Below are 57,083 nucleotides of genomic sequence, written 5' to 3' on the forward strand. Positions count from 1 at the left end.
GGGGAGCGGGGAACCGGTGGCTGCGTAGGCCGTGGTGAGCCCGCAGGCGAACCGCGGCATGTGTGGCGGGCACGGAACACTGGAAGTGCCAAGCCCAGCCGTCGCGTTCACAATCCGGGCATGGCCCTGAAGCTGTTCCGCACCACAGGCTACTCCACCCTGCTCATGCCCGGCGAGCAGCGCCAGTCGCTGCATCCCGGCTGGCTGGTGGCGCTCGCCAGCCTGTGGATCGCGCTGGCCTGCAACGCGGGCCTGTGGCGGCTGCCGGCCGCCCCCGAGACCCTGCGGTCCGTGCTGGCGACCGCCCTGCTCCTGGGCGGCGGCAGCGGCGCCATCCTCAGCCTGCTCGGCTGGCGGCGCACCATCCGCCTGGCCATCACCCTCATGGTCGCCGCCGCGGCGCTGATCGCCTGCGGCCTCTGGGTGCAAGGACTCCCCATCGAAACGCTTTGGCAGCAGCGTCCCCGCACCCTGCTGCCGCCCTGGCCCAGCTTCATGGGCTGGCAGGTGCCGACGCTGATGCTGGTGCTGGCCGTCGTGCCCATCGTCTGGGTCTGGAACCTGCCGCTGCGGCGCCTGCGCGGACCGGAGCAGCTGCAGGCGAACGTGTCCGGCGCGATCTTCGGCGCCGCGCTGTTCGGCGCGGGCGCCTTCCTCATCCCCTGATCCTCAGAACAGGTGGCCTTGCCCCGCCACCGACGGCGGCCGGAACAGGTCGGTCGGAAAGCGCGGCCGCTCCCGCTTGGCGTTGAAGCCGATGCGGTTCACCGCCTTCTGGAAGCGCTGCCCGATCAGCGTGGCCCAGGTTCCCGAGCCCTTCATCCGCGTCGCGAAGTCGCTGTCGTAGTCCTTGCCGCCGCGCATTTCCTGGATGCGATGCATCACGCGCGCGGCCCGCTGCGGGTAGTGCAGCTCCAGCCACTGCTTGAACAGCGGCGCCACCTCCCAGGGCAGCCGGATCACGTGGTAGAAGGCCTCGCGCGCGCCCGCGTCCCACGCCGCTTCCAGCACCTGCTCCATGTCGTCGTTGAGGAAGGGGATCTGCGGCGCCAGGCTCACGCCGCAGGGAATGCCGTGCTCGGCCAGCGTCTTCAGCGTGCGCAGGCGGCGGTGCGGCGCGGCTGCGCGCGGCTCGAGCTTGCGCGCCAGGTCGGCATCGAGCGTCGTGATCGTCACGTAGACGGCGGCCAGGCCTTTCGCGGCCATCGGCGCGATCAGGTCGAGGTCGCGCTCCACGCCGCTGGACTTGCTCACCAGCGCGAAAGGATGGTTGGTCTCGTGCATCACCTCGATCAGCCCGCGCGTGAGGCGCAGGTCGCGCTCCACCGGCTGGTAGCAATCGGTGGCGGTGCCGATGGCGATCAGCTGCGGCACGTAGCCCCGGCGGCCCATCTCCTGCCGCAGCAGGTCCACCGCGTTGCGCTTGGCGATGATCTTGGTCTCGAAGTCGAGGCCGGGCGACAGGTTCAGGTAGCTGTGCGTAGGCCGGGCGTAGCAGTAGATGCAGCCGTGCTCGCAGCCGCGGTACGGATTGATCGAGCGGTCGAAGTAGATGTCCGGCGAGTCGTTGCTGGCGATGATGCTTTTCGCCGTCTCCCAGATCACCTGCGTGGGTGGCGGGCCGGCGGGACCTTCCTCCTCGCCGGAAGCCTCCCAGCCGTCAGCGAAGGCTTCGCGCTGGTCCTTCTCGAAGCGGTGCGCGAGCCGCGTGGCGGCGCCGCGGCCCTTGAGGGCCTGCAGCGGGATGCGCACTTCGTCGACCGTGTTCGCGGTCGAGCGGTCGATACTGTTCATGCATACAGTATCGCACCAAGGGCGGTGAAAGAAAAGGCCTAGGCCGTGGCCAGGTTGGGCAGGCCGAGCCGCCCGCGCGCTTCCTGGTACTCGCGCTTCAGGCGCGCGACGAAATCGGCGGTGTGCGCGATCTCGGTGACCGCGCCGATGCCCTGCCCGCAGCCCCAGATGTCCTTCCAGGCCTTCTTGGCGTCGCCGCCGAAGCTCATCTTGCTGGGATCGCTTTCCGGCAGCTTGTCCGGATCCAGCCCCGCCGCAACGATGCTCGGCTTGAGGTAGTTGCCGTGCACGCCGGTGAAGAGGTTCGAGTAGACGATGTCGTCGGAGCTGCACTCCACGATCGCGCGCTTGTAGTCTTCGCTGGCGCGGGCTTCGTGGGTCGCGATGAAGGCCGAGCCGATGTACGCGAAGTCCGCGCCCATGGCCTGCGCGGCCAGCACAGCGCCACCCGTCGCGATGGAGCCCGAGAGCGCCACCGGGCCGTCGAACCACTGGCGGATTTCCTGGATCAGGGCGAAGGGGCTCTTCACGCCGGCATGGCCGCCCGCGCCCGCGGCCACCGCGATCAGGCCGTCGGCGCCCTTCTCGATCGCCTTGCGGGCGAACATGTTGTTGATGATGTCGTGCAGCACGACGCCGCCATAGGAATGGATCGCGTCGTTGACGTCGGTGCGCGCGCCGAGCGAGGTGATGACCACCGGCACCTTGTGGCGCACGACGACTTCCATGTCGTGCTCGAGGCGGTCGTTGCTCTTGTGCACGATCTGGTTGATCGCGTACGGCGCGGCCTTGCGCTCGGGATGCGCCTTGTCGTGCGCCGCCAGCGCCTCGTTGATCTCGTGCAGCCACTCGTCCAGCTGCGACGCGGGCCGCGCATTCAACGCGGGCATCGAGCCGACGACGCCCGCCTTGCACTGTTCGATCACCAGCTTGGGCGTGCTGACGATGAACATCGGCGAGGCGATGACCGGCAGGGGCAGGTTTTGCAGGACGGGCGGCAGGCGGGACATCGGGGCTCCGGTTCGGGGGAGCCGGGGTTGCCACCCCGGCCTACAAGGGATCGGTAGGCCGGGGTGGAAACCCCGGCTGCGGGCTCAGAACGCTTCCAGCGGCAGCGCGGTCACGCTGTCCGCGCCTTCGACGATCGCATCGCGCAGGCCCGGCACGCGGGAAAGGATGTGGTCGCCGTAGAAGCGCGCGGTGGCGATCTTCGCCTGCATGAAGGCGGTGTCCTGTCCCTTTTGCAACAGGTCTTCGGCCACCAGCAGCGCGCGCGCCATCTGCCAGCCCGCCACCAGGTTGCCGGCCAGCATCAGGTAAGGCACGGAGCCGGCGAACACGGCGTTCGGCGAGCCCTTGCTTTCCTTCGCCACGAAGGCCACCACGTCGAGGAAAGCCTTGCGCGCCGCAGTGAGGCGCTTGGCCATGGCCCGCGCCGCCACGCTGTCACGCTTGGCGAGTTCGCCTTCGGTCTTCTCGACCTGCGCGGCGATGCCTTGCGCGACCTGGCCGCCATCGCGCGCCGTCTTGCGGCCCACGAGGTCGTTGGCCTGGATCGCGGTCGTGCCTTCGTAGATGGTGAGGATCTTGGCGTCGCGGTAGTACTGTGCCGCGCCGGTCTCCTCGATGAAGCCCATGCCGCCGTGCACCTGCACGCCCAGGGAAGTGACTTCCAGGCTCATCTCGGTGCTGTAGCCCTTCACCAGCGGCACCAGGAATTCGTAGAAGGCCTGGTTCTGCTGGCGCACGCCTGCATCCGGATGGTGGTGCGCGGCGTCGTAGGCGGCCGCGGCCACGCTGGCCATCGCGCGGCAGCCTTCGGTGAGCGCGCGCATCGTCATGAGCATGCGGCGCACGTCGGGGTGATGGATGATCGTGGCGGAACCGGCCACCGAGCCGTCGACCGGGCGCGACTGCACGCGGTCGTTCGCATAGGCCACCGCCTTCTGGTAGGCGCGCTCGGCGACCGCGATGCCTTGCACGCCGACGGCATAGCGGGCGGCGTTCATCATGATGAACATGTACTCGAGGCCGCGGTTCTCCTGGCCGACAAGATACCCGATGGCGCCGCCATGATCGCCGTATTGCAGCACCGCGGTCGGCGAGGCCTTGATGCCCAGCTTGTGCTCGATGCTGACGCAGTGCACGTCGTTGCGCGCGCCGAGCGAGCCGTCCTTGTTCACCAGGAACTTGGGCACCACGAACAGGCTGATGCCCTTCACGCCTTCCGGCGCGCCGGCCACGCGGGCCAGCACCAGGTGCACGATGTTCTCCGCCATGTCGTGCTCGCCGTAGGTGATGAAGATCTTGGTGCCGAACACCTTGTACGTGCCGTCCGGCTGCGGCTCGGCGCGGCTGCGCACCAGCGCGAGGTCGCTGCCGGCCTGCGGCTCGGTGAGGTTCATGGTGCCGGTCCACTCGCCGCTCACCAGCTTTTCCAGGTAGATCGCCTTGAGGTCGTCGGAGCCCGCCGTCAGCAGCGCCTCGGTGGCGCCATCGGTCAGCAGCGGGCACAGGGCGAAACTCAGGTTCGCCGAATTCAGCATCTCGATGCAGGCCGCCGCGATGGTCTTGGGCAGCGCCTGGCCGCCGAACTCCGCGGGATGCTGCAGCGCCTGCCAGCCGCCTTCGACGTACTGGCGATAGGCTTCCTTGAAGCCCGGCGTGGTGGTGACCTGGCCGTCCTTCCAGCTCGAAGGATTGCGGTCGCCATCGACGTTCAGCGGCGCCACCACGCCTTCGTTCAGCTTGGCGCACTCCTCGAGCACGGCCTGGGCGGTTTCGAGGCCGGCCTCCTCGAAGCCGGGCAGCTGGGCGACCTGTTCGATGCGGGCGAGGTGCTCGATGTCGAACAGCATGTCCTTGAGGGGGGCGCGGTAGGTCATGGAATTCTCCTGGGGGAATGCGGGGGAAGCCGCGATCTTCGCGGGCCTCCCCGGGAAGCACCCTCCTCGCGGCGGGGAGGGTGCGCGCCTGGCAGGCGCCTAGAGCTTCTCGATCAGTTCCGGCACGGCCGTGAACAGGTCGGCCACCAGGCCGTAGTCGGCCACGCTGAAGATCGGCGCTTCCTCGTCCTTGTTGATCGCGACGATCACCTTGGAGTCCTTCATGCCGGCCAGGTGCTGGATGGCGCCGGAGATGCCGCAGGCGATGTACAGCTGCGGGGCGACGATCTTGCCGGTCTGGCCCACCTGGAAGTCGTTGGGCGCGTAGCCGGCGTCGACCGCGGCGCGCGAGGCGCCGATGGCGGCGCCCAGCTTGTCGGCCAGCGGCTCCAGCACTTCGTGGAACTTCTCGCTGGAGCCGAGCGCGCGGCCGCCGGAGACGATCACCTTGGCGGCGGTCAGCTCGGGACGGTCGCTCTTGGCGATTTCCTGGCCGACGAAGCTGCTCTTGCCGCTGTCGGCAACGCTGCTGGCGGTCTCCACGGAGGCGCTGCCACCGGTGGCGGCCGCCGGGTCGAAGCCGGTCGTGCGCACCGTGATCACCTTGGTCGCGTCCGCGCTCTGCACGATCGCGATGGCGTTGCCGGCGTAGATCGGGCGCTCGAAGGTGTCGGGGCTGTCGACCTTGGTGATGTCCGAGATCTGCGCGACGTCCAGCTTGGCGGCCACGCGCGGGGCCACGTTCTTGCCGGCGGCGGTGGCGGGGAAGAGGATGTGCGAGTAGTCCTTGGCGATCGCCAGCACCTGCGCGGCAATGTTCTCGGCCAGGAAGTGCTCGAACTGCGCGCCGTCGGCATGGATCACCTTGGAGACGCCGGCGATCTGCGCGGCGGCCTTGGCGGCCTCGCCGGCATTGGCGCCGGCGACCAGCACGTGGACGTCACCGCCGCACTTCGCGGCCGCGGTCACGGTGTTCAGGGTCGCGCCCTTGATGGACGCGTTGTCGTGTTCTGCAATTACCAGGGAAGCCATCTCAGATCACCTTCGCTTCGTTCTTCAGCTTGGCGACCAGCGTCGCCACGTCCGGCACCTTGACACCGGCGCCGCGCTTGGCGGGCTCGGTCACCTTCAGCGTCTTCAGCCGCGGCTTGACGTCCACGCCCAGGTCCTCGGGCTTGACGGTGTCCAGCTGCTTCTTCTTCGCCTTCATGATGTTGGGCAGCGTCACGTAGCGCGGCTCGTTCAGGCGCAGGTCGGTGGTGATCACCGCCGGCAGCGAGATGGAGATCGTCTCCAGGCCGCCGTCGACTTCACGCGTGACCTTGGCCTTGCCGTCGGCCACTTCGACCTTGGACGCGAAGGTGGCCTGCGGCAGGTCCAGCAGCGCCGCGAGCATCTGGCCGGTCTGGTTGCAGTCGTCGTCGATCGCCTGCTTGCCCAGGATCACCAGGCCGGGCTGCTCCTTGTCGAACAGCGCCTTCAGCAGCTTGGCCACCGCCAGCGGCTGCAGTTCCTCGTCGGTCTGCACCAGGATCGCGCGGTCGGCGCCGATGGCCATCGCAGTGCGCAGGGTTTCCTGGCACTGCTGCACGCCGCAGGACACGGCGATCACCTCGGTGACCACGCCCTTCTCCTTCAGCCGCACGGCCTCCTCGACGGCGATCTCGTCGAAGGGGTTCATGCTCATTTTCACGTTGGCGATGTCCACACCCGTGTTGTCCGACTTGACCCGGACCTTCACGTTGTAGTCCACCACCCGCTTGACCGGGACCAGGACCTTCATGCTCGGCGCTCCAAAGAGAGAGTTGGGAATTGAGGAATTGACGTTTACGTAAACTGGAATTCTATGCGGGGCCCGCACCCCGATTCTCGGCGTCCCCTGCGAAGAAGGGGCGTCACGCCAAAAAAGAACGATCGTGCTTTTTTCGCATTATAGGCCCTCGGGTAAGTCAGGACCAGTGCGCGCGGCCCCCGCGCTTACAGTTGCTCGCACTCACAAAACGGAGTTCGTTGGATGAAAAGATCCCTGCTTTCCCTGGCGGCCGCCGCCGCGTTGTGCACCGCCGGCAGCGCGGGCGCGCAGACCGTGCTCACCCTGTCCAGCTGGGTTCCGCCCACGCACTCCCTGACCATCGCCCAGTCCGAATGGTGCGACCTGGTGGCGAAGAACAGCGGCAACAAGATCAAGTGCAACCTGCTGCCGCGCGCCGTGGCCAACCCGCCCGGCACCTTCGACGCCGTCAAGAACGGCCTGGCCGACGTCTCCTTCACCGTGCACGGCTACACGCCGGGCCGCTTCGTGCTGACCCAGATGGCGGAGTTCCCCTTCCTGGGCGACAGCGCCGAGCCGCTGTCGGTGGCCTTCAACAAGGTCGCCATGAAGTACCCGCAGTTCGGCAAGGAGCACCAGGGCGTGCACGTGCTGGCCTACTTCACGCACGGCCCCGGCATCGTCTTCAACACCAAGCACCCGGTGACCAAGGTGGAAGACCTGACGGGCCTGAAGTGGCGCGTGGGCGGCGGCATGGTCAACGAGATCTCCAAGACCCTGGGCATGAACGTCACGCTCAAGCCCGCACCCGATTCCTACGAGCTGCTCTCCGGCGGCGTGATGGACGGCACGCTGTTCCCGGCGGAGTCGACCGAGTCCTTCAAGATCGACAAGATCATCAAGTACGCCACCACCTTCCCGGGCGGCCTGTACAACACGAGCTTCGTCTTCATGATGAACCCGGCCAAGTACGACAAGCTCTCGCCCGACGAGAAGAAGGCCGTGGACGCCGCCTCCGGCGAAGTCGCCGCCCGCATCATGGGCCGCAACTGGGACAAGGTCGACCGCCGCGCCTTCGCGCTCATGCAGGCCAACAACGTGCAGGTCACCAAGGCCGACGCCAAGTTCGTGGCCGACGTCAAGGCCAAGACTTCGGCGCTGGAAGCCAAGTGGGTCAAGGATGCCGAAGCCAAGGGCCTGCCCAATGCCGACAAGGTGCTGGCCGAGTTCCGCTCCGAGATCGCCAAGGCTTCGAAGTAAGGCGCCATGCGGCGCGCGAGCGGCTTCCCGGCGCCGGGAAGCCGCTTTTCATCGTGGGCGCGGGCTGCCCTGACGGACGACTGAATTGAACAAGATCCTGGACCTCCTGTGCGGGCTGCTCTCGGGCATCGCGCTGTTCGCCATCATGGCGCTCACCTTCTTCGACGTGCTGGGGCGCAAGTTCGCCTCCAACTCCATTCCCGGCTCGCTCGAACTCACGGAGCTGCTGATGGTGGTGGTGATCTTCGGCGCGCTGCCGCTGGTGTCGCGCCGCGGCGAGCACGTGGAATTCGACTCGCTCGATCCCTTCCTGCCGCACTGGGTGCGCCGGGCCCAGGCGGTCCTGGTGCACCTGTTCTGCGGCGCGCTGCTGCTGGGACTCGCCTGGCTGATGTGGCGCACCGGCACGCAGTTCGCCGTCAATGGCGAGACCACCGCGCAGCTGCACCTGGCGAAGGCGCCCTTCATCTACGGCATGGCGGTGCTGTGCGGGGTCACCGGCCTCGTGCACCTGGCGCTGCTGCGCGAGCCGCCGCCGGAACGCCTCGAAGGCGAAGGAGCCGCCCTGTGACCGCGGCCCTCATCGGATTCGCCCTCATCTTCGTGCTCGCGCTGATGCGCGTGCCGCTCGCCTTCGCCATGGGCGTGGTGGGCTTCGCCGGCATCGGCCTCACCCGCGGCTGGGATCCGGCCCTGGCCAGCGCCTCGCAGGTGGTCTACGAAACCGGCTTCGCCTACACGCTGTCGGTGATCCCGCTGTTCATCCTGATGGGCAATTTCGTGGCGCGCGCCGGCCTGGCGCACGAACTGTTCGAGGCCGCCTATGCCTTCATCGGCCACGTGCGCGGCGGCCTCGCGCACGCCACGGTCGCAGCCTGCGCGGGCTTCGGCGCCATCTGCGGCTCCTCCATCGCCACCGCCGCGACCATGAGCAAGGTGGCGTATCCCTCGATGCGCAAGCTGGGCTACAGCGACTCGCTGTCCACCGGCGTCATGGCCGCGGGCGGCACGCTGGGCATCATGATCCCGCCCTCCACCATCATGGTGATCTACGGCATCGTGACCGAGACCCACATCGGCAAGCTGTTCGCCGCCGGCGTGATCCCCGGCCTGCTGACCGCGCTGGCGCTGATGGCGGGCATCGTGGTCGTCACCTCGCGCGATCCCGAACATGCGCCGCCGGGCCGCAAGTTCACCTGGCCGGAGCGCTGGCGCGCGCTGCGCGGCATCTGGGGCGTGCTGGTGCTGGTGCTGGTGGTGCTGGGCGGCATCTACGGCGGCTTCTTCACGGCCACCGAAGGCGCGGGCTTCGGCGCGGCCGGTGCCTTCTTGTTCGCGCTGCTGCGCCGCCGCCTCACCTGGGCCAGCCTGCTCGAGGTGCTGGTCGAATCGGCCCGCACCACGGCCATGCTGTTCACGCTGCTGATCGCGGCGACGCTGTTCGCCAACTTCGTCAACTTCACCACCCTGCCGGGCGACCTGAAGGACTGGATCACGCACCTGGGCCTGTCGCCGGTGATGATCATCGTGGCGATGATGGCGATCTACGTGGTGCTGGGAACGGTGATGGAGGAGCTCACGATGGTGCTGCTCACCATCCCGCTATTCTTCCCCATCGTGACCTCGCTCGGCTTCGACCCGATCTGGTTCGGCGTGCTGATCGTCATGATCGTGCAGATCGGCCTGATCTCGCCGCCGGTGGGCATGAACCTGTTCGTGCTGAACGCCCTGCTGCCGGGCGTGGGTCTCGGCCAGATCTTCCGCGGCTGCTGGCCCTTCGTCTTCATCATGGTGATCATGCTGGGCGTGCTGATCGCCTTTCCGCAGCTCAGTCTCTTTCTTCCGTCCCTAATGCGATAGTCGGCGACGGCGGCGGCGCGGAGCGCCGCAGGTGCACCACCCGCTGCGGGAAGGGAATGTCGATGCCGGCGTCGCGCAACGCCTGCAGCACGCGCACGTTGACGTCGGAGCGCACGTTCAGCTGGCCGTTCTGCGGGTCGTCGATCCAGTACAGCAGCTGGAACTCCAGCCCGTCGGCGCCGAACTTCGCCAGCCTGGCGGCCGGCGCCGGATCGGCCAGCACGCGCTGGGTGCGCAGCGCAGCGTCTTCCATCAGCCTGGCCACCTGCACCGGGTCGCTGTCGTAACCCACGGCGATGTCGGTGACCAGCAGCAGGCGCGGGTCGGTCAGCGACAGGTTCTCGACCCGCTCCGAGATCAGCTTCTCGTTCGGGACGATGGACGCCCGGCCGTTGGCCGCGCGGATCAGCGTGTAGCGGGTCTTGATGTCCGCGACCACGCCTTCGAAGCCGTCGACCCGCACCGTGTCGCCGATGCGCAGGCTGCGCTCCGACAGGATCACGAAGCCGCTCACGTAGTTGGCGGCCAGCTTCTGCAGGCCGAAGCCCAGGCCCACGCCGACCGCGCCGCCCAGCACCGACAGCGCCGTGAGGTCGACCCCCACCGCGGACAGCGCCACCAGCAGGCCCACCACCAGCAGCACCGCGCGGGTCGCATTGGCCGCGGCCTTGCGCAGCGACAGGTCGCTGATGTTGTCGCGCAGCACCTTGCGCTCCAGCGTGGCCGAGATCCACAGGGCGAGCACCAGCACCAACCCCGAGGACAGCACGCCCTGCACGATGTTCAGCAGGCTGATGCTGCTGTTGGCGCCGAAGTTGAAGCGGATGGCTTCCATCTCCTCGCGCGCCGCCGGCAGCAGGCCGAGGATCCACAGCGCCGCGACGAACCAGGCCAGCCAGGAGAAGATGCGCTCCACCAGCCGCGCCGCGCGCGAGGCCGGGAACACGACGGTGAACACGCGCGCCAGCAACCGGATGGCCGCCAGCGACAGTAGCACCGCGACCGCCAGCCGCATCAGCGGCACGTGGTGAAACTGGCCCAGCACCAGCCGCGCAACGTAGGTCAGCGCCAGGGCCAGCAGCGGGAACAGGACGCCATCGACGATGGCGCGGCCGAACCACACCGAATCGGCCGGACGCTTGCGGCCCGCCAGCCAGCAGACGCCGCCGGCCACGGCCAGGCAAGCCAGCAGCGTGCCGAGGTCGACCGCGGTCGGCCCCTGGTCGAGGTCCAGGACCAGCCGGTCGAATTCGCTCAGGCCCCTCCCGGGCATGTCTCCGTTTATTTCCAAGTGGGCTTTCTCTTCTGCGTGAATGCGGTCACGCCCTCCTGGGCGCAGCTGTCCATCATGTTGGCCGCCATGGTCTGGCCGGCGAGCTGGTAGGCGGCTTCGCTGCCCATCTCGCGCTGGCGGTAGAACAGCTCCTTGCCCATGGCAATGGCGACGCGGGGCTTGGCGAGGATGCTGCCAACCAGCCTTTCGATTTCCGCGTCGAGCCGGTCCGCGGTGACCGCGTGATTGACGAGCCCGCGGGCCTGGGCCTCGCGTGCGGAGATGAAGTCGCCCGTCAGCAGCATCTCCATCGCCTGCTTGGCCGGCACGTTGCGCAGCAGCGGCACGCTGGGGGTGGAGCAGAACAGGCCGAAGTTGACGCCGCTGACCGCGAAAGTGGCTTCCTCGGCAGCCACGGCCAGGTCGCACTGCGCCACCAGCTGGCAGCCGGCGGCGGTGGCCAGGCCCTGCACGCGCGCGATCACCGGCACCGGCAGCTTCTGGAGCGCCAGCATCATGCGGCTGCACTGCGCGAAGAGGCGCTGGTAATAGGGCAGCTGCGGCGTCGCGATCATCTGCTTGAGGTCATGGCCGGCGCAGAAGGCCTTGCCTTGCGCGGCGAGGACCACGACCCGCACCGACTCGTCGGCCGCGATGCGGTCCAGCGCCGCCTGCAGTGCCGCCAGCATTTCCTCGCCGAGGGCGTTGAAGCTGGCGGGCCGGTTCAGCGTGAGCGTCACCACGCCGCGGGCGTCCCGCTGTTCGAGCAGCACGGGGTCCATCGCTACAGGTCCGCCAGTGCGCGCAGGTGCGTCTCCACGCTGCGCCCGAGCGCGTCGAGGTTGTAGCCGCCTTCCAGGCTGGAGACGATGCGGCCCTTGGCGTGGCGCCTGGCCACGTCCTTGATCTGCTGCGTGATCCAGGCGTAGTCGGCTTCCACCAGCCCGAGCTGGCCAAGGTCGTCCTCGCGGTGCGCGTCGAAGCCGGCGCTGATGAAGATCATCTCCGGCTTGAACTCCTCCAGCCGCGGCAGCCACTGCTTCTCGACGATGTCGCGGATGGCGGGGCCCTTGGTGAAGGCCGGCACCGGCACGTTGACCATGTTGTCGCCCAGGGGCGGATAGCCGCTGCCCGGATAGAACGGACTCTGGAAGATGCCCACCATCAGCACGCGCTCGTCGCCGGCCAGGATGTCTTCGGTGCCGTTGCCGTGGTGCACGTCGAAGTCGACGATGGCCACGCGCTTGAGGCCATGGCGCTCCAGCGCGTAGCGGGCCGCGACGGCGACGTTGTTGAAGATGCAGAAGCCCATGGCGCGGTTGCGGCAGGCGTGGTGGCCGGGCGGCCGCACGGCGCAGAACGCGTTCTCCAGCTCGCCCGCGATCACGGCATCGGTGGCCGCTACCACGGCGCCGGCGCCGCGCAGCACGGCGTTCCAGGTGTGCTGGTTCATCGCGGTGTCGGGATCGATCTGCAGCAGCGCCTCGCCGCCGCCGAATTCGATGTGCTCGGCGACCTCGTCGGCGAAGCCGCGCATCGCGGCGACGTGCCGGCGGTCGTGGGCGAGTTCGAGGTCGCTGGGCGAGGCCAGCGGCGCCTCGCGCCGCTCCACCAGGTCGCCGACACCGCTGGCGCGCAGCCGGTCTTCGATGGCGTCCAGGCGCTCGGGGCATTCGGGGTGGCCGCGCCCCATGGCATGAAGGCGGCAATCAGGATGGCTGAAATACCCGGTTTTGTTCACCGCTCACCTCGGCTTGATCCAATTTCGGATAACGTCGCGCCTGTATGGAAGCACGACAAAAACTCAAAACGCTGCTGGACCAGCTTAACACGGTGATCGTGGGGAAGCCCGCGCAGGTGAGGGACTGCGTGGCCTGCCTGTTGGCCGGCGGCCACCTCCTGATCGAGGACGTGCCGGGCGTGGGCAAGACCACCCTGGCGCATGCGCTGGCGCGCGCCTTCGGCCTGCACTTCTCGCGCGTGCAGTTCACGGCGGACCTCATGCCCAGCGACCTGTCGGGCGTGTCCATCTACGACCGCGGCAAGGAAACCTTCATCTTCCATCCGGGCCCGGTGTTCGCGCAGGTGCTGCTGGCCGACGAGATCAACCGCGCCAGCCCCAAGACGCAGAGCGCCTTGCTAGAAGCGATGGAGGAGCACCAGGTAACGGTGGAAGGCGAGACGCGCGCCCTGCCATCGCCTTTCTTCGTGATCGCCACCCAGAACCCGCACGACCAGCTCGGAACCTTCGCCCTGCCGGAGTCGCAGCTGGACCGCTTCCTGATGCGCATCTCGCTCGGCTACCCGGACCGCGCCGCCGAGCGCGCCCTCTTCACCGGCGCCGATCGCCGCGACATGGTGGAGCACCTGGGCAACACGCTGTCCCCGACGGAGCTGCAGGTGCTGCAGCAGCAGGTGATGGCCATCCACGCCGCGGAGCCGCTGCTCGATTACGTGCAGGACCTCGTGGCGGCCACGCGCAGCGGCCGCTGGTTCCTGCAGGGCCTGAGCCCGCGCGCCGGCATCGCGGTGATCCGCGCCGCCAAGGCCCAGGCGCTGCTCTCCGGCCGCGACTACGTGGCCCCCGACGACGTGCAGTCGATCTTCCCGCAGACGGTGGCCCACCGGCTGGTCCCGGTCGGCGACGCCGGCCGCGGGCCGATCGAGCAGGTGCGGGCGATGCTGGAGGACGTGGCGCTGCCTTGAGGATCGCGTGAACACCGCCGCGCTCAACCCCTTCGCCTTCGCCCGCGGCAAGTTCCGCGCGTGGTGGCAGGCCCGCCTGCCCCTGGTCGACACCTACACGCTCACCCAGCGCAACGTCTACATCCTGCCGACCCGCCCCGGCTTCATGCTGGGCCTCACGCTGCTGGTGCTGCTGATCGGCTCGATCAACTACCAGCTGAACCTGGGCTACCTGCTCACCTTCCTGCTGGCCGGCAGCGCGGTGGTCGGCATGCACGTCTGCCACGCGACCCTGCGCGGGCTGACCCTCATCCTGCAGCCGCCGGCGCCGCAGTTCGCGGGCGCCAGCGCCACGCTGTCCGTGGTCCTGAGCAACGACCGCAAGCAGGTCCGCCACAGCATCGGCCTGGCGGTGCTCGACGCCACCCACGAGGACCACTGGACCTGGACCGACGTGCCGGCGCAAGGCAGTTGCACCGTGCAGGTCGCCTTCCAGCCGGCCCAGCGCGGCTTGCACCGCGTGCCGCCGCTGACCGCGGAAACGCGCTTTCCGCTCGGCACCTTCCGCGTCTGGACCGTGTGGCGGCCGGCGGCGCAGGTGCTGGTCTATCCCGCGCCGGAACTGCATCCGCCCCCGCTGCCCCCCGGCGAGCCGCGCTCGGGCGGTGCCGCGGTCGCGCGGGCGCAGAACAGCGGCGAGTTCGAGGGCGTGCGAGCCTACCGCCGCGGCGACCCGCTCAAGCTGGTGGTGTGGAAGAAGGCCGCCAAGTCCGACGAGCTCGTGAGCCGCGACACCATGCAGGCGCAGCGCTACGAGCTGTGGCTGGATTTCGCGGGGGCCGGCCACCTGGACCGGGAAGCGAAGCTTTCGCGCCTGACGGCCTGGATCCTGCAAGCCGACAAGCTGGGGCAGGACTACGGCCTTCGCCTGCCGGGCCAGGAAGTGAAGCCCGGCGCCGGCGAGGCGCACAAGCGCCGCTGCCTGGAAGCCCTGGCCCTATGCTGACCTTGCGCAGCCGCCTGGCCGCCCTGCCGCGCGATGCGCGCGACACGCTGTTCCTGCTGGTGGTGATCGCGTGGGTGCTGGTGCCGCACATCCCGCACCTGCCCTGGTGGTGCTCGCTGCTGGCCGGCGGCGTGCTGCTGTGGCGCGGCACCCTGGCCGTGCAGGCGAAGCCGCTGCCCGGCAAGTGGTGGGTGGGCGGCCTGCTGGCCCTGACGTTGCTCGCCACCTGGCTCACGCACCGCACGCTGCTGGGACGCGACGCCGGCGTCACGCTGATCGTGGTGCTGCTGGCATTGAAGACGCTGGAACTGCGCGCGCGCCGCGACGCCTTCGTGATCTTCTTCCTGAGCTTCTTCACGATGCTCACCAACTTCTTCTTCTCGCAATCGCTGCCGGTGGCGCTCGCCATGCTGCTGGCGTTGCTGGGACTGCTCACCGCGCTGGTCAACGCGCACCTGCCGGTCGGCCGGCCGCCGCTGCTGGAGGCGGCACGCACCGCCGGCTGGATGGCACTGCTGGGCGCACCCGTGATGGCCGTGCTGTTCGTGCTGTTTCCGCGCTTCGCGCCGCTGTGGGGGATTCCCGGCGACGCGATGACGGGCCGCAGCGGCCTGTCGTCGCAGATGGAGGTGGGCAACGTCGCGCAGCTGGCGCTGGACGACAGCATCGCCTTCCGCGTCCGCTGGGAGGGCAACCCGCCGGCGCAGGAGTTCCTGTATTTCCGCGGGCCGGTGTTCGTCGATTTCGACGGGCGCGAATGGCGGCCCCTGCTGCCGCGGCTGAACGCGCGCTTCCCGCCGCCGCGGCTGGAGAATCCCCGGCTGGCGGTGAGCGGCGCGCCCGTGAACTACGAAGTGACGCTGGAGCCGAACAACCGCCCCTGGCTGCTCACGCTGGACGCAGCCCCCGAGTCGCCGCAGGGCCCGGGCCTGGAAACGGCGATGACCAGCGAGCTGCAGTGGATCTCTTCGCGCCCGGTGGTGGACCTGCTGCGCTACCGCGCGCGCAGCTATGTCGACTTCCGCCACGGGCCGCTCCAGCGCGGCGCCGTCCTGCCAGAGTACAGCCAGTTGCCCCCGGGCTTCAATCCGCGCACGCTGGAACTGGCGGCCACGCTGCAGCGCGAACACCCGGGCGCGGAACCCGCGACACTGGTGCGCGCCGCGATGCAGCGCCTGCGCACCGGCGGCTACACCTACACGCTCGAGCCGGGGATCTACGGCCAGCACACGGCCGACGAATTCTGGTTCGACCGCAAGGAGGGCTTCTGCGAACACATCGCCTCTTCCTTCGTCGTGCTGCTGCGCGCGATGGGCATCCCTTCGCGCATCGTCACGGGCTACCAGGGCGGGCAGGTGAACAGCGTCGACGGCTACTGGGTGGTGCGCCAGAGCGATGCGCACGCCTGGACCGAGGTCTGGTTCGAGGGCCGCGGCTGGGTGCGCGTGGACCCGACGTCGGCGGTCGCGCCCGGACGCACCGGCACGTTCCGGCGGCTGGTCCCTGCCCGCGGCGCGCTGGCGACGGCGATGGACACGGTCACGCCCAACCTCGCGGCTTCGCTGCGCGCGGCCTGGGAAGCCATGAACAACAGCTGGAACCAGTGGGTGCTGAACTACACGCAGAGCCGCCAGCTGAACCTGCTGAAGGAGCTGGGCTTCGAGTCGCCGAGCTGGGAAGACCTGAGCTACCTGCTGCTCGGGATCATCGTCACGCTGGCCCTGGGCGGCGCCGCCTGGAACTGGTGGGACCGCATGCAGCACGACCCGTGGCTGCGCCTGCTGGCGCGGGCGCGCAAGAAGCTGCACGGCGCCGGCCTGGAGGTGAGTGCGACCGCGCCGCCGCGCCAGATCGCGAATCTTGTCACGACACGTTTCGGCCCGGATGCGCGAGGATTGGCGGATTGGCTCCTGAAGCTGGAAGCGCAGCGGTACGCGCGCGCGCCGGCCGCCACCCTGCAAGCGCTGCGGCGCGAGTTCCACCAATTGCCCTGGCCCCACTGAACCGATGCACCGATTCCTGTTCCTGCTCCTTGCCTGCGCCCTCGCCGTCCCGGCGGTCGCGCAGCCGACCGATGCCGTCGTCGTCGCCAAGGCGCAGCCGCGCAAGCAGAAGGCTCCGCCGGAGCAGGCCGGCACGCCTTATGCGGACAGCGCGGAAGCGATGGCGTTTGCCGAGGAGATCGCGGCCAAGCGCGGCTTCGAAGGCGACTGGGCACGCAAGGTGGTGGCGCAGGCGCGCAAGCTGCCGGTCGTCTCGCGCCTGATGCAGCCGGCTCCTACCGGCCAGCCGAAGAACTGGGGCGTGTATCGCAGCCGCTTCATCGACCCGATCCGCATCAATGCGGGCGTGCGCTTCTGGCAGGCGAACCGGCGCACGCTGGAGCGCGCCGAACAGGAATTCGGCGTGCCGGCGGAAATCATCGTGGGCATCGTCGGCGTCGAGACGATCTACGGCCAGCAGATGGGAAGTTTCCGCGTGCTCGACGCGCTGGCCACCCTGGCCTTCGACTTTCCGGACAGCCACCCGCGCGCGGCGGAGCGCACCGCCTATTTCCGGGGCGAACTGGAGCAGTTCATCGCCTGGCACCATGCCAACCGCAGCAACCCGCTGAAGCCGCGCGGCAGCTACGCCGGCGCGCTGGGCATGCCGCAGTTCATGCCCAGCAGCCTGGCGCGCTGGGGCGTGGACTACGACGGCGACAAGGTGATCGACCTCACCAACAGCGCCGACGACGTGATCGGCTCGGTGGCCAACTACTTCAAGGGCTACGGCTGGAAGACCGGCATGCCCACCCACTACCCGGTGCGCTTCGATGCGTCCAAGCTGGACCTCGACGCCCTGCTCGCGCCCGACATCCTGCCGACCTTCACCGTCGCCAGCTTCCAGGCCAAGGGGGCGATCCTCGAAGGGCCGGCGCTGGAACACAAGGGGCCGCTGGCGCTGATCGAACTGCAGAACGGCGGCGAGACGCCGACCTACGTGGCCGGCACCGAAAACTTCTACGTGATCACCCGCTACAACTGGTCCAGCTACTACGCGATGGCGGTGATCGAGCTGGGACGCGAGGTGAAAGAGGCGCTGGCCGGCGCGGAGCGGAAAGCCTCGTGAACCTCACCCTCGCATCCTGGCAGCGCCTGTGGGGCGAACTGGGCGCCACCGTCGCCAACGGCGGGCTCATGAACCAGCTGCTGGCCGCCTACAGCGAGCCGCATCGCCACTACCACACGCTGCAGCACCTGCGCGAATGCCTGGCGCAGTACGAAGCCGCATCCATGCTGGCGCGGCGGCCGGCGGAGGTGGAACTGGCCCTGTGGTTCCACGACGCCGAGTACGACCCGCAGCGCCGGGACAACGAGGAGCGCAGTGCCGAGTGGGCGCGCGCGAGCGTGCTGGCGGCCGGGTGCGCGCCGGAAGTCGCGCAGCGTGTCGCGGACCTGGTGCTGGCGACCAGGACCCACACGGTGGCCGGCGACGACGTTGATGCGGCCTTGCTGCTGGACATCGACCTGGCGATCCTGGCCGCGGCGCCGGGCCGCTTCGCCGAATACGAACGGCAAATCCGCTTGGAGTATGCGCACGTCCCCGACGACGCATTCCGCACCGGCCGTGCGAACGTGCTGCGCGGCTTCCTGCAGCGTGAACGCATCTACCGCACCGAACCCTTCCACGCTGCGCTGGAAGCCCGGGCGCGCGCGAACCTGGCGGCCTCGCTCGCCGCCTGACGTCTCAGCCGGCCGGCTGCCGCGCGTAACTCACGGTCAGCATCTCCCACTGGTGCCCGTCCGGCACGTTCCAGTAGACCATCCGCCCGCCGTAATCGGTGTTGATGCGTCCTTCGCCGCCTCCGCGCACCTCCGAGCGGTAGGCGATCCCCGCCGCCTGCAGGCGTGCCAGGATCGCATCGAACTCCGCTTCGCTCACGCGGAAGCAGAAGTGGTAGACCTCGAAGGGCTCGTCGGTCTGGATGAAGTCCAGCGTGAGGCCGGCATTGACGTAGACCGGCGAAAAAGGCCCGAGCGGCGCCGCCGGCGACCAGGGCACGTCCAGCAGTTCGGCCAGGACGCGCGCCGACTCCACCGCGCTGTGCGATGGAACGATGGTGTGGTCCAGCGCGATCACGCCGGCACCCCGCCGGCGCGCGCGTGGCGCCATGCACCGAAGGCCTCCAGCAGCCTGCCGACCTGCTGCTCGCGCCCTTCCCCCGCGCTGCGCCGGAACAGGCGCGCACTCGGATACCAGGGCGAATCCTCGCGTTCGAGCAGCCAGCGCCAGTCGGGGTTGGGCGGCAGCAGCACCCACACCGGCTTGCCGAGCGCGCCGGCGAGATGGGCGATCGCCGTGTCGACGGTGACCACCAGGTCCAGCTGCTCGATCATGGCGGCGCTGTCGGTGAAGTCGTTCCAGTCACCGGTCAGGTCGGGCAGTTCCTCGCGATCCGGCCGCACGTCGGTCCACGGGCCGGCATCGGCCTTCTGCAGGCTGAAGCACTGGACGCCCGGCTGCCGCCACAGCGGCGCGAGCAGCCCGAGCGGGACGGCCCGGTTGCGGTTGTTCACCTGGTGCAGCGACCCGGACCACGCGATGCCGACCTTCAGCGTGCCGGACCAGGCCGCCATGCGCGACTGCCAGCGCGTGCGCACGGGCTCGGGCGGCCGCAGGTAGGACGCGGGCGCCGGAATCGTCTCGAGCGTCGTGCCAAAGCGGCCCGGCAGGTCCAGCAGGGCGGCGTGCGTGTGCACGTTCAGGTTGCGGCCCGGCACCAGGCATTCGACGCCGGGGAAGCTGGACTCCACCAGCGGCACCAGCTCCGGCTGCACCACGCAGCGCACCGTGGCGCCCAGCTCCTGCAGCCGCGGCACGTAGCGCAGGAACTGGATCACGTCGCCGAGCCCCTGCTCCGCATAGACCGCGATCGCCTTGCCTGCGAGCGAAGCCGAAGGCCCGGGCCATTCCGAGTCGGCGCGCCAGAAGCCCGGACGCTGCAGGCGCGCGCTGTCGTGCCAGCGCGTCTCGTAGCGCCGCCAGCCTTCACCCAGGCGGCCGGCCAGCAGCAGCGTGAACGCCAGGTCCAGCTCCGCCAGCAGGAAGCCGGGCAGGACTTCCAGCGACAGGCGCAGTTGCGCTTCGGCCTCAGCCAGCCGGTTCAGGTTCAGCAAGGCCGTGCCGAGGATGCGCAGCGCATAAGGATGCCTGGGCGCGATCTCGACGGCGCGCCGCGCATGCGCCAGCGCGCCTTCGAAGTCCTCCAGCCGCCACAGCACGCCGGCGAGATCCACGTGTGCCTCGAGCAGCGCCGGCTCCTTCTCCAGCGCGGCGCGGTACAGCACCGCGGCCGAATCGACGTCGCCCAGTTGCTCGCGGCAAAAACCGGCGTGCAGCAGGTTGGCCGCGCTGCGCGGGCCCAGGCCCTGCACCAGTTGCATGTAGAGGCGGTCGGCCTGCGCGTACTGCTTCTGCGCCAGCAGGACGTCGGCGAGGGCCTGCACGGGCTCGGCCGCGGAAGGCGCGAGGCGCATGGCGTCGCTCAGCCAGGCCGCGGCGCTCGCGAGGTCGCCGGTGGCCGCGTGCGCACGCGCGAGGCCCAGGCGGGCGGCCAGCGAGCCGGGCTCGGCCTGCACGGCGCCCAGGTAGGCAGCCACCGCCTCGTGGTTGCGGCCCGCGGCAAGGAGACTGGCGCCCTGCGCCGGCGTCATGCCGGGATCAGGAAGTCACGGCTGATGCGCGCGCCCAGGTCGTTGACCCGGTCCAGGAACTGCGTCAGGAAGGCGTGCAGGCCGTTGGCGAGGATTTCCTCGATATGGCCGTACTGCAGTTCCGCCCGGATCTTGCCCGCGTGGCGCTGCGTTTCGGCCGACTGGTCGTTGGCCACCATCGCCAGGTTGGCCACCACTTCGTTCATGCTCGCATGCAGCGAGCGCGGCATGTCCGGCCGCAGGATCAGCAGGTCGGCCACGCGTTCCGGCCGGATCACGTCGCGGTAGACCTTGCGGTAGATCTCGAAGCCGGACACCGAGCGCAGGATGGCGCTCCAGTGGTAGAAGTCGTACTCCTGGTCCTTCTCGCTGGCGGCGCCGAAGAAGTCGCTCTGCACCGCGTGGAACTTCACGTCGACCAGCCGCGCCGTGTTGTCGGCGCGCTCGAGGAAGGTGCCCAGGCGCATGAAGTGCAGCGCCTCGTCCATCAGCATGGTGCCGACGGTCACGCCGCGCGACAGGTGCGAGCGGAACTTGACCCATTCGAAGAACTGGCCGGGGTCGCGCTCGAACTCGCCGCCCGCCAGCATGCGGTTGATCTCCAGCCAGGTCTGGTTCTGCGTTTCCCAGGCCTCGGTGGTGAGCGAGCCGCGCACGGCCCGCGCGTTCTCGCGCGCGGCGCGCAGGCAGGAGACGATCGACGAGGGATTGCTCTCGTCGCGCACCATGAACTGCATCACGCGCTGCGGGTCGACCTCGCCGCCGTGCTTCTTGCTGTACAGGGGCATCAGCTCGCTGATGGACAGCATGCCCTGCCAGCCGACCTTCGACACGGCCGCCGATTGAGGCAGCAGCGAGGTCTGGTAGTTGACGTCGAGCATGCGGGCGGTGTTCTCGGCACGCTCGGTGTAGCGGGCCATCCAGAACAGGTGGTCGGCGGTGCGGGACAGCATGTCAGACTTCCAGGATCCAGGTGTCCTTGGTGCCGCCACCCTGGGACGAATTGACGACCAGCGAACCTTCCTTGAGCGCGACGCGCGTCAGGCCGCCCGGCACCATCTGCACCTCCTTGCCCGAAAGCACGAAGGGGCGCAGGTCGATGTGGCGCGGCGCGATGCCCTTCTCGACGAAGGTCGGGCAGCTGGAGAGCGACAGCGTGGGCTGGGCGATGTAGCCCTCGGGCTTGGCCTGCAGGGCGCGGCGGAACTCCTCGATCTCGGCCTGGCTCGCGGCCGGGCCCACCAGCATGCCGTAGCCGCCGGCGCCGTGCACCTCCTTGACCACCAGGTCCTTCAGGTTGGCCAGCACGTAGCTCAGCTCCTTCGGGTCGCGGCACATGTAGGTGGGCACGTTCGACAGGATCGGCTTCTCCCCCAGGTAGAACTCGATCATCTTGGGCACGTAGGGGTAGATCGACTTGTCGTCCGCCACGCCGGTGCCGATGGCGTTGCACAGGGCAACGTTGCCGGCGCGGTAGGCGTTCAGGAGGCCGGCGGTGCCGAGCGTGGAGGTGGGGCGGAACACCGACGGGTCGAGGAAGTCGTCGTCGACGCGGCGGTAGATCACGTCGACCCGCTTGGGGCCGCGCGTCGTGCGCATGTAGACGAAGCTGTCCTTCACGAACAGGTCCTGGCCCTCGACCAGCTCCACGCCCATCTGCTGGGCGAGGAAGGCGTGCTCGAAGTAGGCGCTGTTGTACATGCCGGGCGTGAGCACCACCACCGTCGGATCGTCGGTGGTCGACGGCGCCGAGGCGCGCAACGTCTCCAGCAGCAGGTCGGGGTAGTGCATGACCGGCGCCACCTGGTAGCTGCTGAACAGCTCGGGGAAGAGCCGCATCATCATCTTGCGGTCTTCCAGCATGTAGCTCACGCCGCTGGGCACGCGCAGGTTGTCCTCCAGCACGTAGTACTCGCCCTCGCCCTGCGCATTGGGGGCGCGCACGATGTCGATGCCGGCGATGTGCGAGTAGATGTTGTTGGGGACGTTCACGCCCATCATCTCGGCGCGGAACTGGGCGTTGCCCTTGATCTGCTGCTCCGGCATGACGCCGGCCTTGATGATTTCCTGCTCGTGGTAGACGTCGTGGATGAAGCGGTTGAGCGCAGTGACGCGCTGCACCAGCCCCTTTTCCATGAGGCGCCATTCGGCGGCGGGGATGATGCGGGGAATCAGGTCGAACGGGATCAGCCTTTCCGTGCCGGCGCCGTCCTCGTCCTTGGCGCCGTAGACCGCAAACGTGATGCCGACGCGGCGGAAGATCATTTCCGCTTCCTCGCGCCGCGACCGCATCATCTCCTGCGGCTGGCGGCCCAGCCACTGGGCGTAGGTGCGGTAGTGGTCGCGCACGCCCTGCGCCTGCGCCTGCGACATCCCACCCATGGACTGCGACTGAAACTGGAAGGGCCCGATGCCAGGCATCTCGGCAAACATCTCGTCGAATTTGTGCATCGGTGCATTTCTCCAGCGCACAGGATAGCAAGTTCCAGGCCGCCGTCAGGGTGGTTTTGCGAGGTGGCGCCAGTACTTCGGATCGCGCTCGCGCTCGCACTGCACCATGCCGGCCTGCTGCGAGCTCCAGCGGGCCGCGCCGCAGGCCGCGGAGACGACCAGGGCGATGTCGCGGCCGCGGTAGCGCGCGACGACGTCGGCGGCCGGATGGCCGAAGCGATTGCGGTAGCCCGCCTGCACGAGGGCGGCGCGCGGGGCGACCGCGTCCAGGAAGGCCTCGCTCGACGAGGTGCGGCTGCCGTGGTGCGGAACGAGCAGCACGTCGGCCTTCAGCCGGCCCGGCGCTTCCAGCAGCGCGGCCTCCTGCGGCTTTTCGATGTCGCCGGCCAGCAGCACGCTGGCGCCGGCACTGGCCATGCGCAGCACGCAGCTCATCGCGTTGGGGCGCTGCGCCAGCTCGTAGTCCGCGGGCTGGGGATGCAGCATCTCGAACTGCACGCCGTCCCAGGTCCACGACTGGCCGGCGGCGCAGCGGGTCGCGCGGCGCAGCGCCTGCAAGGGGTGGCTGTCTTCCAGGGAGCTGAGGAGCGCCGCGCCGGGCTGCATGCGCAGCACGGCCGCGGCGCCGCCGGTGTGATCGAGGTCGCGGTGGCTCAGGACCAGCAAGGCCACGCGCTCGTCCCAGGCTCGCAACAGCGGCACCAGCACGCGCTGCCCGGCGTCCGTCTCGCGGCTGTAGCCTGGGCCGGCGTCGTAGACCAGGGTGTGGCCGGCGGTGCGCACCACCACGGCATTGCCCTGGCCGACGTCGGCGGCCAGCAGCTCGAACTCGCCGGGCGGTGGCCGCGGCGCCTGCCAGAGCAGCACCGGCAGCAGCAGCGGCAGGCCGAGCGCGCGCGCCGTCACCGGCAGCGGCATCACCAGCAGCATGCCGCCCAGCACGCCGGCTGCACCGGCCCACAGCGGCGCGGCCGGCGCCGACCAGGTCGCCAGCGGCCAGGCGGCCAGCCATTGCAGCACCGTGGCCAGCGCCTCGACCGCCCACGCGGCGGGCGTCCAGAGCCAGGGCAGGACCACGCCCGCCAGCCCCAGGGGCGTGACCACCAGCGTCACCCAGGGAATCGCACCGAGGTTGGCCAGCAGCCCGACCAGCGACACCTGCCCGAACAGCAGCAGCGACAGCGGCGTGAGGGCGAGCGTCACCACCCATTGCTCGCGCGCCATGGCCTGCAGCGCCGCCAGCAGGCGGTGCCGCGTCGAGGGCTGCACCGGCTGGGCGCGCACGCCGCTGTCGGTGGCGAACAGCACGCCCACCGCCACGAAACTGAGCCAGAAGCCGGGCTGCGTCAACGCCCAGGGATCGACCGTCACCACCGTCGCACACGCCAGCAGCCAGACCACGGGCCAGGGCCAGTCCCGCGCGCCCAGCCGCAGCAAGGCCACGCAGGCCAGCATCCAGATCGTGCGCTGGGAAGGCACGCCCCAGCCGCTGAACACCGCATAGGCCGTGGCCAGCACCAGCCCGCCCAGCAGCGCCGCGTGTTGCGCCGGCCAGGCCAGGCAGAGCGCGGTGCTGCGGCGCCACAGCGCGCCAATCAGCCAGGCCGCCGCCCAGGCAAACATCGTCACGTGCAGGCCCGAGATGCTCATGAGGTGGGCGACGCCGGTGGCGCGGAACACGTCCCAGTCGGCGCGCTCGATCGCGCCTTGGTCGCCGACCACCAGCGCCGCCAGCACGCCGGCCAGCCGCGGGTCCGCGACGCGCGCATAGAGCGCTTCGCGCACCGCGTGGCGCAGCTGCTCCACCGGCTTGCGCCAGGTCGCCGCAATGCGCTGCGGCCGCGGATCGCGCGGGCCGGCGCGCACGTAGCCGGTGGCCTGCAGGCCCTGCTCCCACAGCCACAGCTCGTAGTCGAAGCCATGCGGGTTGACCTGGCCGTGCGGCGCCTTCAGCCGCGCCGCCAGCTGCCAGCGCTCGCCCGGCTTCAGGTCTGCCGGCAGGCCGGTGCCGCCTTCGTTGCCGTACCAGCCAAGCAGCACCTGCGGCGGCAGCACGACCGGGCTGTCGCCGGCACGCGCGGACTCCACGTCGAAACGGAAACGCAGCCCTGCCTCGCCCCGGTGCGGCATGGCGGCCACGATGCCGGTCAGCACCAGGTCACGGCCTTCGAGCGCCGGATCCAGCGCGTCGGCCAGGTAGGCATGGGCGCGCCAGCCGGTGGCGCCCGCGCCCACGGCGGCCAGGGCAAGCAGCAGCAGGACGGCGCGCGCCACTCCCCGCGCGCGCCCGGCTAGCACGCCAGCGAGCAGGCCCAGGACGAGGCATGCCTGGTAGGAAGGCAGCGACCACAACCGCGGCTGCTGCAACTGGAGGGCCGGCCCGAGCACCAGGCCCAGCAGCGCGGGAGCAAGGGAGGACGCCGGCTTCACCCGGGTTCAACGCCCGGAAGCCGCGGTCCGGGGACCGGGCTCCTCCTCCAGATGGAGGGCGTCAGGCCGCGGCCAGCGCTTCCAGCCGCCCGGCAATGTCGGGCAGGCCCAGCACTTCCTGCGCGCCGCCGAGCGCGATGGCCTGGCGCGGCATGCCGAAGACCACGCTGGTGGCCTCGTCCTGGGCGATGGTGCGCGCACCGGTGCGGCGCAATTCCACCATCGCATCGGCGCCGTCGGCGCCCATGCCGGTCAGCATCACGCCGATGGCCTGCGCGCCGGCGGCGCGGGCGATCGAGCGGAACAGCGTGTCCACCGAAGGCCGGTGCCGGTTCACCGGCGGATCGTCCGTCACCCGCAGCTGGTAGCCCATGCCGCGGCGCATCAGCACCAGGTGGCGGCCGCCGGGCGCGATGTAGGCCACGCCATTGCGCACGACCTCGCTGTCCTCGGCCTGCTTGACGTCCATCTCGCACAGCGCGTCGAGCCGGCGGGCGAAGGTCTCGGTGAAGCCGGTGGGCATGTGCTGCGCGATCAGGATCGGCGGCATGGTCGCCGGCAGGCCCGTCAGCACGTCGCGCAAGGCCTCGACGCCGCCGGTGGAAGCGCCGATGCCGATCACGCGGTGCTGCGCGGCCGGGCCGGTCAAGGTGCGTTGCACCAGGGGCAGCGGCGCGAAGCCGCTGGGAGGCGCGGGCGCGCGGCGATGGCGCACCACGCGCGCGCCGGACGCGGCGCGGATCTTGTCGGCGATTTCCTGGGCGCCGCTTTCCAGCTGGTCGAAGCTCGCCGGCTTGGGGAAGAAGTCCACCGCGCCCAGTTCCAGCGCGCGCATGGTCGTCTCGGCGCCCTGGCGCGTGAGCGACGAGATCATGATCACCGGCAGCGGCCGCATGGACATGAGGTTGCGCAGGAAATCGAGGCCGTTCATGCGCGGCATCTCGACGTCGAGCGTGATCACGTCGGGCGGCTGCTTGCGGATGCGGTCGATGGCCAGCAGCGGGTCGGGCGAGGCGCCGACCAGCTCCATGTCCGGCTGGGACGCCACCACGCGCGACAGGAAGGCGCGCATGACGGCGGAATCGTCGATGACGAGGACGCGGATCATCGGGGCGCGAAGATTTCGATGTCGCCGCCGCCGGACTTGACGTTGAGCTCGGACAGGTACTCGCGCTCGCGCTTCTGCAGCACCGTGTCGCTCGGCGCGACCTGCAGGCGCTTCATCTGCACCTTGCCGGTGGCCGGGAAGAAATGCACCTTGCGCGGGCACACGTCCAGCAGGTCCTGGGCCGCCACCGGGATGCCTTCGACCTTCAGGAACTCCAGCACGAACTCGGCGTTCTTGGCGCCCACGTCCAGCTTGTCGAAACCGGCCAGCACGCGGGCGCCGCCGAAGACCTTGGCCACCAGCCGGCGGCGGTCGGCGCCCAGGTGCGTCATCTCGTTGATCAGCACCTCCATCGCGTAGACGCCGAAGCGCGCGGACGCCCTCCAGGTCGCGTTGGCCGCGGCACTGTCGCCGGGCAGCATGAAGTGGTTCATGCCGCCGATGCGGGCCACCGGGTCCCACAGGCAGGTGGAGACGCAGGAGCCGAGCACCGTGGTGATGGTCCCGGGGCCGGTGGCGGCGTGGTACTGGCCGGGCAGGATCTTGACCGCGTCCACCTGGAACTCTCGGTCGAAGTAGCGCACGGGGGTGGAAGCTTCGCTCAACTGCTGCTCGCGCCGCTCAGGGTCCGGCCAGGCGCTCGTAGGCAGTGCGGCCGCAGGACCGGAAGCCGGGATGCGCGGCAGGGAAACTTTCCGAATGGCCCACCATCAGCAGGCCGCCGGGGACGATCAGGTCGGCCAGCCGCGCCAGCAGGCGCTTCTGGGACTCGCGGTCGAAATAGATGACGACGTTGCGGCAGAAGATCACGTCGTAGCGCTCCTGCGCCGGCCACGCGGGCGACTGCAGGTTCAGCTGGCCGAAGCGCACGCCGGCGCGCAGTTCGGGCCGCACGCTCACCAGGCCCTCGTTGGCGCCGGCGCCGCGCAGCAAGTGCTTGCGCAGCCGCTCGGGCGCCATGCCCTCGACGCGGTCGGCGCGGTAGACGCCGCCGGTGGCCGTCTTGATCACTTCGGTGTCGATGTCGGTGCCGACGATGTCGGCGGCGCAGCCCGCCTCGCGCAGCACCATCGCGATCGACCACACCTCTTCGCCGGTGGAGCAGGCGCTGCTCCACACGCGCAGGGGCTGGCGCTGGCCGGCCCGGGCGCGGGCGTATTCCGCCAGCAGGTCGAAGTGATGCGGTTCGCGGAAGAAGGCCGTGAGGTTGGTGGTGAGCGCGTTGACGAAGGCCTCGCGCTCGCTCGATTGCGGGGCCTGCACCAGTTCCAGGTATTCGCCGAAGCTCGTGGTGCCGCAGGCGCGCAGGCGCCGCAGCAGCCGGTTGTAGACCATGTTGCGCTTCTGCGGGCTGAGCTTGATGCCGGCGTAGCCGGAAATCAGGTCGCGCACCGTCGCGAAGTCGCGGTCGTTCAGCATGGCCGCCGCGCCGCCGCCTGCGTCCAGCCCCATGGGCGCGGACTGGAGGGCGGAGGCTGCGGAGGCGCCCCGGGCTTGCACGCTCAGAATTCCTTCCACTCGCCGTTGCCCACCAGCTTGCGGTCGGCCTTGTCGTAGGCCGGCAGGTTGGCGCTGGGACGGGCCTTGATCGACGGCGGCAGCGGCGCGCGCGTCACGATCGGCTGGATGGTCACTTCCTGCACCGGCGTGGCCATGGCGTTGCCGAGGTTGAAGCGGGCTACCGTCTGCAGCAGGGTGCGGGCCTGGTCCTTCATCGACTCGGTGGCGGCCGTGGCCTCCTCCACCAGAGACGCGTTCTGCTGCACCACCTGGTCCATCTGCGTGATGGCGGTGTTGACCTGGCCGATGCCCGTGCTCTGTTCCTGGCTGGCCGCGGCGATCTCGGCGATCAGGTCGCTCACCTGCTTCACCGAGCCCACGATCTCCTGCATGGTCCGGCCGGCGGCATCGACCAGCTTGGTACCGGCGTCGACCTTGCCCACCGAGTCGCCGATCAGTTCCTTGATCTCCTTGGCGGCCGCGGCGCTGCGCTGCGCCAGGCTGCGCACTTCGGCCGCCACCACCGCGAAGCCGCGGCCCTGTTCACCGGCGCGGGCCGCTTCGACGGCGGCGTTCAGTGCCAGGATGTTGGTCTGGAAGGCGATGCCATCGATCACGCCGATGATGTCGGCGATCTTCTTCGACGAATCCGAGATGCCGGTCATGGTGCTCACCACTTGGCCCACCACCTGGCCGCCCTTGCGCGCGACTTCGGAGGCGTTCACGGCGAGCTGGCTGGCCTGGCGCGCGTTGTCGGCGTTCTGCGTGACGGTGGAAGTCAGTTCCTCCATCGAGCTGGCGGTTTCCTCCAGCGTCGAGGCCTGTTCCTCGGTGCGCTGCGACAGGTCCAGGTTGCCCTGGGCGATCTGCGCGCTGGTGTCGGCCACCGTGTGGGCGCCGCCGGACACCTGGCCGACCAGCTCGCGCAGGTTCTGCAGCATGGTGGCCAGCGCCTGCAGCAGCTGGCCGGTCTCGTCGCTGGTCGTCACGCGGATGTCGCCGGTCAGGTCGCCGCCGGCGATGCGGTCGGCGGCGCCGATGGCCACCTGCAGCGGACGCACGATGGCGCGGCTCATGAAGAGGGCGATGGCCACGGCGGCGGCGACGGCGCCGGCGACGATCAGGCCCAGCCACACCAGCGCGGCGCGGAAGGCGGCCGAGGCGACGTCGTAGCTTTCCTGGGCCAGGGTTTTCTCGAGCGCGACCAGCGCTTCCATTTCCTTGACCACGGCCTGGAACTGGATGTCGGCCGCCTGCATCGACATGGCGCCGGTGCCCACGTCGATCGAGCTGATGTCGATGGCGTCGTCCATCAGCTTGCGGTACTTGGCGATCTTGGGCAGCACGTCCGTCACCATCTTGCCTTCGGCGGCGGTCAGGTGGTTGGCGGCCGCGAGATCACCCAGGGACTTCGTGACGGCGTCCAGCTTCTTGCGCTGTTCGACGTTCACGGTCTTGATCTGGTCTTCCTTCAGGTTCGCGATCCAGGTGATCAGGCGGTACACGTTCGAGTGCACTTCGCTCATCTCCTGCGATGCGTCGGCGGCGACCTGGAAGGCGGACATGCGCCCGCGCGCCAGTTCCTCGAGCGCCGCGTTCTGCCGCGTCAGCATCCCATAGGACACCCCGCCCAGCGCCAGCAGGAAGGCGATGGCCACCGTGGGCGCGACGAGGATCTTGTGCCAGACTTTCATGACTTTTCTCCAAACGGGTGGTGCGGGAAGGGGTGCGCGAACTGCTGCGCCCCCTGCCTCGTTCTATTCAGGAAACCGCGCGGCCGTTCAGGCCGGCTTGTAGATGCCGCCGCAGACGATCAGCTCGTCGGCCTTCTCGCAGTACATCTGCTTCGGCTCGAGCTTCTTGTTCACCGGGTTGACGAACTTGAAGTCCTGCCAGAACGTGGACTTGGTCTTCGCCAGTTCCATGCGCTCGCGGATGTGCTCCTTGCCGTCGCCGTCGCGCAGGTCGATCATGTTCTTGCCCACGAACTTCTCGTTGGCGCCGTGCGCCAGCGCGGTGCCGTCCGGCTTGTAGACCGTGAGGTACAGCTCGCGGTCGACGAACTGGCCGGTCTTGTTGGTGATGTCGGCCATCGCCTTGTCGCGCGGGTTCGCCTTGATGTAGGCGACGCCCTTCTTGACCATGGCTTCGGCTTCCTTCGGCGTCACGCGCTTTTCTTCGGCGGCGAGCGCCGACGTGACCAGGGCGGCGCCCGCAACGATGGCGGCGGCGAATTTCATGCTCTTGTTCATCTCGATCTCCTCAACGTGGTGAATGGACTGGGAATTCCGTCCACGCGCCTTGCAGGCGTGCGCGGTCGGAGCCGTGCATCCGCGCCGGCAGGGCCGGCGTCGGCGGGGACACCGGCCGCACCCGGTTCGGCTGCGGCACGGAAGGGCTGGCCGCTTGCGCGCCCAGTTCGAAACGCGCCACCAGGCGCAGCAGGCCGTCGGCCTGCTCGCGCATCGATTCGGTGGCGGCGGTGGCTTCTTCGACCAGTGCGGCGTTCTGCTGCACCACGCGGTCCATCTGGCTGATGGCGCTGTTGACCTGGCCGATGCCGGCGCTCTGCTCCAGGCTGGCGGCGGCGATTTCCTCGATCAGGTCGCTGACCTTCTTGACCGACAGCACGACGTCGACCATGGTGTGGCCGGCCGCGTCGACCTGCTGGCCGCCCGCTTCCACGCGCTGCACGGAGGCCTGGATCAGGCCCTTGATTTCCTTGGCGGCGGCGGCGCTGCGCTGGGCGAGGTTGCGCACCTCGGCGGCCACCACCGCGAAGCCGCGGCCCTGCTCGCCGGCGCGCGCCGCTTCCACGGCCGCATTCAGGGCGAGGATGTTGGTCTGGAAGGCGATGCCGTCGATCACGCCGATGATGTCGGCGATCTTCTTGGACGCATCGGAGATGCCGTCCATGGTGCTGACGACCTGCTCCACCATCTCGCCGCCCTTGCGCGCGACTTCGGACGCCGTGACGGCCAGCTGGCTCGCCTGGCGGGCGACGTCGGCGTTCTGCGTGACGGTGCTGGTGAGCTGCTCCATCGAGCTGGCCGTTTCCTCCAGCGTCGACGCCTGCTCCTCGGTGCGCTGCGACAGGTCGAGGTTGCCTTGCGCGATCTGGCCGCTGGTGTCGGCCACGCTGCGGGCGCCGCCCACGACCTCGCCGACCAGCAGGCGCAGGTTCTGCGTCATTTCGTTGAGGCCGCGGTACAGCTGCGTGACCTCGTCGCGGCCGTCCGGCACCAGTTCCACCGACAGGTCGCCGCTGCCGACCCGGCGCGCGCTCTTCATGGCGACCTTCACGGGCCGCACGATGGACGCCACCACGAGGTAGCAGAAGGAGAACTGGATGCCGGCGCCGACCACGCAGGCGATCGCCAGCATGCGGATGCCGCGGGCCGTGCCGCCGGCCGCGCCGCCCGCCTGCTCGATGGCCTGCATCTGGAACACGCCGACGGCGGCGATGGCCAGCGTCAGCAGCAGCAGGATCACGAAGGTGATGATCAGGCGCTCGCGGATCGTGACCAGGCGCAGCAGGTCCTCGAGGCGGCGCAGCGGCCCGCGCGCGCTGCGCCGGGGCTTGCGTTGGGCTTCGCCTGGCATCGCCTGGATCTCCGTGGGGAACCGGGAGCCGACGCTCAGTGCACCGAGCCGTCGACCAGCGCCATGTCGGCGCCCGTCATCAGCTTCTCGATGTCGAGCAGGATGATCATCTGCTCGTCGACGGTGCCCAGGCCGGTGATGTACTTGGTGTCGAAGGTCGCGGAGGCGAACTCCGGCGTCGGGCGGATCGCTTCCGACGACAGGGTCAGCACGTCGGACACGGCATCGACCACGACGCCGACCACGCGGCCGGCGATGTTCAGGATGATGGCGACGGTGAATTCGTCGTAGCTGACCTGGCCCAGCTTGAACTTGATGCGCAGGTCGAGGATGGGGACGATCACGCCGCGCAGGTTGATCACGCCCTTGATGAAGGCCGGCGCGTTGGCGATCGAGGTGGGCGTTTCGTAACCGCGGATCTCCTGCACCTTCAGGATCTCGATGCCGTAGCTCTCCTCGCCGAGGCGGAAGGTCAGGAACTCGCTGGCGTGGCTGTCCGCCGCCTTGGCCTTGCCACCGATCCCGGCCATCGTTTGCACCCGTTCCTGCATCGCTCGCTCCATTCGTTCTGCTGTTCGGCTGAGAATGCCACGCCCTCACATCTGTTGCAATCGAAAAACTTTGTTACAACGTGGCTCTTGTCAAATTTTGCGGGTCTGCGTCGAAAAGTTCGCCTTGCCCCGATGGAAGGACCGGCTGGCACCATGGACGGCGGCCCCGTTTGTCGCACCTACGCCACGCCTTGCCAGGCAAAAAAAACGGGCGGCTCGAGGCCGCCCGAATCCACCGAGGAGAAACTTCAGAATTCTTTCCACGCTCCGTTGCCGGAGCCGGCCTTGGCGCGGTCGAGCACGTCGGCATAGGCCGGCGGGAGACTGGCCACCGTCTGCACGCGAATCGGGGCCGGGGCGGCGGGAGCCGGCACCGGGACGGCCGGCGCGGGCTGCGCCCATTGCGGCGCCTGCCGCGCGGGGGTCACGCCACCGAGCTTGAAGCGCGCCACCATCTGCAGCAGCACGCCGGCCTGTTCGTTCATCGACTCCGTGGCGGCGGACGCCTCTTCGACCAGCGAGGCGTTCTGCTGCACCACCTGGTCCATCTGCGCCACCGCCTTGTTGACCTGTTCGATGCCGGTGCTCTGCTCCTGGCTCGCCGCGGCGATCTCCGCGATCAGGTCGCTCACCTTCTTCACCGAGGCGACGATCTCCTCCATGGTGTGGCCGGCGGCGTCCACCAGCTTGGTGCCCGCATCGACCTTGCCCACCGAGTCGCCGATCAGCTCCTTGATTTCCTTGGCGGCCGCGGCACTGCGCTGGGCCAGGTTGCGCACTTCGGCAGCGACCACGGCAAAGCCCCGGCCCTGTTCGCCGGCACGCGCGGCTTCCACCGCGGCGTTCAGCGCGAGGATGTTGGTCTGGAAGGCGATGCCGTCGATCACGCCGATGATGTCGGCGATCTTCTTCGACGAGTCCGAGATGCCGGTCATGGTGCTCACCACCTGGCCGACCACCTCGCCGCCCTTGCGCGCCACTTCCGAGGCGCCCACGGCCAGCTGGCTGGCTTGCCGGGCGTTGTTCGCGTTCTGCGTCACGGTGGACGTCAGTTCCTCCATCGAGCTGGCGGTTTCCTCCAGCGTCGAGGCCTGTTCCTCGGTGCGCTGCGACAGATCCAGGTTGCCCTGCGCGATCTGGGTGCTCGTGTCGGCCACGGTGCGGGCGCCGTTGGCGACGTCGCCCACCAGCTTGCGCAGGCCCTCGGCCATGGTCGCCAGCGTGCGCAGCAGTTGCGCCGTCTCGTTGTTGCCCCGTGCGTCGATGCGCACCTCCAGGTCGCCCGCAGCCACCTGCTGCGCGACCGCGACGGCTTCGTGCACCGGCCGCGTCACCGAGCGCGTGATGGCCCAGGCGAGCAGGACGCCGACGCCGACGGCGCCCAGCGCCAGCACGAGCATCCAGCCGCGCGTCGCCTTCAGTTCGGCCAGGGCAGCGGCGTGGTTCTCCGCGCTCACCTTCTGCTGCAGGTCGATCTGCTCGCCGAAGGCCTTGACGGTGGCCGCACCGAACGGCGTGGTGGTGGCGGCGCGCCATTCCTTGGCTTCGTCCAGCTTGCCGGCGCCATAGAGCTCGAACCACTTGGGGCGGGCCGCGATGTACCTGGCGTAGGCGTCCTGCAGGGCCTGCAGCGACTGCCGCTCCGCCGCGCTGGGGTTGGTGGCCAGGTAGGCCTCGAACGCCTTGGCGATCTCGGCGTAGAACTTCGGCTCGTCCTGGACGATCTTGCGGCGGCCGGCCTCGTCGCCCACCATGAACTGCGGAAAGCCGTACCGCAACTGCCACAGCGCGCTCTGCGCATCGGCCAGGGCGACCGCGGCGCTCGTGGACTGGCGCGCCGCCTGCGCGCGGCGCTCGGACTGGTGGGTCTCCATCCAGATCATCACGCCACTCAGGAGCACCAGGAGGACCATGGCACCGAAGCCGATGGCCAGTTGCACGCCGATTCGCAGGTTCTTCATGTTTCCACTCGCATTAGGGGAATTGCTTACCCGACAGGCCAAGAATGCCCAGCAAAACCCTTTGTATCAAGGCGTTACCAATCGTGTGGATTGGCTTTCCGTGAAGTTGTGCGCCTTTTGGCCTCATTTCGGATTTGAAGGCACGGTCTCGGCGAGCAACGCGGCGCAAATGAAACAGCCGGCGCGGCGACGGGAAGTTCCCGCGCACGCGCCGGCCGCGCCGGTGCGAGCCCGCGTCAGTGCAGCATGGCTTCGTCGCGCCCCGACAGCCGCACCAGGTGGGCGACGTCGACGATCAGGGCGACCGAGCCGTCGCCCATCACCGTGGCGCCTGCGAGGCCCGGCACGCGGCGGAAGTTGGTCTCCAGGCTCTTGACCACCACCTGCTGCTGGCCGACCAGCTCGTCGACGATCAGGGCCGCATTGCTGCCGTCGGTCTCGACGATCACGGCGATGCCACCGGCCTGCTCGCGCGGACGCTGCGGCGGGAACAGCTTGCCCAGGTGCATGACCGGGAGGTACTCGTCGCGCACGCGCAGCGTGTCGCCCTGCCCCGGCAGCGCATGCATGTCCTTGGGCACCACGCTCAGCGACTCCACCACGCTGGCCAGCGGCAGCACGTAGGTCTCGCTGCCCACGGCCACGGTCATCGCTTCCATGATGGCCAGCGTGAGGGGAACGCTGACCATGACCCGCGTGCCCTGGCCGGGCTGCGAGGTGATGTCGATGGTGCCGCTCAGCGCCTGGATGTTGCGCTTGACCACGTCCATGCCGACCCCGCGGCCGGACACCTCGGTCACCGTTTCCGCGGTCGAGAAGCCGGCTTCGAAGATCAGCGCCCAGACTTCGGCATCGGGCGCATCGTGCGGCAGGACGGTGCCGCGCCGCGCGGCGCTCGCCAGGATGCGCTCGCGGTCCAGGCCGCGGCCGTCGTCGCTGACCTCGATGACGATGTTCCCCCCGCGCTGGCTGGCGCGCAGGGTGACGGTGCCCACGGCCGGTTTCCCGGCTGCGATCCGGACTTCCGGTCGCTCCAGCCCATGGTCAATGGCGTTGCGCACGAGGTGCGTCAAGGGGTCGGAGATCTTCTCGATCAGGCCCCGATCCAGTTCGGTCGTTTCACCGACCAGTTTCAGTTCGACCTGCTTGCCCAGGCGGCCCGACAGCTCGTGCACCAGGCGCGGGAAGCGCGAGAACACGTTGGAGATGGGCAGCATGCGGATGGCCAGCACGGCCTCCTGCAGGTTGCGCGTGTGGCGCGACAGGTCGGCCAGGCCGTTGCTGCCGGCATAGCGGATGTCGCCGCCCTCGGCCTCGGCGAGCGCGCCCTGGCGCGCCAGCATGGCCTCGGTGATCACGAGCTCGCCGACCAGGTTCACCAGCAGGTCGATCTTCTCGGTGGCGACGCGGATGAAGGTGGTGTCGTGCGGCGCCGCCGTGGCTGCCACTGCTGCGTTGATGGCAGTGGCCGTAACCGGCGCGGCCGCGGCAGGTCCGGCGACCGCGGTCATTGCTTTCGGCGGCAGCGTACGCGCCTTGTGGAACTCGTGCGGGGTGACGAACAGGTCCACACCCTCGTCGGCGGCAATCGCTGCATTGACGGCCGCTACCTTCTTGAATTCTTCCGGGCGCACGAACAGGTCGACGCCGTCGTCGCCGCCGGCCTCGTCGACCGACTCCTGCTCCGCCGCGGCCATCGCGGCCGCGGTCGCTTCCTGCGCCTTGCGCTTGAATTCGGCGGGATCGACGAAGAACTCGTCGTCCTCGATGGCGGCCGCCACGGACGGCGTCGCAGCCTGCACTTCCGGCACGGCCGGGGCCGCCGGTGCGGCTTCCTGCGCCGCGGCCAGCGTCTCGATGGACACGAGCTCGGGCGCGACCACCAGCGCCAGCACGCTTTGCAGGTCGGCGGCCGCGCCTTCGAGCAGCAGGTCGAAGCGCACCGAGCCGCCCGCGCGGTTGTCCACCTCGCTGCTGGTGATGGTGCCCATCTCGGACAGGCCGCCCAGCATCATTTCCAGTTCGGCGTCGTCGATCGCCGCTTCCAGCGGGCCGAGCGCCACGCGGAAGCTGCGCTGCACCGGTCCCGACTTGCCGCCGCGCGCATCGCTCGAAGGCTGCGCGACGCGTTCGCGCAGCAGCGCTTCGACCGCCGACGCATCGGGCGCCTCGGCCAGCTGGCCGCGGTGGTGCATCACCTGCGAACGCAGCACGTCGCCCGCCTTCAGCATGGCCTCGATGTCGTCGCCGTCGATCGGGCGTTCGTCCTTGCGCAGCAGGTCCAGCAGGTTTTCCTGCAGGTGGGTGAGCGCCGCCATCTCGTTGTAGCCCAGCATCGCCGCGCTGCCCTTGATGGAGTGCACGGCGCGGAAGATCCCGTTCAGGTCGTCGGGGTGCGGCGCGTCGATGTCCATCCGCAGCAGGATCGCCTCGACGTTGGCCAGGTGTTCCTGCGCCTCCTCGAAGAAGATGGTGCGGAAGGCACCCGGGTCGCCGAATGCGTTGGTGGGCTGGAACATGGCGCGCTCGCGGTCAGATGAACTTGCCGACGATGTCCAGCATGCGCTGGGGATCGAAGGGCTTGGCCATCCAGCCGGTGGCGCCGGCCTCGCGGCCCTTCTGCTTCAGCTCGGTGCCGGCCTCGGTGGACAGCACGATCAGCGCCACGGGATCGTAGTTCGGCAGGCTGCGCAGTTCGCGCACCAGCGTCACGCCGTCCATGCGCGGCATGTTGTGGTCGGTGACGACCAGGTCGAACACGCGGTTGCGCGCCAGTTCCAGCGCCTCGAGCCCGTCGCCCGCCTGCGCCACCTCGTAGCCCGCGCCCTCCAGCACGGCGGCGACCATCGCGCGCATCGAGCGCGTGTCGTCCACGACCAGGATAGATTTGCCCATGTTATTGCTTGCTCCGTGAACGTTCGCGCTTGCGGCTGCTGGGTAGGAATTTGGCGATGACCTCCAGCAGGCGGTCCTCGTCGAGGGGTTTGGTCAGGTACTCGTCGCAGCCGGCGAGCGAGCCGCGCAGCTTGTCGAAGGGCGAGCTGCGGCTGGTGAGCATGACCACCGCGGTCTTCTTGATCGCCTGCTTGTTGGCCTTGATCAGCTTGCAGACCTGGTAGCCGTCGATGCCGGGCAACACCACGTCGAGGAACACGCAGGTGTACTCGCGGCTGCCGGTCAGGCCCACGGCCTCTTCGCCGGTCTCGGCGAAATCGACCTCGAAGTTGAAGGGCGCCAGCTTGGCCTTCATGAACATGCGCACCGTGGCGTTGTCGTCCACGACGAGCACGGTGTCGCCCAGGGCGCGCTTCTTCGCGGCCGCGGGATCCTCGGCGCCGCCGGCGGCGGTGCTGCCGCCGCTGGTCTGCGAGCGGCTCGTGCCCGGCGTGGTGGCGCTGCGGCCCAGGGGCAGCGTGCCTTCGTCGTCCTTGCGCGCGGCGGTGCCGGCGGCGGACGCCACGGTGTCCTCCAGCGCCTGCAGCAGGCGGGCCCATTGCAGCGGGCGGGCGAGCACGGGGAAGCCGAGGTCCTCCGGCGCGGCGCCCACCATCACGGCAGGAAGGTTGGACCGCTTGCTCAGCATGCGGAATTCGTTCAAGGCCTCCGTGTTGTCCGCATCCACGAGGTAGATGTCGGCGGTGCCACTGGCAGTGGTCGCGGGGTCGTACTGCACGAAGCCGGGGTCGCGCCGGGAGGCCAGCGCGAAGATGCTGGCCAGCATCGAGCGCTCCACCGGGTTGAAGCCGATCACGTCGACCAGGTACTGTTCATTCAGGTTCACGGGGTCCACCTCTTGCCGGATGGGCCGGCGGGGGTCACGGGCGGGACGGAGGCTCCCACCAGGGCTGCCGTCCGTTCCAGGACGGCATTTGCATCGGGCAGGCGCCGCGTGGCGTCCTTGGCCAGCATCGCGTCGGCCAGCGGCTGCAGCGCCGCCAACGAAGGCGGCAGCGGCGGCACCGCGGCCACCAGGTGCTGCGACAGCACCTCCATCAAGGTTTCGCCGCGAAAAGGCGGGCGACCGGCCAGCAGTTCGTACATCAGCACGCCCAGGCTGTAGATGTCGGCGGCCGGCTGCGCGGGGGCGCCTTCGAGCTGCTCAGGCGCCACGTAGCGCGGCGTGCCGAAGAGCGCGCCGGGACGCGCCGCGGGGTCGCGCGCGCCGGCGGCGGTCACGAGATCGAAGTCGGCCAGCAGCAGCGTGCCGTCGGCGCGCAGCAGGAAGTTGGCGGGCTTCAGGTCGCGGTGCACGCAATTGGCGTCGTGCAGGCGCTTGAGGCCCAGCGCGGCCTGGTGCACCAGCGCCAGCACCTTGCGCGGCTCCAGTGCGCGACCCAGGTGGCCGGCCAGCGAACCGCCGGCGGCGTATTCCATCGCCAGGTAGGCCATGCTGCCCGCGCGGCCCTGGTCCAGCACCTTCACGATGTGGGGGTGCGCGAAGAAGGCCGCGGTTTCGTATTCGTGGGCGAGCGCGGTCGCCGCGCTGCGGTCCACCAGCTTCAGCGCCACCGGTCCTTGCCGGCCCTGCGCCAGCCAGACGACGGAGCGCCGGCCCTCGCCGATGCGGCGGCTGAGGCGATAGCCGCCGATCGCCGGCTGCACGTTGCCCTCGATGGATTCGGCGGCGACACCGGCCGCAGTGATCGCGGCCCAGTCGGTGCCGGTATGGGAGAAGCCGTGGACGCGCATCAGAGGCCCATCCGCGCGAGGTCGTCCAGCAGCGTCTGCGCCGTGGGGTAGCGCTGTTCGCGGTCCTTCGCCATCAGTCCTTCCAGCACCGCCTGCAGGTGCGCGAGATCCGGCGGCAGCAAGGGCACCGGTGCGTTGATGTGCATGTTGAGCAGTTCCTGCGCGGAGCTCGCGAGATAGGGCTTGCGGCCGGTGAGCAGTTCGTGCGCCAGCACGCCCAGGCTGTACATGTCGCAGCGGGCGTCGACCGTCTGGCCGAGCGCCTGCTCCGGGCTCAGGTAGTAAGGCGTGCCGACGATGTCGCCGTCGCCGGTGTCGGTGATCTTCATCGACACCTGCTTGGCGATGCCGAAGTCGGCCAGCGCCAGCGTGCCGTCCTGGCGCAGCATCAGGTTGTCGGGCTTGAGGTCGCGGTGCACGATGCCCACCTGGTGGATCGCGCCGAGGCCGGCCGCGGTCTGCTTGATGTATTGCAGCGCGGTGGCGGAATCGATGGGGCCGGCCTTCATGCGCGCGCGCAGGTCGCCGCGCGGGAAGTACTCCATCGCGATGTAGGCATGGGCGATCGAGAAATCCTGCTTGAAGATGCGCGCCACGTTCGGGTGCTGCACCTGCGCCAGCAGCGCGTATTCCTGGATGAAGCGCTGCAGGCCGTCGGCCTCCACCGCGCGGTCCATGCGCATGACCTTCAGCACCTGCGGGGGGCCGCCGTCGGCATGCTGGGCGAGGAAGATGGTGGCCATGCCGCCCTCGCCGATCTGGCGCACGACCTTGTAGCCTTCGATCAGGAAATGACCGCCCGCGGCAGCCGCGGCTGCGGGGCTGGCCGGGGCCGGGGAGGCGATGCGCTTGCGCGAAATCTGGTTGGTCACCAGCGATTCGCGCAGCAGCTCGAACACGCGCGGCGGCGTGCTGGAGCCCTTGCGCGGCACGAGGCCGGTGACTTCGACGACGTCGATGAAGCTGTTGTCCGGCAGGGCCACGGAGCCGATGCGGCCGCCATCGGCGCGGCCAGCCGACGCCAGGCGCGTGCCGGCGGAAGTCGCGACGCTCCAGCCCAGGTCGGTGGCCGTCACTTCGAGCAGGCGCGCCACTTCGACGGCTTCGCCGATGGCCGTGACGGTGCCGCTGCCGGTGCCGCCGCCGTTGCGCTTGGCCACTTCGGCCGCGCCCAGGTGGACGCCGACCGCCAGCGTCGGGATGGGGTTGCCGGCGAACTGGGGCCGTGCGGCCATGCCTTGCGCCAGCTGCACCGCTTCGTGCACGGCCAGGATGGCGGCGTGCAGGCCGCGCTGGGCGTGATTGGGTTTCTTGTCGTCCGGCTTGTTGGCGAACACCGCCAGGATCGAATCGGGCCGGCGCTGGGCCACCTCGCCCCCGAGCTTGGTCACGGCCTCGGTGAGCAGGCGGCGGACCTCGGTGACGAAGGCGGCGGCATCTTCGGCGCTCAGCGCCTGGCACACCGCACTGAATTGGTGCATCCGGGCGTAAAGAAACGTAGCCACGCACGTGCCGCCGGCGGCGCTGTCCACGCCGCCACCCAGCATCGTGGATGGCGCAAAGTCGCCCATCCGCGGCGCGGCGGGCGCTTCTGCTTGGGAACGGGCTTCGACAGGTTGTCGCATTTGGTTACAGCATACAGCAGTGCTGCATTTGGTAACAAGTAGTGGGGCGCTAACTAATTCACGAAGGACCCGACCGTAAGGGACGAGACGCGCCGATGCAACACGACCATGGACCGATGGCGCCAGCGCCGTTACGAACGGTTCGCCTTGTGGGGATGTTGCGCCCGGCTCCGCGCCGCCGAGATGCCGCCGGCGGCGCCCCTGCACTGGCGCACCTATTGCTACGATGCCCTGCTATGTCCATCCACGCCGCCCTGAACCACGTCACCCACTACCGTTACGACAGGCCGGTGACCCTGGGGCCGCAAGTGGTGCGGCTGCGCCCCGCGCCCCATTGCCGCAGCAAAGTCATCTCGTATTCGCTGCGGGTCGAACCGGCCAGGCACTTCATCAACTGGCAGCAGGACCCGTTCGCCAACTTCCAGGCACGCCTGGTCTTCCCCGAGCCGACCACCGAATTCAAGGTGACCGTCGACCTGGTGGTCGAGATGGCGGTCTACAACCCCTTCGACTTCTTCCTGGAGCCGAGCGCCGAGAAATTTCCCTTCGAGTACGAGCCCGTCGTCGCCCAGGAGCTGGCGCCCTACCTGGCGACGGAACCGCTGACCCCGCTGGTGAAGGCCTACCTGGAGAAGATCGACCGCAAGCCGCGGGCGACCATCGACTTCCTCGTCGCCCTGAACCAGCAGCTGCAGCACGACGTGAAGTACCTGATCCGCATGGAGCCCGGCGTGCAGACGCCCGAGCAGACGCTGGAACTCGCCAGCGGCTCCTGCCGCGACTCGGGCTGGCTGCTGGTGCAGCTGATGCGCCGCCTGGGCCTGGCCGCCCGCTTCGTCTCCGGCTACCTGATCCAGCTCGCGCCCGACGTGAAGGCGCTCGACGGCCCGAGCGGCACGGAGGTCGACTTCACCGACCTGCACGCCTGGTGCGAGGTCTACCTGCCCGGCGCCGGCTGGGTCGGCCTCGATCCAACTTCGGGCCTGCTGGCCGGCGAAGGCCACATCCCGCTGGCCTGCACGCCGCAGCCTTCGGGCGCCGCGCCCATCGAAGGCCTGGTCGACGAAGCCGAAGTCGAGTTCGCGCACCACATGCAGGTGACGCGCATCCACGAGTCGCCGCGGGTCACCAAGCCCTACACCGAGGAGCAGTGGAGCGAGGTGCTGGCGCTGGGCGCGCAGGTCGACCGCGAACTGCAGGCCGGCGACGTGCGCCTGACCATGGGCGGCGAGCCGACCTTCGTCGCGGTGTCCGACCGGGATGCCGGCGAATGGAACACCGACGCCCTCGGCCCCACCAAGCGCGGCTACGCGACGGCGCTGGTGCACAAGCTGCGCGACGAATACGGCCAGGGCGGCTTCCTGCACTTCGGCCAGGGCAAGTGGTACCCCGGCGAGCAGTTGCCGCGCTGGGCCCTGTCGATCTGCTGGCGCGCCGATGGCCAGCCATGCTGGCGCAACCCGGCGCTCTTTGCCGATGAACGCAATCCGGCGCGCTACACCGCGCAAGATGCCCAACGCTTCATCCAGCGCCTGGCCGGCCGCCTGGGCGTGACCGACCAGTACGTGCAGGCGGGCTACGAGGACGTCTTCTATTACCTGTGGCGCGAACGCAAGCTGCCCGTGAACGTCGATCCCTTCGATTCGCGGCTGGACGACGAACTCGAGCGCGTGCGCCTGCGCCGCGTGTTCGAGCAGAAGCTGGACACGCCCGTCGGCTACATGCTGCCGCTCAAGCCCATGGGGCAGGACAACCCGGGGCTGGAAGGCCAGGGCTGGATCACCGGCCGCTGGTTCTTCCGCGACGACCGCATGTACCTGATCCCCGGCGACTCGCCGATGGGCTACCGCCTGCCGCTGGACAGCCTGCCCTGGGTGAGCAAGGGCGACTATCCCTACCTGGTGGAGCGCGATCCGATGGCGCCGGTCGGGCCGCTGCCGGCCTTCGATGCCGCGACCGGCCGACCCATGCAGGCCGCGGCGGTGCAGCGCACCGAGGCGCTGCGCATCTTCCAGGACGCGACGACAACCCGCATGCCGGAGCGCAAGGAATCCGCGGACTGGCTCACCCGCAGCGCGCTCTGCGTCGAGGTGCGCGACCCGCAGCGCGCCAACGGCCCCAAGGCCGAACGCGAACATGGCGGAAAGAGCGGCCTGATCTACGTCTTCATGCCGCCGCTGGCGCGGCTGGAAGACTACCTGGAGCTCGTCGCGGCGGTGGAAGCCACCGCCGCCGACCTCGGCGTGCAGATCGTGATGGAAGGCTATCCGCCGCCGCGCGACCCGCGCCTGAAGCTGCTGCAGGTGACGCCGGACCCGGGCGTGATCGAGGTGAACATCCACCCGGCGCACAGCTGGAACGAACTGGTGGACCACACCGAGTTCCTGTACCAGGCGGCCTTCGAGTGCCGGCTCTCGGCCGAGAAGTTCATGACCGACGGCCGCCACACCGGCACCGGCGGCGGCAACCACTTCGTGCTGGGCGGCGCCACGCCGGCCGACTCGCCCTTCCTGCGCAAGCCGGAGCTGCTCGCCAGCCTGCTGCTGTACTGGCACAACCACCCGAGCCTGAGTTATCTCTTCAGCGGGATGTTCATCGGCCCGACCAGCCAGGCGCCGCGCGTCGACGAGGCGCGCAACGACCAGCTGTACGAGCTGGAGATCGCCCTGCGGGAGATCGGTCGGGCGCGCGAGGTGCATGGCGACGCGATGCCGCCCTGGCTGGTGGACCGGTCGCTGCGCAACATCCTGATCGACGTCACCGGCAACACCCACCGCAGCGAGTTCTGCATCGACAAGATGTACTCGCCGGACAGCACCACCGGCCGGCTCGGCCTGCTGGAGCTGCGCGCCTTCGAGATGCCGCCGCATGCGCGCATGAGCGTCGTGCAGCAGCTGCTGTTGCGCGCGCTGGTCGCGCGCTTCTGGCGCGAGAGCTACCAGGCGCCAGTGACCCGCTGGGGCACCGAGCTGCACGACCGCTGGCTGCTGCCGCACTTCATCTGGCAGGACCTGCAGGACGTGCTGGCGGAAACGAAGCAAGCCGGCTTCGCCATCGATCCCGCCTGGTTCGCCCCGCACTTCGAGTTCCGCTTCCCCGTGGCCGGCGAAGTCGCGGCGCTGGGCATGGACATGACCTTGCGCAACGCGCTGGAACCCTGGCACGTGATGGGCGAGGAAGGCGCGACGGGCGGCACCGTGCGCTACGTCGATTCGTCGCTGGAACGCATCGAGGTGAAGCTGAGTGGCCTGAACGAGAGCCGCTACGTGGTCACGGTCAACGGCCGCGCGCTGCCGCTGCAATCGACCGGCGTGGCCGGCGAGTTCATTGCCGGCGTGCGCTACCGCGCCTGGAACCCGTCGTCGGCGCTGCATCCCACCATCGGCGTGCACGCGCCGCTGACCTTCGACCTGGTCGACACCTGGATGAAGCGCTCGATCGCCGGCTGCCAGTACCACGTCGCGCATCCGGGCGGACGCAACTACGTCACCCTGCCGGTGAACGCGTACGAGGCGGAGAGCCGGCGCATGGCGCGCTTCTTCCGGATGGGCCACTCGCCCGGCAAGCTGGAGGGGCCGCCCGCCTCGTTCAACCTGCCGGCCAGCCGCGAGTTCCCCTTCACGCTGGACCTGCGGCGGCCCTGATCTCGCGCCGTGGCCCTCCGCCTGCACCTCCTGTCCGACCTGCACCTCGGCGTGGCGGGCTTCGAGGCGCCGCCCACCGACGCTGACGTGGTCGTCCTGGCCGGCGACATCGCCCGGCCCGCGGACGCCGTGGCCTTCGCGGGCGGTCTCGGCAAGCCGGTGCTCTACGTCGCCGGCAACCACGAGTTCTATGGCGCAAGCCTCGACGGCACGGTGGCGCAGTTGCGCGCGCTGTGCGCCGGCACGCAGGTCCACCTGCTGCATGACGACGCGCTGGTGCTCGATGGCGTGCGCTTCCTGGGCACGCCCTTGTGGACCGACTTCCTGCTGTTCGGCAGCGGCGCCGGCCGCGAGGACGCCGAGGCAGCCGCCGCGCGCTTCATGCGCGACTTCCAGCGCATCCGCGTGCGCGAGGACAGTCCCGCGCTGCTGACGCCCGCCGACACGGCCGCCCTCTTCCAGCGCCACGCCGGCTGGCTGGAAGGGCAGCTGGCCCAGCCTTTCGACGGGCCGACGGTGGTGATCACGCACCACGCGCCGTCGCCACGCAGCATCCACGCCCGGTTCGAGGGCTCGCCGGTCAACGCCTGCTTCGTGTCGCGGGCCGAGCACCTGATGGGCCGCGACCGCGTCGCGCTGTGGGTTCACGGCCACACGCACGACAGCTTCGACTACGAGGTGGACGGCACGCGCGTCGTCTGCAACCCGCGCGGCTACCGGCGCAACGACGTCGACGAAAACGCGCGCTTCGACCCGGGACTCGTGCTCACGGTCTGAGCGGTGCAACAATGCGCCCACGTGGACCAATCCAACGACACCCTGTTCGGCGCCCTGGCCGGTGAGACGCCGGCCGCCCTGGCCGCGGCGCTGGCAGCGCCCGCGGCCGCGGGGCATTACGACGAATTGCGGGGGCGTCCCGCCGGGGCCCTGCCGACGCCGGAGTGGTCACGCTTCTTCGAGCTCCTGGGCCGCGAAGGCTTCGCCGACCTGAACCGGCGCACCACCAACCTGCAGCGGCAGGTCCGCGACAACGGCATCACCTACAACGTCTATGCCGATGCGGGCGGGCCGCAGCGGCCCTGGTCGCTGGACCTGTTCCCGCTGATCCTCACGCCCGCGTGCTGGCAGCAGATCGAGGCCGGCGTGCTGCAGCGGGTGCAGTTGCTGGAACACATCCTCGACGACATCTACGGGCCGCAGGAGCTGCTGGCAGCCAACCTGCTGCCGCCCGCGCTGGTGCAAGGCCATGCCGGCTACCTGCGGCCCATGCACGGCGTGAAGGTGGCGGGCGGCCGCCGCCTGCACATCGCCGCCTTCGACCTGGCGCGCGACCCCGACGGGGCCTGGTGGGTGGTCACGCAACGCACGCAGGCGCCTTCGGGGCTGGGCTACCTGCTGGAGAACCGGCTGATCACGTCGCGGCTGTTCCCCGAGGCCTTTCGCGAACTCAAGGTGCAGCGCCTGGCCGCCGCCTACCGCGCACTGCTGGAGAGCATGACGGCGCTGTGCCCCAGCGGCGACGATGAACCGCGCATCGTGCTGCTCACGCCCGGCCCCTACAACGAGACCTACTTCGAACACGCCTACCTGGCGCGCTACCTGGGCCTGACCCTGGTGGAAGGCAGCGACCTCACGGTGCGCGACCAGCGCCTGTACCTGAAGACGTTGAAGGGCCTGGAGCCGGTGCATGGCGTGTTGAAGCGCCTGGACGACGAATTTCTCGACCCCCTGGAGCTGCGCGCCGACTCGCACCTGGGCGTGCCCGGGCTGCTGCAGGCCGTGCGCGCGGGCAACGTGCTGCTCGCCAATGCGCCGGGCTCGGGCTTCCTCGAATCGACCGCGCTGCTCGGCTTCCTGCCGGCGCTGTGCCGCAACCGCCTGGGCGAAGAACTGAAGCTGCCGGCGCTGGCCACCTGGTGGTGCGGCGAGCGCGCCGCGATGGAGGCCGTGCTGCCGCAGGTGGGCCAGAAGGTAATCAAGTCGACGTATGCCGGCGCCGGCGCCGGCGCGGTCCTCGGCAAGTCGCTCACGCGGCGGCAACTCGACGAATGGGCCGGCCGCATCGTGCGCGACCCCGAGCAGCACACCATCCAGGCCTACCTGCCGCTGTCGCAGATGCCGACCTGGAACAGCGCGCATGGCGGCGCCCCCGCCATCGCGCCGCGCTCGCTGATCCTGCGCGTCTTCGCGCTGTCGGATGGTGCGCAAGGCTGGCGCGTGCTGCCTGGCGGCCTCACGCGCATCGCCACAGGCGACAGCGAGATCGCGTCCATGCAGCGCGGCGGCAGCAGCGCCGACACCTGGGTGATGACCGAAGGCGAGGTCGACCGCACCAGCCTGCTGCACCACGAACATCCTTCGGTCGACACGCCGCATCGAAGCCGCACGGTGACCAGCCGCGCGGCCGAAAACCTTTTCTGGCTGGGCCGCTACACCGAGCGCACCGAGAACACGGCGCGGCTCGCGCGCCTGGCGATCGAAAGCCTGAACGGCGAGGACCAGTCCTCGCAGCCGCTCATGGCCTGGATCAGCGAAGTGGCCAAGGCCAACGCCCTGGTGCTGCCGGCCGTGCCCTCCGCCGCGCAGGCACGCCGCGTGTTCGAGCGCTCGCTGGTCGCGGCGCTGGGCGACACCAAGACCGGCACCAGCGTCGGCTTCAACCTGTGCGCGCTGCGCAGCGCGGCTGCCGCGGTGCGCGAACGCCTCTCGCAGGAGCAGTGGAACCAGATCGTGCACGCCGACAAGGAGTTCACGCGCGGTTGCGCGGCCTGGGCGGAGCCCGGCGCGCGCGACTCCGCCACCGTCGAAGCGCTGCGCGTGCTGGAGACGCTGTCCGGCCACACCGCCGCCATGACCGGCGCCCAGACCGACCGCATGACGCGCGACGACGGCTGGCGCCTGCTTTCGACCGGCCGCCACCTGGAGCGCCTGGGCTTCCTCGCCCAGGCCCTGGCCTGCGCCTTCGAGACCGGCTCGGTGTTCGACGAAGGCGGCTACGAGGCCGTGGTGGCGCTCTTCGACAGCACCATCACCTTCCATGCGCAGTACCAGCAGCGGCACGACATTCCGGCGCTGCTCGACCTGCTGGTGCTGGACGGCGACAACCCACGCTCGCTGGGCTGGGTGGCGCAGACGCTGCGCAGCCGCCTCGCGCGGCTGGCCAACACGCCCTCGGGCGTGATGCCGGTGATGGCGATGGTGGTGCCGAATCCCAAGACCTGGACGCTGGAGGCTTTGTGCCAGCGCGAGGAAGACGGCAGCTACGGCGCGCTGCTCGAGGTGCTGCAGCAGTGCGTGGACGCGTCCTATCGCCTGTCCGACGACCTCACCGCGCGCTACTTCGCGCACGCCGGCGACGGCCGCTACTCGGTGGGGGCCTGACATGCTGCTGCACGTACTGCACGAGACCGCTTACGACTACGCGCCCGCGGTGCGCACGGCACAGCACATGGCGCACCTCAAGCCCGCCAACAATGCGCGCCAGCAGCTCCTGAACCACCGCCTGACCATCGACCCGCTGCCGGCGCAGCAGATGGAAACCATCGACGTCTACGGCAACACCCGCGCCTTCTTCAGCCTGCAGGTGATGCACGACGGCCTGCGCGTGCAGTCGGAAAGCCTGGTCTCCACCAGCGCGCCGCCGGCGATCACCACCAGCCTCGCCTGGGACGCCGTGCGCGAACGCATGCGCTACCACCGCGGCAGCCACTACGACCCGGCCGCCGAATTCGGCTTCGCCTCTCCCTACGTGCCGCGCGATCCGGCCTTCGTCGATTACGCGCAGGCCTGTTTCGAGCCCGGGCGTCCGCTGCTGGAAGCCGCCACCGACCTGATGGGCCGCATCCACGCCGACTTCGAATACGAGACGACCGCGACCGACGTCAACACGCCGGCGCTCGAAGCGCTCGCGCTGCGCAAGGGCGTCTGCCAGGACCTGGCCCACGTCATGCTCGGTTGCCTGCGCAGCCTGGGCCTGCCCGCGCGCTACGTCAGCGGCTACCTGCTGACCGAGCCGCCGCCGGGCATGCCGCGGCTGGTGGGCAGCGATGCCTCGCATGCCTGGGTGTCGGTGTGGCTGCCGGGCGCCGAAGCCGGCCAAGGCACCTGGGCCGACCTCGACCCGACCAACGACCGCACGCCCGGCGAGGACTACGTGACGCTCGCCACCGGCCGCGACTTCTCCGACGTCTCGCCGATCCGCGGCGTGATCCACGGCGGCACCCACCATTCGCTGCGGGTGGCGGTGACGGTCACGCCGGCCGAGTCGGATGCTCCCTAAAATCATCCGATTCCCAGGAGACCCCATGAACGTCAACGACAAGCTGAAGGAACTCAACATCACCCTGCCCGCGGTGGCCACGCCTGCCGCGGCCTACGTGCCATTCGTGAAGACCGGCAACCTCGTCTTCCTCTCCGGCCACATCGCCAAGAAGGACGGCAAGGCCTGGGTCGGGCAGCTGGGCAAGACCATGCAGACCGAGGAAGGCAAGCAGGCGGCGCGCGCGATCGCTATCGACCTGATGGGCACGCTGCAGGCCGCCGTGGGCGACCTGAACAAGGTCAAGCGCATCGTCAAGGTCATGAGCCTGGTCAACTCCACGCCCGACTTCACCGAGCAGCACCTGGTGACCAACGGCGCCAGCGAGCTCCTCGGCCAGGTCTTCGGCGACGCCGGCGCGCATGCCCGCAGCGCCTTCGGCGTGGCGCAGATCCCGATGGGGGCCTGCGTCGAGATCGAGCTGATCGCGGAGGTTTGAGCCTCAGGCGGAGGCGGGCATCAGCAACACATCGCCGCCCGCCCCCGCCAGTACCCGGCGGCTGACGCTCCCCAGCAGGAAGTCCGCCAGCAAGCCACGCCCGCGCTTGCCCAGCACCACCAGCTCCGCCCGCATGGCCCGCTCGCGCGCCAGGATCACGCGGGCCGCATCGCCGAAGGACACCGCCGGCAAGGCGCTGCATGCGGCGCCGGCGCGCGCGATCGCTTCCTCCAGCACCGAATGCGCCCGTGCCGTCGCGCGCCGCCGCAAGGAGCGCACGACGTGCTCCGGCACATCGGCGGTGCGCATGGTGGCTTCGTGGTCCAGCCGCAGCGCATGCAGCACCTGCATGGCCGGATCGCGCGAGAAGGCCGCGGCCGCTGCGATCACGCGACCCGCGGCAGGCGCCAGCTCCACCGGCACCAGCACGCGCCGGTAACCCGCGGCCGGGCGCCGCTTCACGACCAGCACCGGCACGCGGCACAGGCGCAGCACGCGCTCGGCCTGGGTGCCGAAGATGAAGTCGCGCAAGGGGTTGCCGCGGCGCGCGCCCATCACCAGCAGCCCGGCGCGGCGCGCCGCGGCCAGCACGCCCGGCAGCACCTCGCCCTCCAGCGCCTCGCAGCGAACTTCGATCGCGAGGCGCGCGGCGATCTCCTCTGCCAGCGCCGCCACCACGTCCGCATCGGTGGGCGTGTGCAGGAAACGCAAGGCCGTGCGATGGTCGCGCGCCACCAGCGCGGCGCGCCAGGCCGCATTGGCGCCGGCCGCGCCGGCATCGACCAGGGCCACCACTTCACCCAGGGGCAGGAATTCGGCGCTCATGTGGTGTAGTCCCCGCTGGCTTCGGGCTGGAACAGCACGCCCAGCACGCGCGCGGCCTGCTCCCGGCCGTCCGGGGTGCGCCAGCGCGCCAGTTCGCCGAGCCGCACGCCGAGCAAGGCGGCGCCGACCGGCGACAGCACCGAGACATGGCCGCGCGCCGGATCGACGTCGGCCGGATAGCAAAGCGTGAGGCAGGCGGGATCGCCGCCGCTGCTGTCTTCCAGCAGCACGCGCGTGTTCATCGTCACCACGGTGGGCGACACGGCCTGGGATTCGACCGGGTCAGCGGCGTCCAGCAGTTCGCGCAATTCGGCGGCGATGGCGCCGGTGGCTTGCGCCAGCAGGCGCTGGATGCGGACGTGGTCCAGGCGGGTGAGCGTGCGCTCGACGGAGGTGAGGGCTTCCATGAAAACTCCTTCGCAAGGCGAAGCCGCGCGCCGCAGCGGAACGGGCGGACGCACGGAAATGCGCGGGCTTCAGGCCCGGCGATTCATGGTTTGCGCGAAGAGGGAGAAGGGTGAATCGCCGGGCTCAGGGAAGTGCGGGCGATCGCGGCCACTGGCCGCGCAGGCGCGGCTGGCAATTGCAGGAGAGGAACGAGGTGTTCACGCGGCCAGTCTAGGCGCAATCGCGCGCGAGCGGGGCAATGCCCTTGCGGTCCTTGCCAGAATGGCTACTCCGGCAAGCGCCCCAGCCCGTACACCATGTCCAGCAACGGCCCGGGCTGCCCGAGGCCGGAGAAGTAGCGCATGTAGATCTCCTCCAGGGCCTTGGTGCGGTACACCTGCGCCAGCGCCGCATTCACCGCCTGCCGCAGCGCCCAGTCGCCGCGCGGCAGCACGATGGCATAGGGTTCGTAGGAGATCGGGTCGGCCAGCAAGGCCAGCGCCTTCGGGTCCTTGGACTGGCTCACCATGCCCAGGAGCAGCAGGCGGTCGCTGACGAAGGCGTCGATCGCGCCGCCCTCCAGCTGCGCCAGGCCCTGCTCGCGATCGGGCACACTCACCACCGTCGCCTTCATGGCCAGGCCGCGCAAGGCCTCGCCCAGCGCCCTTTCACTGGTGGTGCCGGGCATCACGCCGATCTTCTGGTCGGCCAGCGAGGCCAGCGAGAAGCCGGGCGTCGTGCGCCGCACCAGCACGCCGGCGCCGTCCAGGAAGACCAGCGACGAGAAGTCGACTTCCTTCATGCGGCCCAGCGTCACGGTGCTGGCGCCGCATTCCATGTCGGCGTGGCCGCTGGCGACCGCATTGAAGCGCGTCTGTGCCGTCACCGGCATCCACTTCACTTCCAGCGGCGCGCCGAGCTGCCGCTCCATCACCGCGACGACGCTGCGGCACAGGTCCACGGTATAGCCCAGCGGCTTCTTGTCGGGGCCCTCGAACGAGAAGGGGATCGCGTCCGGCCGGTAGGCCACGGTGATGCTCTTGCTGTCCTGGATCTTCTTCAGCCGCCCCTCGGTGGCGGGCTGGGCAAGGGCAAGCGCGGGTGCGAGGCACAGCGCGGCGAACAGGGCGATCGGACTCTTCATGCCGGGACTGTGGCGGTTTGCCCGCACCGCCCCAATTGGACGAAAGTCCCATGCGGCGCGGGAATCAGCCCTCCCGCACCAGCGCCGCGCCCTTCTCGCCGATCATGACGGTCGCCGCATTGGTGTTGGTCGACACCATGGCGGGCATCACCGACGCGTCGATGACGCGCAGCCGCTCGACGCCGCGCACCTTCAGCCGCGCATCCACCACGGAACGTGCGTCGCCGCCCATGCGGCAGGTGCCGCTGGCGTGGAACACCGTGCCGCCCTTCTCGCGGGCGAAACGCTCCAGCGCATGGTTGCTCACCGTGGCGTCGCCCGGCAGGTACTCGTCGCCGGTGACCACCAGGTCGCGGAACGACGGCTGGCGGTAGATCTCGCGCAGCATCTTCAGCCCGCTGACCAGCACCTTCGCGTCGTGCGGGTCGGTGAGGTAGTTGGAGACGATGCGCGGCGGCGCCAGCGGGTCGGCCGAGCGCACCTGCACCGTGCCGCGCGACAGCGGCCGGCACTGGGTGGCCGAAGCCGAGAAGCCGGAGAAGGCATGCAGCGGGTCGCCCGGCTTGTCCACCGACAGCGGCATCACGTTGAACAGCACGTCGGGTCGTCCCCCCTGCGCGTGTTCGCTGCAGACCATGCCGCCGACCTGGCCGGCCCCCACGGTCAGCGGGCCGCTTTGCTTCAGCAGCCAGCGCGCGCCCATGCCGGCCAGTGCGAACGGGTTGCGCACCTGGTCGTTGAGCGACATGCGGTGCTTCAGCTTGACGATCACGCGGGCCTGGTAGTGGTCCTGCAGGTTGGCGCCGACCTCGGGCGCATCGGCGTGCACCGGCAGGCCCAGGCCGCGCAGCAGGTCGGCGGGGCCGATGCCGGAGAGCTGCAGCACCTGCGGCGACTGCAGCGCGCCGGCGGCCAGCAGCACTTCGGCGTCGGCGCGCGCGCGCTGCACCTGGCCGCCCGCCAGCCATTCGACGCCGGTGGCCACGCCGTTCTCGACCACGATGCGCGTGACGTGCACCCCGGTCTTCACGGTGAGATTGGGCCGCGGCCGCACCGGCGCCAGGAAGGCATGGTTGGCGTCGCAGCGCCAGTGGCCGCGCAACGTGAGCTGGTAGGCGCCCAGGCCCTCGGTGCGCGCGCCGTTGAAGTCGGGATTGCGGCCATGGCCCGCTTCCACCCCGGCGGCGAGCCAGGCGTCGCAGTAAGGATGGTCGTTGCGCAGGTCCGAGACGCACAGCTCGCCGCTTGCGCCGTGGTACTCGCTTTCGCCGCCCTGGTAGCGCTCCGACTTCTTGAAGAAAGGCAGCACCTCGCGGTAGCTCCAGCCGGTGGCGCCGGCGGCGGCCCAGTCGTCGAAGTCGGCATGTTGGCCGCGGATGTAGAGCAGGCCGTTGATGGCGCTGGAGCCGCCCAGCACCTTGCCGCGCGGCCAGCTGATCGCGCGGTTGCCGGTGGCCTCCTGCGGCTCCAGCGGGAATTGCCAGGAGAAGCGCGGGTCGTAGATGGTGCGGAAGTAGCCGATCGGCAGCTTCAGCCAGAAGTTGCCGCCCTCCCCGCCCGCCTCCAGCACCAGCACCCGGCAGGCCGGGTCGGCGCTCAGGCGATTGGCCAGCACGCAGCCGGCCGAGCCGGCGCCGACGATGATGTAGTCGTAACCGGCGCCGACTCCTTGCGTCATCCCTTCACGACCTCCAGGAAGGGCTTGGCGTCGAAGTACTCGGTGGCCTTCACCGCGTTCTGGATGCCGCCGGTGGAGACGAAGAAGTCGGTCACCTGCTGCAGCCACTTGGCGACGGTGCCGTCCTGGTAGCGCTGGCGCCATTCGGCGTTGGTGTAGTACTTGGAGGCCTTGAACTGCTCCTTGAAGTCCGCCAGCGGCACGTCGGTGTACTGCGTCTTCTGCAGCATCTCGGCGGCCTCGTCGGGCTTGCCGGTGATCAGCGCGTTGGCCTCGGCCCAGCCGGCGATCAGCTTCTTCACCACCGGCTGGTTCTTGTCGTACCAGTCGTTGCGCGCGGCCCAGCCGCCCATGATCGCCGCTTCGGGGAAGAAGGAGGAAGCGTCGATCAGGCGGCGCGCGTTGGGCAGCTGCTTCTTGATGACCGAGTCGAAGGGCACCCACAGCGCCACCGCCGGCACGGCGCCGGAGATGAAGGAGCTGACGGCCTCCGTCATGCGCTGGTTGACCACCTGCACGTCCTTGGGGTCGACCCTGTTCTGGCGCAGCGCGCGGTCGAGGAAGACGTGCGCGGTGGTGCCGGTGGTGGTGGAGACCTGCTTGCCCTTGAGGTCGGCCAGGGTCTTGATACCCGAATCCTCGCGCACCCACAGCTGCGCCGTGGCGTACTCGATGTTGTTCATCAGGAAGGCCTTGCCCTGGCCGCGCGCCGGAAAGTTCGACAGCACGGCGCCGGTGGCCAGCATGTCCAGGCTGCCGCCGATCATGGCCTGGAACAGCTCCAGGCCGGTGGTGAACTTCACCAGCTCGAGCTCCAGCCCTTGCTTGGCGAAGGCGCCGGTCTGCTGGCCGATGAAGATGTGGCCGTCCACCGCCGGCGTGTGCAGGTAGCCGACCTTGACCTTGGTGCGCGCCTGCGCGAACACGGGCAGCGCGGCGGCGCCCAGCGATGCGGCGGCGGCCGCGCGAATGACTTGCCTGCGTTGAAGGGCCATGCCTGTCTCCTTGTGTGAAATCGTGGGTGGGCTCAATCCGAAAGGCGCACGGCCTGCCGTGCCTGCGCCGCGTATTCCTGCATCACCAGGTCGCGGATGTGCGCGCGCAGCTCGCCGAAGCGCGGGTCCTCGTGCACGTTCTCGGCGCGCGGGTAGCCGAAGGGCACGTCGATGATGGTGCGGATGCGTGCCGGCCGCGCGGTGACGACGACGATGCGCGACGAGAGGTAGATCGCCTCTTCCACCGAGTGCGTGATCAGCATCACCGTCTTGCCCTCGGTCTGCAGCACCTCCAGCAGCAGGTCCTGCATCGCCGAGCGGGTTTGCGCGTCGAGCGCGCCGAAGGGCTCGTCCATCAGCAGGAATTCGGGGCGCACCGCGTAGGCGCGCGCGATCGCCAGGCGCTGGCGCATGCCGCCGGAGAGGTGCTTGGGGAAGTGGTTGGCGAAGTCGGCCAGGCCCATCAGCTTCATGTAGCGGGCCACCACCGCGTCGCGCTCGCCCGCCGGCACCTTGCTGGCCGAGAGCTTGAGGCCGAACGCGATGTTCTGGCGCACGGTGAGCCAGGGGAAGACGCCGTACTCCTGGAAGATCACGCCGCGGTCGGGGCCGGGCCCTTGCACCGGCTTGCCATCGAGCAGCACGCGGCCCGAGGTCGGCTGCACGAAGCCGCCCACGATGTTCATCAGCGTGGTCTTGCCGCAGCCCGAGGGGCCGATGATGGAGACGAACTCGCCGTTGGCGATCTCGAAGGAGACGTCGTCCAGCACGCGCATGGGGCCGTGGTCGGTCGGGAAGTCGACCGAGACGCGGTCGAAGGTGATGCGCGTGGAATTCATGCGATGCGGTCCTGCCATGCGACCAGGCGGCGGGTCGCCGCGCGCAGCACCAGGTCCATCGCCAGCGCGATGAAGCCGATGCAGATGATGCCGACGTAGATGGTGTCGAGCTGGAAGAAGGCGGAGGCGTCCTGGATCAGCGCGCCCAGGCCCTGCTGCGCGGCGATCAGCTCGGAGGCGACCAGCGTCGCCCAGGCCACGCCCAGCGCAACCCGCACCGCGGTGAGGATGTGCGGGATGGTCAGGGGAATGATCACCTTGCGGAAGATCTCGAAGTCGCTCGCGCCCAGGGTGCGCGCCACCTTGATGAAGATCGGGCTGATCTGCGCGATGCCCTCGTACATGACGATCACGCCGGCGAAGAAGGACGCGTAGAACAGGATCACCGTCTTGGCTGCTTCGCCGATGCCGAAGTACACGATCACCAGCGGGATCAGGGCGATCGGCGGCAGCGCGCGGAAGAAGTTGATGACCGGGTCGATGAAGGTGCGCAGGCCCTTGTACCAGCCCAGGCAGAAGCCGACCGGCACGGCCAGCACCACGCCCAGCGTGACGCCGAGGAACACGCGCTGCGTCGACATCCACAGGTCGGCGGGCAGCCGGCCTTGCGCCAGCACGAGGAACTTGGCGAACACGGCATGCGGGGCCGGCACCAGCGCCGGATTGATCAGGCCGCTGGCGCGCACGGCGTACCAGAGCACCAGGATCAGCAGCCACGGCGCGAGCACCAGGGCCACCTGGCCCAGGAAGCGGCGCGCGCGGGGCGGCGCCGGCGGCGCGGCCGTGCGGGCGGGAGCGGAAGCAGCGGGAGTCATCAACCGGTTGTCCTAACGTTCTATACATAGTACCATTTGCGCCGTGCCCTCCCCTCGGTTCTTTCCCTAGCCATGCCGGCCGCCGCCTCCACCCGCTTCGCCGAAAGCGCGGTGCCGCGCTACGTGCAGCTGGCCGACCTGATGCGCCAGCGCATCGCGCGCGGCACCTGGCCGCACGAGCACCGCCTGCCCTCGCTGGAAGTCCTGATGGGCGAGTTCGGCGTGGCGCGCGTCACCGTGCGGCAGGCGATCGACGTGCTCGCGCGCGAAGGCCTGGTGTCGCCGCAGCAGGGCCGCGGCACCTTCGTCACCGGCGCGCCCAGCCGCGACCGCATCATCAACGTGGTGACCACGCTCGACGAGCTCGCGCGGGTCTACGAGGACACCCAGCCCAAGATCGTCAACATCGACGAATCGGTCGGATCGCCGCCGCTGGCCGCGGGCGAAGGCACGCCCGCGCCCGGCTACACCTTCATGCGCCGCGTGCACTCGCGCGACGGCCGCCCGTACTGCGTCATCAGCATCTGGCTGGACGAGCGCATCTTCCGCAAGTCGCCGGCCGCCTTCCGCAGCAAGACGGTGATCCCGCTGCTGAAGAACATGAAGGGCCTGCGCATCGCCGCGGCGCACCAGGTGCTGACCATCGCCAGCGCCGACATGGAGGTTGCCGGCCTGCTGCAGCTGCCGATGAACGCGCCGGTGGCCGAGGTGCGCCGCATCTTCAAGGACGCCGCCGGCACCGTGATCTACCTGGCCGACGTCACCTACCGCGGCGACGCCATCCGACTCGAAATGGACCTCCAACCGTGACCCTCGCCCCCTTGCCCGCCGCGCCGCTGCGCCCGGCCCGCATCGAAGCCTTCACCTTCCGCTGCCCCATCGCCACCCCGGTGCGCACCTCGTTCGGCACCATGCACGACCGGCCCGCCGTCTTCGTGCGCGCCGAGGACGCCGACGGCGCCGTCGGCTGGGGCGAGATCTGGTGCAACTTCCCGTCCTGCGGCGCCGAGCATCGCGCCCGCCTGCTGCAGACGGTGCTGGCGCCGCTGGCCACCAGCCGCGGCTTCGACAGCCCGCAACAGGCCTTCGCGTGGCTCAGCGCGCAGACCGCGGTGCTGGCGATCCAGTCCGGCGAACCCGGCCCGATGGCGCAGGTGATCGCCGGCATCGACCAGGCGCTGTGGGACCTGAGCGCGCGCCGCGCCGGCCAGCCGCTGTGGCGCTACCTCGGGGGACGCCGCGACCGGGTGCCGGTGTACGCCAGCGGGATCAATCCGGACCGGCCGCAGGACGTGGTGGCAGCCCGCCGCGCCGACGGCTATCGCGCCTTCAAGCTGAAGGTGGGCTTCGGCGCCGAGCGCGACGTCGCGAACCTGCGCGCGGTGCGCGACCTGATCGGCCCGGCCACGCCACTGATGGTGGACGCCAACCAGGCCTGGACGCTGGAAGAGGCGCGCGCCATGGCCGGCCCGCTGGCCGAGTTCGGCCTCGAATGGCTGGAGGAACCGCTGCGCGCCGACCGGCCGTGGAGCGAATGGCAGCGGCTCGCGCGCGCGACCACGATGCCGCTGGCGGCCGGCGAAAACGTGATGGGCCAGCAGGGCTTCGAGGCCGCGGTCGGCTCGGGCACGCTGGCCGTGCTGCAGCCGGACCTGGCGAAATGGGGCGGCGTGTCCGGCTGCTGGCCCGTCGCGGGCCTGGCGCTGGGCCACGGCCTGCGCTATTGCCCGCACTACCTCGGCGGCGGGATCGGCCTGCTGGCCTCCGCCCACCTGCTGGCGGCCGCCGGCGGCGACGGCGTGCTGGAAGTCGACGCCAACCCGAACCCGCTGCGCACGGAGCTGATGGGAC

The 57,083-nt window shown here is 69.7% G+C and carries 49 protein-coding genes (1 of these 49 running past the window's edge); 16 read left to right on the plus strand and 33 right to left on the minus strand.

What is annotated here, in order from left to right; genetic code table 11:
• The first annotated feature begins 120 nt into the window (after positions 1–120).
• Positions 121–666: a hypothetical protein gene (locus tag LZ009_RS13565; RefSeq protein WP_275698480.1), complete on the plus strand. Its 546-nt coding sequence runs from the start codon at positions 121–123 to the stop codon at positions 664–666.
• Between the two features lie 3 nt (positions 667–669).
• On the opposite strand, the gene LZ009_RS13570 is transcribed toward LZ009_RS13565, so the two are convergent.
• From LZ009_RS13570 to LZ009_RS13590, 5 genes are all read right to left on the minus strand, one after another.
• Complete coding sequence (locus tag LZ009_RS13570; protein WP_275698481.1) at positions 670–1,794, minus strand: PA0069 family radical SAM protein; 1,125 nt, start codon at positions 1,792–1,794, stop codon at positions 670–672.
• Between the two features lie 38 nt (positions 1,795–1,832).
• Positions 1,833–2,804, minus strand: a complete 972-nt coding sequence (locus LZ009_RS13575; protein ID WP_275698482.1) for an NAD(P)H-dependent flavin oxidoreductase — start codon at positions 2,802–2,804, stop codon at positions 1,833–1,835.
• 84 nt (positions 2,805–2,888) lie between these two features.
• A complete protein-coding gene (locus LZ009_RS13580; protein WP_275698483.1) occupies positions 2,889–4,679 on the minus strand; it encodes an acyl-CoA dehydrogenase in 1,791 nt (596 codons plus the stop codon).
• Positions 4,680–4,778: 99 nt separating this feature from the next.
• The gene (locus LZ009_RS13585) at positions 4,779–5,711 is read right to left on the minus strand and encodes an electron transfer flavoprotein subunit alpha/FixB family protein (RefSeq protein WP_275698484.1); all 933 of its coding nucleotides are present in this window, start codon (positions 5,709–5,711) and stop codon (positions 4,779–4,781) included.
• Between the two features lies 1 nt (position 5,712).
• Entirely contained in the window at positions 5,713–6,462 is a 750-nt protein-coding gene (locus LZ009_RS13590) for an electron transfer flavoprotein subunit beta/FixA family protein (RefSeq protein ID WP_275698485.1), read from the minus strand.
• Positions 6,463–6,693: 231 nt separating this feature from the next.
• Here LZ009_RS13590 and LZ009_RS13595 point away from each other — a divergent pair, with 231 nt between their 5' ends.
• From LZ009_RS13595 to LZ009_RS13605, 3 genes are all read left to right on the plus strand, one after another.
• A complete protein-coding gene (locus LZ009_RS13595) occupies positions 6,694–7,710 on the plus strand; it encodes a TRAP transporter substrate-binding protein (RefSeq protein ID WP_275698486.1) in 1,017 nt (338 codons plus the stop codon).
• Between the two features lie 85 nt (positions 7,711–7,795).
• A complete protein-coding gene (locus LZ009_RS13600; RefSeq protein WP_275698487.1) occupies positions 7,796–8,281 on the plus strand; it encodes a TRAP transporter small permease in 486 nt (161 codons plus the stop codon).
• Positions 8,278–9,570: a TRAP transporter large permease gene (locus LZ009_RS13605; RefSeq protein WP_275698488.1), complete on the plus strand. Its 1,293-nt coding sequence runs from the start codon at positions 8,278–8,280 to the stop codon at positions 9,568–9,570. The genes LZ009_RS13600 and LZ009_RS13605 overlap by 4 nt, the downstream gene beginning before the upstream one ends.
• Here the strand turns inward: LZ009_RS13605 and LZ009_RS13610 are convergent.
• From LZ009_RS13610 to LZ009_RS13620, 3 genes are read right to left on the minus strand one after another with little or no spacing between them, the layout of a single operon-like run.
• Entirely contained in the window at positions 9,539–10,843 is a 1,305-nt protein-coding gene (locus tag LZ009_RS13610; protein WP_275698489.1) for a mechanosensitive ion channel family protein, read from the minus strand. The two genes, LZ009_RS13605 and LZ009_RS13610, sit on opposite strands and share 32 nt — an antisense overlap.
• Before the next feature lie 8 nt (positions 10,844–10,851).
• Complete coding sequence (locus tag LZ009_RS13615; protein WP_275698490.1) at positions 10,852–11,625, minus strand: enoyl-CoA hydratase; 774 nt, start codon at positions 11,623–11,625, stop codon at positions 10,852–10,854.
• Between the two features lie 2 nt (positions 11,626–11,627).
• Positions 11,628–12,584 (minus strand): histone deacetylase family protein, encoded by a 957-nt coding sequence (locus LZ009_RS13620; protein ID WP_275698491.1) that lies wholly within the window; start codon positions 12,582–12,584, stop codon positions 11,628–11,630.
• 44 nt (positions 12,585–12,628) lie between these two features.
• On the opposite strand from LZ009_RS13620, the gene LZ009_RS13625 reads away from it, so the two are divergent.
• From LZ009_RS13625 to LZ009_RS13645, 5 genes are read left to right on the plus strand one after another with little or no spacing between them, the layout of a single operon-like run.
• Positions 12,629–13,549 carry an AAA family ATPase gene (locus LZ009_RS13625; RefSeq protein ID WP_275698492.1) on the plus strand — a complete coding sequence of 307 codons (921 nt, stop codon included), beginning with the start codon at positions 12,629–12,631 and terminating at the stop codon, positions 13,547–13,549.
• A gap of 7 nt (positions 13,550–13,556) precedes the next feature.
• Positions 13,557–14,534: a DUF58 domain-containing protein gene (locus tag LZ009_RS13630; RefSeq protein WP_275698493.1), complete on the plus strand. Its 978-nt coding sequence runs from the start codon at positions 13,557–13,559 to the stop codon at positions 14,532–14,534.
• Positions 14,528–16,537 carry a transglutaminase TgpA family protein gene (locus tag LZ009_RS13635; RefSeq protein WP_275698494.1) on the plus strand — a complete coding sequence of 670 codons (2,010 nt, stop codon included), beginning with the start codon at positions 14,528–14,530 and terminating at the stop codon, positions 16,535–16,537. Before LZ009_RS13630 ends, LZ009_RS13635 begins: the two co-directional genes overlap by 7 nt.
• A 4-nt stretch (positions 16,538–16,541) precedes the next feature.
• Positions 16,542–17,645, plus strand: coding sequence for a lytic murein transglycosylase B (mltB, locus tag LZ009_RS13640; RefSeq protein WP_275698495.1), 1,104 nt, complete (start codon positions 16,542–16,544; stop codon positions 17,643–17,645).
• On the plus strand, positions 17,642–18,259 hold the full coding sequence (locus tag LZ009_RS13645; protein ID WP_275698496.1) for an HD domain-containing protein: 618 nt from the start codon (positions 17,642–17,644) through the stop codon (positions 18,257–18,259). Before mltB ends, LZ009_RS13645 begins: the two co-directional genes overlap by 4 nt.
• Before the next feature lie 4 nt (positions 18,260–18,263).
• Here the strand turns inward: LZ009_RS13645 and LZ009_RS13650 are convergent, their stop codons facing one another.
• From LZ009_RS13650 to LZ009_RS13735, 18 genes are all read right to left on the minus strand, one after another.
• On the minus strand, positions 18,264–18,689 hold the full coding sequence (locus tag LZ009_RS13650) for a VOC family protein (protein WP_275698497.1): 426 nt from the start codon (positions 18,687–18,689) through the stop codon (positions 18,264–18,266).
• Positions 18,653–20,230 carry a tetratricopeptide repeat protein gene (locus LZ009_RS13655; protein ID WP_275698498.1) on the minus strand — a complete coding sequence of 526 codons (1,578 nt, stop codon included), beginning with the start codon at positions 20,228–20,230 and terminating at the stop codon, positions 18,653–18,655. The genes LZ009_RS13650 and LZ009_RS13655 overlap by 37 nt, the downstream gene beginning before the upstream one ends.
• Positions 20,227–21,183, minus strand: a complete 957-nt coding sequence (locus LZ009_RS13660; RefSeq protein WP_275698499.1) for an alpha-E domain-containing protein — start codon at positions 21,181–21,183, stop codon at positions 20,227–20,229. The genes LZ009_RS13655 and LZ009_RS13660 overlap by 4 nt, the downstream gene beginning before the upstream one ends.
• 1 nt (position 21,184) lies before the next feature.
• Entirely contained in the window at positions 21,185–22,612 is a 1,428-nt protein-coding gene (locus LZ009_RS13665) for a circularly permuted type 2 ATP-grasp protein (RefSeq protein WP_430300385.1), read from the minus strand.
• A 114-nt stretch (positions 22,613–22,726) separates the two neighbouring features.
• Complete coding sequence (locus LZ009_RS13670; RefSeq protein WP_275698501.1) at positions 22,727–25,111, minus strand: DNA internalization-related competence protein ComEC/Rec2; 2,385 nt, start codon at positions 25,109–25,111, stop codon at positions 22,727–22,729.
• Between the two features lie 61 nt (positions 25,112–25,172).
• Positions 25,173–26,219: a protein-glutamate methylesterase/protein-glutamine glutaminase gene (locus LZ009_RS13675; RefSeq protein ID WP_275698502.1), complete on the minus strand. Its 1,047-nt coding sequence runs from the start codon at positions 26,217–26,219 to the stop codon at positions 25,173–25,175.
• Complete coding sequence (gene cheD / locus LZ009_RS13680) at positions 26,216–26,824, minus strand: chemoreceptor glutamine deamidase CheD (RefSeq protein ID WP_275698503.1); 609 nt, start codon at positions 26,822–26,824, stop codon at positions 26,216–26,218. The genes LZ009_RS13675 and cheD overlap by 4 nt, the downstream gene beginning before the upstream one ends.
• A gap of 16 nt (positions 26,825–26,840) precedes the next feature.
• Positions 26,841–27,671, minus strand: coding sequence for a CheR family methyltransferase (locus LZ009_RS13685; protein WP_275698504.1), 831 nt, complete (start codon positions 27,669–27,671; stop codon positions 26,841–26,843).
• Positions 27,672–27,721: 50 nt separating this feature from the next.
• On the minus strand, positions 27,722–29,413 hold the full coding sequence (locus LZ009_RS13690) for a methyl-accepting chemotaxis protein (RefSeq protein WP_275698505.1): 1,692 nt from the start codon (positions 29,411–29,413) through the stop codon (positions 27,722–27,724).
• Positions 29,414–29,500: 87 nt separating this feature from the next.
• Complete coding sequence (locus LZ009_RS13695) at positions 29,501–29,971, minus strand: cache domain-containing protein (RefSeq protein ID WP_275698506.1); 471 nt, start codon at positions 29,969–29,971, stop codon at positions 29,501–29,503.
• Positions 29,972–29,981: 10 nt separating this feature from the next.
• Entirely contained in the window at positions 29,982–31,322 is a 1,341-nt protein-coding gene (locus LZ009_RS13700; protein WP_275698507.1) for a methyl-accepting chemotaxis protein, read from the minus strand.
• Between the two features lie 35 nt (positions 31,323–31,357).
• The gene (locus tag LZ009_RS13705) at positions 31,358–31,852 is read right to left on the minus strand and encodes a chemotaxis protein CheW (protein ID WP_275698508.1); all 495 of its coding nucleotides are present in this window, start codon (positions 31,850–31,852) and stop codon (positions 31,358–31,360) included.
• Between the two features lie 269 nt (positions 31,853–32,121).
• Positions 32,122–33,834: a methyl-accepting chemotaxis protein gene (locus LZ009_RS13710; protein ID WP_275698509.1), complete on the minus strand. Its 1,713-nt coding sequence runs from the start codon at positions 33,832–33,834 to the stop codon at positions 32,122–32,124.
• 236 nt (positions 33,835–34,070) lie between these two features.
• Positions 34,071–36,353, minus strand: coding sequence for a chemotaxis protein CheA (locus tag LZ009_RS13715; RefSeq protein WP_275698510.1), 2,283 nt, complete (start codon positions 36,351–36,353; stop codon positions 34,071–34,073).
• Between the two features lie 13 nt (positions 36,354–36,366).
• Positions 36,367–36,729 carry a response regulator gene (locus tag LZ009_RS13720; RefSeq protein ID WP_275698511.1) on the minus strand — a complete coding sequence of 121 codons (363 nt, stop codon included), beginning with the start codon at positions 36,727–36,729 and terminating at the stop codon, positions 36,367–36,369.
• Position 36,730: 1 nt separating this feature from the next.
• Positions 36,731–37,615 carry a response regulator gene (locus LZ009_RS13725; RefSeq protein ID WP_275698512.1) on the minus strand — a complete coding sequence of 295 codons (885 nt, stop codon included), beginning with the start codon at positions 37,613–37,615 and terminating at the stop codon, positions 36,731–36,733.
• On the minus strand, positions 37,612–38,523 hold the full coding sequence (locus LZ009_RS13730) for a serine/threonine-protein kinase (protein WP_275698513.1): 912 nt from the start codon (positions 38,521–38,523) through the stop codon (positions 37,612–37,614). Before LZ009_RS13730 ends, LZ009_RS13725 begins: the two co-directional genes overlap by 4 nt.
• A complete protein-coding gene (locus tag LZ009_RS13735) occupies positions 38,523–40,004 on the minus strand; it encodes a protein kinase domain-containing protein (protein ID WP_275698514.1) in 1,482 nt (493 codons plus the stop codon). Before LZ009_RS13735 ends, LZ009_RS13730 begins: the two co-directional genes overlap by 1 nt.
• Before the next feature lie 380 nt (positions 40,005–40,384).
• On the opposite strand from LZ009_RS13735, the gene LZ009_RS13740 reads away from it, so the two are divergent.
• From LZ009_RS13740 to LZ009_RS13760, 5 genes are read left to right on the plus strand one after another with little or no spacing between them, the layout of a single operon-like run.
• The gene (locus LZ009_RS13740) at positions 40,385–43,792 is read left to right on the plus strand and encodes a transglutaminase family protein (protein WP_275698515.1); all 3,408 of its coding nucleotides are present in this window, start codon (positions 40,385–40,387) and stop codon (positions 43,790–43,792) included.
• Positions 43,793–43,801: 9 nt separating this feature from the next.
• A complete protein-coding gene (locus LZ009_RS13745; protein WP_275698516.1) occupies positions 43,802–44,569 on the plus strand; it encodes a metallophosphoesterase in 768 nt (255 codons plus the stop codon).
• A 21-nt stretch (positions 44,570–44,590) separates the two neighbouring features.
• Complete coding sequence (locus LZ009_RS13750; RefSeq protein ID WP_275698517.1) at positions 44,591–47,173, plus strand: circularly permuted type 2 ATP-grasp protein; 2,583 nt, start codon at positions 44,591–44,593, stop codon at positions 47,171–47,173.
• A gap of 1 nt (position 47,174) precedes the next feature.
• The gene (locus tag LZ009_RS13755) at positions 47,175–48,071 is read left to right on the plus strand and encodes a transglutaminase family protein (RefSeq protein WP_275698518.1); all 897 of its coding nucleotides are present in this window, start codon (positions 47,175–47,177) and stop codon (positions 48,069–48,071) included.
• 25 nt (positions 48,072–48,096) lie between these two features.
• Complete coding sequence (locus tag LZ009_RS13760; protein ID WP_275698519.1) at positions 48,097–48,549, plus strand: RidA family protein; 453 nt, start codon at positions 48,097–48,099, stop codon at positions 48,547–48,549.
• Positions 48,550–48,552: 3 nt separating this feature from the next.
• Here LZ009_RS13760 and LZ009_RS13765 read toward each other — a convergent pair whose 3' ends face one another.
• The 7 genes from LZ009_RS13765 to LZ009_RS13795 form a co-directional block, all read right to left on the minus strand.
• Positions 48,553–49,374 (minus strand): universal stress protein, encoded by an 822-nt coding sequence (locus LZ009_RS13765; RefSeq protein WP_275698520.1) that lies wholly within the window; start codon positions 49,372–49,374, stop codon positions 48,553–48,555.
• Positions 49,371–49,781, minus strand: a complete 411-nt coding sequence (locus LZ009_RS13770; protein WP_275698521.1) for a GreA/GreB family elongation factor — start codon at positions 49,779–49,781, stop codon at positions 49,371–49,373. Before LZ009_RS13770 ends, LZ009_RS13765 begins: the two co-directional genes overlap by 4 nt.
• A gap of 266 nt (positions 49,782–50,047) precedes the next feature.
• The gene (locus tag LZ009_RS13775) at positions 50,048–50,905 is read right to left on the minus strand and encodes an amino acid ABC transporter substrate-binding protein (protein WP_275698522.1); all 858 of its coding nucleotides are present in this window, start codon (positions 50,903–50,905) and stop codon (positions 50,048–50,050) included.
• A 64-nt stretch (positions 50,906–50,969) separates the two neighbouring features.
• On the minus strand, positions 50,970–52,583 hold the full coding sequence (locus LZ009_RS13780; protein WP_275698523.1) for a GMC family oxidoreductase: 1,614 nt from the start codon (positions 52,581–52,583) through the stop codon (positions 50,970–50,972).
• On the minus strand, positions 52,580–53,578 hold the full coding sequence (locus LZ009_RS13785) for an ABC transporter substrate-binding protein (protein ID WP_275698524.1): 999 nt from the start codon (positions 53,576–53,578) through the stop codon (positions 52,580–52,582). Before LZ009_RS13785 ends, LZ009_RS13780 begins: the two co-directional genes overlap by 4 nt.
• A 32-nt stretch (positions 53,579–53,610) precedes the next feature.
• A complete protein-coding gene (locus LZ009_RS13790; protein ID WP_275698525.1) occupies positions 53,611–54,417 on the minus strand; it encodes an ABC transporter ATP-binding protein in 807 nt (268 codons plus the stop codon).
• Positions 54,414–55,232, minus strand: coding sequence for an ABC transporter permease (locus LZ009_RS13795; protein ID WP_275698526.1), 819 nt, complete (start codon positions 55,230–55,232; stop codon positions 54,414–54,416). The genes LZ009_RS13790 and LZ009_RS13795 overlap by 4 nt, the downstream gene beginning before the upstream one ends.
• A gap of 72 nt (positions 55,233–55,304) precedes the next feature.
• Here LZ009_RS13795 and LZ009_RS13800 point away from each other — a divergent pair, with 72 nt between their 5' ends.
• Positions 55,305–56,042 carry a GntR family transcriptional regulator gene (locus LZ009_RS13800; RefSeq protein WP_275698527.1) on the plus strand — a complete coding sequence of 246 codons (738 nt, stop codon included), beginning with the start codon at positions 55,305–55,307 and terminating at the stop codon, positions 56,040–56,042.
• A protein-coding gene (locus LZ009_RS13805) for a mandelate racemase/muconate lactonizing enzyme family protein (protein WP_275698528.1) crosses the window boundary here: on the plus strand, positions 56,039–57,083 show its 5' portion. The gene runs 107 nt beyond the window's last position; only the first 1,045 of its 1,152 coding nucleotides appear in the window; it begins with the start codon at positions 56,039–56,041; its stop codon lies off the right edge, out of view. The genes LZ009_RS13800 and LZ009_RS13805 overlap by 4 nt, the downstream gene beginning before the upstream one ends.

It is taken from the genome of Ramlibacter paludis, assembly GCF_022012305.1.
Taxonomy (GTDB): domain Bacteria; phylum Pseudomonadota; class Gammaproteobacteria; order Burkholderiales; family Burkholderiaceae_C; genus Ramlibacter; species Ramlibacter paludis.

Excerpts from the sequence above, each read along its gene's own strand:
- LZ009_RS13765 (WP_275698520.1), bottom strand. The coding sequence starts at position 49,374 with ATGAGCGCCGAATTCCTGCCCCTGGGTGAAGTGGTGGCCCTGGTCGAT.
- LZ009_RS13730 (WP_275698513.1), bottom strand. The coding sequence starts at position 38,523 with ATGCGCGTCCACGGCTTCTCCCATACCGGCACCGACTGGGCCGCGATC.
- LZ009_RS13595 (WP_275698486.1), top strand. The coding sequence starts at position 6,694 with ATGAAAAGATCCCTGCTTTCCCTGGCGGCCGCCGCCGCGTTGTGCACC.
- LZ009_RS13650 (WP_275698497.1), bottom strand. The coding sequence starts at position 18,689 with ATGGCGCCACGCGCGCGCCGGCGGGGTGCCGGCGTGATCGCGCTGGAC.
- LZ009_RS13770 (WP_275698521.1), bottom strand. The coding sequence starts at position 49,781 with ATGGAAGCCCTCACCTCCGTCGAGCGCACGCTCACCCGCCTGGACCAC.
- LZ009_RS13735 (WP_275698514.1), bottom strand. The coding sequence starts at position 40,004 with ATGCACCAATTCAGTGCGGTGTGCCAGGCGCTGAGCGCCGAAGATGCC.
- LZ009_RS13655 (WP_275698498.1), bottom strand. The coding sequence starts at position 20,230 with ATGACGCCGGCGCAGGGCGCCAGTCTCCTTGCCGCGGGCCGCAACCAC.
- mltB (WP_275698495.1), top strand. The coding sequence starts at position 16,542 with ATGCACCGATTCCTGTTCCTGCTCCTTGCCTGCGCCCTCGCCGTCCCG.
- LZ009_RS13610 (WP_275698489.1), bottom strand. The coding sequence starts at position 10,843 with ATGCCCGGGAGGGGCCTGAGCGAATTCGACCGGCTGGTCCTGGACCTC.
- LZ009_RS13695 (WP_275698506.1), bottom strand. The coding sequence starts at position 29,971 with ATGAACAAGAGCATGAAATTCGCCGCCGCCATCGTTGCGGGCGCCGCC.
- LZ009_RS13760 (WP_275698519.1), top strand. The coding sequence starts at position 48,097 with ATGAACGTCAACGACAAGCTGAAGGAACTCAACATCACCCTGCCCGCG.
- LZ009_RS13615 (WP_275698490.1), bottom strand. The coding sequence starts at position 11,625 with ATGGACCCCGTGCTGCTCGAACAGCGGGACGCCCGCGGCGTGGTGACG.
- LZ009_RS13585 (WP_275698484.1), bottom strand. The coding sequence starts at position 5,711 with ATGGCTTCCCTGGTAATTGCAGAACACGACAACGCGTCCATCAAGGGC.
- LZ009_RS13755 (WP_275698518.1), top strand. The coding sequence starts at position 47,175 with ATGCTGCTGCACGTACTGCACGAGACCGCTTACGACTACGCGCCCGCG.
- LZ009_RS13690 (WP_275698505.1), bottom strand. The coding sequence starts at position 29,413 with ATGAAAGTCTGGCACAAGATCCTCGTCGCGCCCACGGTGGCCATCGCC.
- LZ009_RS13780 (WP_275698523.1), bottom strand. The coding sequence starts at position 52,583 with ATGACGCAAGGAGTCGGCGCCGGTTACGACTACATCATCGTCGGCGCC.
- LZ009_RS13660 (WP_275698499.1), bottom strand. The coding sequence starts at position 21,183 with ATGCTGTCCCGCACCGCCGACCACCTGTTCTGGATGGCCCGCTACACC.
- LZ009_RS13800 (WP_275698527.1), top strand. The coding sequence starts at position 55,305 with ATGCCGGCCGCCGCCTCCACCCGCTTCGCCGAAAGCGCGGTGCCGCGC.
- LZ009_RS13635 (WP_275698494.1), top strand. The coding sequence starts at position 14,528 with ATGCTGACCTTGCGCAGCCGCCTGGCCGCCCTGCCGCGCGATGCGCGC.
- LZ009_RS13785 (WP_275698524.1), bottom strand. The coding sequence starts at position 53,578 with ATGGCCCTTCAACGCAGGCAAGTCATTCGCGCGGCCGCCGCCGCATCG.
- LZ009_RS13675 (WP_275698502.1), bottom strand. The coding sequence starts at position 26,219 with ATGATCCGCGTCCTCGTCATCGACGATTCCGCCGTCATGCGCGCCTTC.
- LZ009_RS13720 (WP_275698511.1), bottom strand. The coding sequence starts at position 36,729 with ATGGGCAAATCTATCCTGGTCGTGGACGACACGCGCTCGATGCGCGCG.
- LZ009_RS13570 (WP_275698481.1), bottom strand. The coding sequence starts at position 1,794 with ATGAACAGTATCGACCGCTCGACCGCGAACACGGTCGACGAAGTGCGC.
- LZ009_RS13705 (WP_275698508.1), bottom strand. The coding sequence starts at position 31,852 with ATGGCCGGGATCGGTGGCAAGGCCAAGGCGGCGGACAGCCACGCCAGC.
- LZ009_RS13685 (WP_275698504.1), bottom strand. The coding sequence starts at position 27,671 with ATGGGGCTGGACGCAGGCGGCGGCGCGGCGGCCATGCTGAACGACCGC.
- LZ009_RS13575 (WP_275698482.1), bottom strand. The coding sequence starts at position 2,804 with ATGTCCCGCCTGCCGCCCGTCCTGCAAAACCTGCCCCTGCCGGTCATC.
- LZ009_RS13565 (WP_275698480.1), top strand. The coding sequence starts at position 121 with ATGGCCCTGAAGCTGTTCCGCACCACAGGCTACTCCACCCTGCTCATG.
- LZ009_RS13795 (WP_275698526.1), bottom strand. The coding sequence starts at position 55,232 with ATGACTCCCGCTGCTTCCGCTCCCGCCCGCACGGCCGCGCCGCCGGCG.
- LZ009_RS13625 (WP_275698492.1), top strand. The coding sequence starts at position 12,629 with ATGGAAGCACGACAAAAACTCAAAACGCTGCTGGACCAGCTTAACACG.
- LZ009_RS13715 (WP_275698510.1), bottom strand. The coding sequence starts at position 36,353 with ATGTTCCAGCCCACCAACGCATTCGGCGACCCGGGTGCCTTCCGCACC.
- LZ009_RS13665 (WP_430300385.1), bottom strand. The coding sequence starts at position 22,612 with ATGGGTGGGATGTCGCAGGCGCAGGCGCAGGGCGTGCGCGACCACTAC.
- LZ009_RS13590 (WP_275698485.1), bottom strand. The coding sequence starts at position 6,462 with ATGAAGGTCCTGGTCCCGGTCAAGCGGGTGGTGGACTACAACGTGAAG.
- LZ009_RS13775 (WP_275698522.1), bottom strand. The coding sequence starts at position 50,905 with ATGAAGAGTCCGATCGCCCTGTTCGCCGCGCTGTGCCTCGCACCCGCG.
- LZ009_RS13710 (WP_275698509.1), bottom strand. The coding sequence starts at position 33,834 with ATGAAGAACCTGCGAATCGGCGTGCAACTGGCCATCGGCTTCGGTGCC.
- LZ009_RS13740 (WP_275698515.1), top strand. The coding sequence starts at position 40,385 with ATGTCCATCCACGCCGCCCTGAACCACGTCACCCACTACCGTTACGAC.
- LZ009_RS13580 (WP_275698483.1), bottom strand. The coding sequence starts at position 4,679 with ATGACCTACCGCGCCCCCCTCAAGGACATGCTGTTCGACATCGAGCAC.
- LZ009_RS13700 (WP_275698507.1), bottom strand. The coding sequence starts at position 31,322 with ATGCCAGGCGAAGCCCAACGCAAGCCCCGGCGCAGCGCGCGCGGGCCG.
- LZ009_RS13790 (WP_275698525.1), bottom strand. The coding sequence starts at position 54,417 with ATGAATTCCACGCGCATCACCTTCGACCGCGTCTCGGTCGACTTCCCG.